Genomic DNA, 57671 nt, shown 5'->3' on the forward strand with positions numbered 1-57671 from the left:
GACCTCAAGGATCGGGATCGACGAGTGCTCACCCACCGGCTGGACTCAGGCACCACCATGGCCCAAAGCCACCGGGTACGTCCCCATTAGGATCGGACCCATGGCCCCCTACCTCGAGCTGCTGCCCGCCGTCGACATCAAGGGCGGCCAGGCCGTCCAGCTCGTGCAGGGCGTGGACGGGTCGGAGAAGCGCTTCGGCGACCCCATCGAGGCGGCCCTGCGCTGGCAGCGCGCCGGTGCCGAGTGGATCCACCTGGTCGACCTCGACGCGGCGTTCGGCCACGGGCACAACCGGGAGCTCCAGGCGCAGATCGTGGGCGCGCTCGACATCAAGGTCGAGATGAGCGGCGGGATCCGCGACGACGAGTCGCTGGCCGCCGCGATGGCCACGGGGTGCCGCCGGGTCAACATCGGCACCGCCGCGCTCGAGCAGCCGGAGTGGTGCGCGCGAGCCATCGCCGAGCACGGCGACCGGGTCGCGGTCGGCCTCGACGTGCGTGGCCGCACGCTCGCCGCCCGGGGCTGGACGCGCGAGGGCGGCGACCTCTACGAGGTGCTGTCCCGCCTCGACTCCGAGGGCTGCGCGCGCTACGTCGTCACCGACGTCAACAAGGACGGCATGCTCCAGGGCCCCAACCTCGACCTGCTGCGCGACGTGTGCGCGGCCACCGACCGCCCCGTGGTGGCCTCCGGCGGGGTCACCACGCTGGCCGACATCGAGGCGCTGATGGGCCTGGTCCCCGACGGGGTCGAGGGCGCCATCGCGGGCACCGCGCTCTACGAGGGCCGCTTCACCCTCGAGGACGCCCTGGCCCTCACCCGCCCGGCCGGCGAGCAGGGTCGCGAGCAGTGAGCCTCGCCGTACGCGTCATCCCGTGCCTGGACGTCGACGGCGGCCGGGTGGTCAAGGGCATCAACTTCACCGAGCTCCGCGACGCGGGGGACCCGGTCGAGCTGGCCCGCACGTACGACGCCGAGGGTGCCGACGAGCTGACGTTCCTCGACATCTCCGCCTCGCACGAGGGGCGCGCCACCACCATGGAGGTGGTCTCGCGCTGCGCCGAGGAGGTCTTCATCCCGCTGACGGTCGGCGGGGGAGTGAGCAGCGTGGCGGACGTCGACCGGCTGCTGCGCGCGGGGGCCGACAAGGTGGCGATGAACACCGCCGCCATCCACCGGCCCGAGCTGATCGCCGAGGTGGCCGACCGGTTCGGCAGCCAGGTCCTGGTGCTGAGCGTCGACGCCCGTCGCTCCGCGGGCACCGACTCCGGCTTCGAGGTCACCACCCACGGCGGGCGCAGGAGCGCCGGGCTGGACGCCATCGCCTGGGCGGCCCGGGCGGCCGAGCTGGGTGCCGGCGAGATCCTCCTCAACGCGATGGACGCCGACGGCACCCAGGACGGCTTCGACCTCGAGCTCATCGCGGCCGCGCGCCGGGCGGTGTCGATCCCGGTGATCGCCAGTGGCGGCGCGGGAGCGGTGGAGCACTTCCCGCCCGCCGTCGACGCGGGGGCCGACGCCGTCCTGGCCGCGACGGTCTTCCACTTCGGCACCCTGCGGATCGGTGACGTCAAGGCGGGGTTGGCAGCCGCGGGGCACCCGGTCCGCTGAGGCGACCCGGCCACCACCACCGCAGTGGTTCACACGGTGGCCACGGTGCGGCTGCGGGGGGTGGCGGACTTACGATTTCGCCATGCGCACCCTGACCCGGCCCCTCATCGCCACCTCGCTGGCCGCCACCGTCCTCCTGACCGCCTGCGGCGCCCCCCGCGACGAGGCGGACGAGGCCACCGACAGCTCGACGTCGGAGGAGACCACCGAGGCCGCCTCGTGCGACAAGGAGTCCCTCGAGACGCTGGGCGACGGCGTGCTGACCGTCGGCACGGACTCCCCGGCGTACGAGCCCTGGTTCGTCGACGACGACCCCACCAACGGTGAGGGCTACGAGTCGGCCGTGGCCTACGCGGTGGCCGAGCAGCTCGGGTACGCCGCCGACGAGGTCGAGTGGGTCGTCGTGCCGTTCAACGCCGTGGTGAGCCCGGGGGAGAAGAAGTTCGACTTCGACGTCAACCAGGTCTCCATCACCGAGGAGCGCCGCAACGCGGTCGACTTCTCGAGCGGCTACTACGACGTGCGCCAGACCGTCATCACCAACGCCGGCAGCGCGATCGACGGCGCCACCGCGATCGCCGACCTGGCCGACGCCAAGCTGGGCGCGCAGGTCGGGACGACGAGCTACAACGCGATCGAGGAGCAGATCGGCACCTCGGAGCAGGCCGCCGCCTTCGACACCAACGACCAGGCGGTGCAGGCGCTCAAGAACGGCCAGATCGACGGCATCGTCGTCGACCTCCCCACCGCCTACTTCATGGTCGCGGCCCAGCTCGACGACGGTGTCATCGTCGGCCAGCTGCCGCTTCCCGACGGTGAGGTCGAGCAGTTCGGTGCGGTCCTCGACAAGGACAGCCCGCTGACCGACTGCGTCTCGCAGGCCGTCGACGCGCTGCGCGAGGACGGCACCCTGGACCAGCTCGCCGACGAGTGGCTGGCGCAGCAGGGCGCTCCCGAGCTCTCCTGATGCCGGCCCAGGACACCGGCGCTGCGCAGACCGACTGGCAGCCGTCGGAGGTCCAGCGTGAGCGGGACGCCTGGCGTCGCCGGCAGACGCGCCGCAGTGCTGCGATCGCCGCCACCTCGACGATCGTCCTGCTCGGGGTGGTGGCGGCCTTCGTCGTCACCTCGCCCGGGTGGGAGCGCGTCAAGGAGACGTACTTCGACTGGGACAAGGCCGTCGACTCGTTCCCCGCGGTGCTGGAGGGACTCTGGCTCAACATCCGGGTGATGGTCGTCTGCGCCATCGTCATCGTGATCCTGAGCCTCACCATCGCTGTGATGCGGACCGTCCGGGGCCCCGTGGCGTTCCCGTTGCGGCTGCTCGGCACCGTCTACGTCGACGTCTTCCGGGGGCTGCCGCTGCTGCTCGTGCTGTTCCTGCTCGGCTTCGGCGGTCCCGCGCTCGACCTGACCGGGCTGCCGACGTCGGCGCTCTTCTGGGGGTGTGCGGCGCTCGTGCTGTCCTACTCGGCGTACGTCGCCGAGGTCTTCCGGGCGGGCATCGAGTCGGTGCACCCGTCCCAGCGCCTCGCGGGACGGTCGCTGGGCCTGTCCTACGCCCAGACGCTGCGCCACGTGGTGCTGCCCCAGGCGTGGCGGCGGGTGCTGCCGCCCCTGATGAACGACCTGGTCTCGCTCCAGAAGGACTCCGGCCTGATCGCCGTCCTCGGCGTGATCGACGCGATCCGGGCCGCCCAGATCGAGACGGCCCGCGACTTCAACTACACGCCGTACGTCGTGGCGGGCTTCCTCTTCATCTGCCTGACCATCCCGATGGCCCGGCTGACGGACCGGTACGCCCGCAAGCAGGGCTTCCACGGAGCGGGAGGCATGCTGTGAGCGAGCTGGTGCTGGAGATGGCCGGCGTCCGCAAGGTCTTCGGCGAGCACGTGGTGCTGCACGACGTCGACCTGTCGGTCGCGCGCGGGCAGTGCGTGGTGCTCATCGGTGCCAGCGGCTCCGGCAAGTCGACCCTGCTGCGCTGCGCCAACCTCCTCGAGACCGTCGACGACGGCGTCATCACCTTCGAGGGCGAGGACGTCACCGACCCCCGCGTCGACGCGGACGCGGTCCGGGCCCGGATGGGGCTGGTGTTCCAGGCCTACAACCTCTTCCCGCACCTCACCGTGCTGGGCAACGTGACGCTCGCGCTGCGCAAGGTGCACGGCGTTCCCGAGGAGGAGGCCAGTGCCCGCGGTCTGGCGATGCTGGACCGGGTGGGCCTCGCGTCCAAGGCGCGGGCCCGGCCCGACGACCTCTCGGGCGGTCAGCAGCAGCGCGTCGCGATCGCCCGGGCGCTCGTCGCCAACCCGCGGCTGATGCTCCTCGACGAGGTGACGTCGGCGCTCGACCCGGAGCTGGTGGGCGAGGTCCTGGACCTGCTCACCGACCTCAAGGCCGAGGGCGTGACGATGGTCCTCAACACCCACGAGATGGGCTTCGCCCGGGACGTGGCCGACACCGTGTGCTTCCTGCACGACGGGGTGATCCACGAGACCGGCAGCCCCGAGCAGGTGATCGGGGACCCGAGCAAGGAGCGCACCCGGGCGTTCCTGTCGCGGCTGCGGCTCGTCTAGGTCCCGAGGTCGGCGCCGCGGAGCCGGGCGATCCGGTCCAGGGGTCCGGTGAGGTCGACGCCGCGGGTCTGGTCGCGGCCGTGGAGGAAGAGCACCAGCTCCCCGGGCAGGCCGTGCACGGTCACCGGCTCGTCCCCCCGGCGCAGGGTGGCGGTCTCGCCGGTGTCGGTGCGCTCGAGCCGCACCGGCACCTTCGCCGAGGCGACCAGGCCGCGGCCGATCAGTCGCAGGGCCTTCCAGAGCACGTCGTGGTCGTGCCGCGTGACCTCGCGTGGCTCCCAACCGGGCTGGGCGCGCCTCAGGTCCTCGTGGTGGACGAAGAACTCGACGGGGTTGACCAGGTCGTCGACCGGCTTGAGGGCCACGGGGGTGAGGCGGGGGTGGCGGAAGCGGTCCACGAGGTCGTCGAAGTCCGCGGTCGCCGTACGCCGCATCGCGCGCTCGGTGAGCCCGGCGAGGGGAGGAACGACGATCCCGGCCGCCCCCAGCGGGCTGTGCTCGCGCACCAGGAGGTGGGCCAGCAGGTCGCGTGCGGACCAGTCGCCGCACAGGGTCGGGGCGTCGGGTCCGACGGCGAGGGCGGTGTCGGCCAGCGCGTGCCGCTCGGCTCGGGCGAGGCTCATGCGCCCAACCCTAGGGCCGGGCGGGTGATGCCCCTGCACGATTGGGTCGCTGTCGGTGGCGGGGAATAGCCTGACCTGTCGGGATGGTTGCGACGAGCAACCGCCCCGACGACACATCGGGCGACATCATGGACACGAGGGGGCGGGCGACACAGGTGGCAGGCGAGGACGCGGAGCTCCGGGGATCGACGACCTGGGAGGGCTTCGCCGTACTCGGCCACGCCATCCGGCGCGAGCCCGGCATCTTCATCCTCTCCACCGTGGGCTCGGTGCTCTTCGCCGTGCTGACCGTCGCCGACGCCTGGGTGCTCGGTTGGGCCACCGACAACGTCGTGATCCCGGCCTTCGAGACCGGCGAGATCGGCGCCGAGATGCTCTGGGCCGTGCTCGGTCTCTTCCTGGGTGTCGCGATCCTGCGGGCCGTGGGGATCGTCGCGCGCCGGCTCGGCGCCGGCATCATGCAGTTCCGCATGCAGGCGCACACCCGCCGCGCGGTCACCCGGCAATACCTCACCCTGCCCATGGAGTGGCACCAGCGGCACCCGACCGGGCAGCTGCTCTCCAACGCCTACTCCGACGTCGAGGCCGCCTGGGCCCCGATCGCCCCGCTCCCGATGGCCCTCGGCACCGTCGTGATGATGGTCATCGCGGTGATCCAGATGCTGCTCGCCGACGTGGTCCTGGCCGTCGTCGGGCTGCTGGTCTTCCCGGCCGTGGTGGTCGCCAACCTCGCCTACCAGCGGCTCGCCTCGCCCCTGATGACCCACGCGCAGGCGCTGCGCGCCGAGGTCAGCGAGATCGCCCACGAGTCCTTCGACGGCGCGATGGTCGTCAAGACGCTGGGCCGTGAGACCCAGGAGACCGACCGGTTCCGCGCCAAGGCCCACGAGCTGCGCGACGTCAACATCCGGGCGGGCCGCATCCGTGCCGCCTTCGACCCGACCCTGGCCTCGCTGCCCAACATCGGCGTCCTGATCGTGCTGGCCGTCGGGACGGCGCGGGTCATCAGCGGCCAGACCGACGCCGGTGACGTCGTCACCGTCGCCTACCTCCTGACCATCGTGGCCTTCCCCATCCGCGCCATCGGCTGGCTGCTGGGCGAGTTCCCGCGCTCGGTCGTGGGCTACCGCCGCGCGGAGGCGGTCATCGCGGCGACCGGGTCCATGGAGTACGGCGCCGCCACCCTGCCGACGGCCGGTCGCGGCGCCGTCCTCGAGGTCGACGGCCTGCACTACGCCTACGACCCCGCGACCCGCCTCCTCGACGGCGTGTCCTTCGACGTGCAGCCGGGCCGGACGGTCGCCCTGGTCGGGCAGACCGCCTCCGGCAAGAGCACCCTGACCAACCTGCTGACCCGGCTCGTCGACCCGGACGCCGGGTCCGTGCGCGTCGACGGGGTCGACCTGCGCGACCTCGCGCGCGGCCAGCTCGCGGGGGCGGTGGCGCTGGTGCCGCAGACGGCCTTCCTCTTCGACGACACCGTCCGCGGCAACATCACCCTCGGCGCCGACATCCCCGACGACGTGGTGTGGGCCGCGCTGCGCGATGCGCAGGCCGACGGCTTCGTCGCCGCGCTGGGCGACGGCCTGGACACCCAGCTGGGGGAGCGGGGCACGTCGCTCTCCGGAGGGCAGCGCCAGCGCATCTCACTGGCCCGCGCGCTGGTGCGTCGCCCCCGCCTGCTGATCCTCGACGACGCCACGTCGGCGGTGGACCCCGAGGTCGAGGCCCGCATCCTGGCGACGCTGCGGCAAGGAGCGACCGACACCACCCTCGTGGTCGTCGCCTACCGCAAGGCCACCATCGGCCTCGCCGACGAGGTGGTGCACCTCGACGAGGGGCGCGTCGCCGACCGCGGCACCCACCGTGAGCTCCTGGACCGCAGTCCCGACTACGCCCGCCTCGTCAACGCCTACGAGCAGGCGGCCCACGACGACGCCGCCACCCCGAGCAGCGCCGGAGGCGCCCCGTGAGCACCACGACCCGCAACCCCGCCGCCGGCACCCGGATGGACACCGGCGAGGACATCGGCGCCATCGAGACCATCCGCCGCGGCATGCAGATCTCGCCCGAGCTCCGCGAGGGGCTGCGCTTCACGCTCTTCCTCGCGATCGTCGCCGCCTGCGGGCAGGTGGTCGTGCCGATCGCCGTCCAGCAGACCCTCGACCGCGGGCTCAACGGCCCGGACGGCCCACAGCTCGACTACGTCGTGGCCCTGGGCATCGGCTGCGCGGTGGTGCTCGCCATCACCAGCCTCGCGTCGTACGCCATGACCAGCAGGCTCTTCGCGACCTCCGAGCGCGGGCTAGCGACGCTGCGCATCAAGGCCTTCCGCCACGTGCACGACCTGCCGCTCCTCACGCAGAACACCGAGCGTCGCGGCGCCCTCGTCTCGCGGGTCACCAGCGACGTCGACCAGGTCAGCCAGTTCCTCGTGTTCGGCGGCCTGATCTTCGTGGTCAGCATCGGCCAGATGCTGGTCGCCACCGTGATCATGGTGATCTACAGCTGGCAGCTCGCCCTCGTCGTGTGGCTGTGCTTCGCGCCGCTCTTCATCTCGATCCGCTACTTCCAGCGCAAGCTGTCCGAGGCCTACGGCGTCGTCCGCCACCAGGTGGGCGTGCTGCTCGGCGCCATCTCCGAGCCCGTCGTCGGCGCGGCCACCGTCCGCTCGTACGCCGTCGAGGAGCGCACCCAGGGCCGCATCGACGCGGCCATCGACGAGTTCAAGACGGCGAGCACGCGCGCGCAGAAGTTCACCGTCGTGTCGTTCTCGCTCGGCGGCATCTCGGCCGGCCTCGCCAACGCCGGCGTGCTGATCGTCGGGGTGCTGCTCGGCTTCACGGGCGACATGACGGCCGGCAAGGTGCTCGCGTTCGCGTTCCTCGTGACGCTCTTCGTGGGCCCGGTCCAGATGGGCACCCAGATCCTCACCGACGCGCAGAACGCCATCGTCAGCTGGCGGCGGGTCATCGGCATCCTGGAGACGCCCGCCGACCTCGTCGACCCCGGCCCGGACGGCCTCGTCCTGCCGCGTGGGCCGATCGACGTGACCTTCGACGAGGTCACCTTCGCCTACCCCGGCGGCCCGCCGGTGCTGTCCGACGTCTCCCTGCACATCGACGCCGGCACCCGGGTGGCGATCGTGGGGGAGACCGGCTCGGGCAAGTCGACCTTCGCCAAGCTGCTGACCCGGCTCATGGACCCGGTCGAGGGCGGCGTGCTGCTCGACGGTCTCGACGTACGCCGCATCGCCCCGGCGTCGCTGCGCCGCAGCGTCGTGCTGGTGCCCCAGGAGGGCTTCCTCTTCGACGACTCGATCGCCGCCAACGTGCGCTACGGCAAGCTCGACGCGACCGAGGCCGAGATCCTCGCGTCGGCCGACGAGCTGGGCCTGCGCGACTGGCTCGACGCCCTTCCCGCCGGGATGGCGACGAAGGTCGGCCAGCGCGGGGAGTCGCTGTCGGCCGGCGAGCGCCAGCTGGTGGCCCTGCTGCGAGCCCACCTGGCCGACCCCGACCTGCTCGTGCTCGACGAGGCCACCAGCGCCGTCGACCCGCAGCTGGAGATGCGCATCGGTCGCGCCCTGGAGCGCCTCATGCAGTCGCGCACCTCGGTGACCATCGCCCACCGGCTCTCGACCGCCGAGAACGCCGACGAGGTGATCGTGGTCGACCGTGGGCGGGTGGTGCAGCGGGGACCGCACCAGGAGCTGGCCGCGCAGGAGGGCACGGTGTACGCCGGGCTCCACTCCTCGTGGGTGGCCCAGCACGACGCCCGCTGAGGCGGGCGCGCGGCGGGTCAGACCGCCAGCAGCTGCGCGATCATCTGGTCGACGTCGACGTGATCGGCCTCGACACCGGGCGGGCACACGTCGACGGTGCGGCCGATGAAGGCGGTGACCTCGTCGGTGCGCACCTCGAGCAGCAGGTGCCCGTCGGGGCTGCAGAGCTCGATCTGCACGATGGCGGTCCCGTCGTCGTCGAGGGACGGGCAGATCCGCACGTCGCCCTCGCCGGTCGGGTGGGTGATGCCGCGCATCAGGAGGTCGCGGCCGAAGGTCCAGGTGACGAGGGGCTCGACGTCGCCGAACGTCATGGTCACGGCGAAGGCGTCAGACCGGGCATAGCCGAGAACGGTGTCCAGCTCGTAGCGGTGACCATCGAGGTCCCGGCAGTACATCGTCACGTCGACAGCGACGTCAGCGGTGATCCTGCGCATGTGTCTCCACTCTCTCTCAAGGTGCCCGACCGCTCGGACCCTCCTCGGTGGTAGGACGGCGGGGGTACCGACCTATGACGTGGGTTCAACGACCCTGTCCGAGGAGGGCTACGACACACGTTGTGCAAGGCCCGTAGGGTCATCACGTGAGCGCAGCAAAGCAGGCGCGGCAGACTTTAGCCGCGGAGACACGCAGGGAGAATTCCTGATGGGCGTTCCGGGGGGTGGCGCGGCCAAGCGAGTGGTGCTCGAGACTCTCGGCTGGGTCCTGCTGGTGGCGGGAGTTGCGGCGATTTTCCTGCCCGGACCCGGTCTCCTCGGGATCTTCGCCGGTCTAGCCCTGTTGTCCCAGCAGTACGACTGGGCGGAGCGGCGCGTCGAGCCCGTCCGCGTCGCCGCCATGCGCGGTGCCGCCGAGAGTGTGGAGACATGGCCGCGCATCGTCGCGTCCGTCATGGGGGCCCTGATCCTGGTGGCCTGCGGCGTGCTCTGGATCTACCACCCGCCGTCGCCGGAGTGGTGGCCGCTCGACGACCGGTGGTGGCTGCCCGGCGACCTGTGGACCGGGATCACCCAGATTGCGTCAGCAGGCATCGCGGTGGGCCTCATCGTCTACAGCTACCGCCGCTTCCACAACCGGCCCGAGGCCGTCGCTGCGCTGCGCAAGCAGGGCGATTCCGACTCGTCCGCCGCGATGCGTTAGAGTTCCCCGGCACCGCACAGCGGGCGATTGGCGCAGTGGTAGCGCGCTTCGTTCACACCGAAGAGGTCACTGGTTCGAACCCAGTATCGCCCACCAACCATGAACCGCCTCTGACCTGCGAAAACAGCAGTCCAGAGGCGGTTTTGTTTTGGCCCCGTGTCCCCAACGTGTCCACTGAATGAGGGGTTACCAGCGCGCGGAGGGGATTCGCCGCAGGGCGGCTTCGAGGTCGTCGAGGCGAATCCGGATGGGTCTGCGGCCGCACTGGTAGGCAGGGATCGTGCCGTCACTGATGCGGCGTCGGATGGTCTTTGTGGACACTGACAGCACCTCGGCGGCCTGTTCGAGGCTGAGATAGACCGGCAGTTCTCTCTTGGTGGTCATGGGACGTCTCCTTGGTGAGTGGTTGAGGGCGGGTTGTCTTGGCTGTGGTCGTTCCTCCGTGGATCTGCAGTGCCGGCGCCGCCGTGGAGCGTCGGTGGCTGCCGACTAACGCGCGCGGCTGACCGGGAGGTTGACGGGCGCGGGGTACGGGCTGGGGGCGCGGTGTCCGGTGGGGGTTACCGCGAGCGTGGTGCTCAGCGCCGCGCGTTGCCGGGGGCTGATGTAGGTGGCGATGGGTGCCGAGGGTGGGGGCAGGTTGACGAGGTCGGTGAGGCTGCGCTCGAGGGGGTGGCGGCGATGCACGCGGGTGCGGCCGACCTGACGCGTGGCGTCCTCCATGCGCAGGTTGCTTGTGTCCCGGAGAAGCTCGCGGCGCATCGTGGTGGCGATGTTCTGGGTGACCTCGTGGGTGGCGGTGGCGAGGTCCTGCCACTGGGCGGTGCTGAGGGTCAGGGTGGGTGTGGTGCGCAGCAGGCGGGCCACGGCGGTGCTGAGCTCGACCTGTTGCCAGCAGGCGCCGGTGTTGCGTCCCTGCGGTTCGAGGTCCACGAGCCGCCGTAGGTGGGAGTGGATGTCGCCGAGGATCTCGCGGCGCTGAGCGAAGTGCGCGGCGAGCTCCTCGGCGCCGGGCGTCTGACGGGACAGGTGCTCGAAGCGCTCGGTGAGGGCGTGTTGGCTGGTTACGACCATCCGGACGGTGTGGGTGTCGATCTCGGGTTCGGCGTCGTAGAAGGCGTCACTGCCGTGCAGGGGCCGCAGGTAGCGCGCGAGCTGTCGTTGTGCGGCGGCGAGGTCGCCAGCTTCGTGCACGGTGTAGACCGGGCTGGAGACCCGCGGCTTGGGTCGGGTCGCTGGGGAGGCGCGGTCCGGGGTGTCGCTGGTGGCGTACCAGGTGGCGACGCGGGCGCACTGGGAGGCGAGCAGGCGCCGCTGGTCGAGGTCGAGCGTGCTGGGGGGACGGTGGTGGGTGTTGAGCAGGCCGACCTCGTCGAGCCGGCTGTCGAGGATCAGCACTGCCTCGAGCGTGACCGCGACGTCGTGGACGAGGTACCAGCCACCGCCGGGGTCGCGTAGCCACGGGCGCTCCGGCGCTGCGTCGAGGGCGTGGCTGCCGGTCAGCAGTTCCACGGCTGCCTCTCGCCACAAGCGCGCGGCCTCGCCACCGGCGCGGGGGTTCAGCACGTCCGTGGGAGCCCGTCGCTGGGCGGGCGGCAGTGTCGGGAGCTCGGCGACGATGCGGTCCAGCCAGGTGGTGAGGTTCCGTGCGACGTCGGGCAGCCGGGCGGCACCGACCCGCGCGGGAGGCACGGTCATAGGGTGACGCCCCTCCACCCTAAGTGCGTAGAGGCGTTGTCGCAGCGCCCCGACGACGATGTCGCGACACGCCAGGCTGTCGTCAACGTCCGCCGCCGTGAGGGGCAGCGCCTCGCCGGTGACGAGTCGATTGAGGGCGGCGGCCGCCGCTTCCTGGTGGTCCCCGTAGGTCGTTCCACTCATCGCGCGCCCCGGGAGCCCGGTCGCGGATTCGGTGCCTTCCTCATGACCCGAAAGGCGGAGTGCGGCGCGCCCTCTCGGTCAGGCGACGACGTCAGGAGACCCGGGGAGCGTCCGGGACGGCGGAGTCGAACGGGTGTCAGGAATCTCCTGACAAGAGTCGGCTTCTGCTCGTACGGTCATCGCAGCCCAACCACCACACGTCCCGGGGGACCACACCATGCGCCGATTCCTCAGCACCCTCATCGCGATCGCCGCCGTCGTTGCGGCACTGCTGACCACCACCGCGCCGGCCCAGGCGGTGAAGGACCTCGACTGCGGCGACTTCCCGAATCAGGCAGCCGCCCAGACGAACCTGAACAACAACCCCTCCGACCCGAACGGTCTTGACTCCGAGGGCGATGGCCGTGCGTGTGAGTCCCTCCCGTGCCCCTGCCTGGGCGCCGGCGGCGGGGGTGGCACCAGCACGCCCCCGCCCAACAACAACGGAGGCACCAGCAACACCGGCAACACCAGCGGCTCCGGTCCGGTCAAGCGCAACGTCGGCAACGTCGTCAAGGTCACCGATGGCGACACCCTGAAGGTGCGCATCCGGGGCATCGGGATCCGCGACGTGCGGATCCTGGGCATCGACACCCCCGAGAAGTACGGCCGTCGTGAGTGCGGTGCCGTCAAGGCCACCGAGAGCATGGAGTCCCTCGCACCCGTCGGGTCGACCGTCGTGCTGTTCTCCGACCCCAGCCAGGCCGACAAGGACCGTTACCAGCGCCTGTTGCGCTACGTCGAGCGCAAGGACCGTGACGTGGGCCGGGCGCAGATCTTCACCGGTCACTCGAAGGTCTACGTCTACCGCAACGACCCGGTCCGCCGTACCGCGAACTACCGCGTCGCCCAGAAGCAGGCCATGAACCGCAGCGCCGGCCTCTGGTCCACCTGCTGGTTCTGATTTCTGAGGAGCCGCCCGGCCTCCGACCGCGGAGGCCGGGCGGCTCTGTCGTGGTCGCCCTGGACGGTGCCCTTGGGCGGGGGTGACCGGTGCAGGGCGCCGCGCAACGCACGAGATCGGAACCTACGTGCCACGGCACCTGGGCGAGCACCTTCGGGGGAGCGACGGGGAGCCGGGCCGCCGGAACCCGGGAGGCTTTCGCGATACCGATGTCCGCCCTGGCATGGGCCAGGACGCTTCTGGAGGTCCCGAAGTCGAACCGGAGACGGGGTTCGGCCGGGAGACTGGAGGCCCCCGTGGATCATCCCTTGCAGGTCACCGGACCATCCGAGCTGATCGCGGTGATTCCGCATGTCTTCGGCTTCGTCCCCGAGGAGTCCGTCGTGCTGGCGCCCAGACACGGGTCGGGTCCGTGGGCCAGGCTGGACCAGCCGTACGGCGCCCACGACATCTCGGAGGGCGCAGCGGTTCTCGCCGCGCCGTTCCTGCGTGACGGTGTGGGAGCCGCTCTGGTGTGCTTCACCACGGACCGTGAGGCCGCTGAAGGCATTAGCGTCGAGCTGGCTCGGCGCTTCACCGGTCGAACGCACCTCGGACCGAGCCTGTGGGTGGACGCGGGGATGTGGACCGACCTCGTGACGGGTGTCAGCGGCCGTATCGACGGGGCCACCCGCATGTGGGCGGACGCGGAGCTCGCCCTGGCTGGTCGGCGGATGCCGGTCGCGTCCCGCGATGAGCTGCGACGAGACCTGGAGGGGGACAGCGAGGAGGCTGCCGCGGTGGCAGCGCATCTGCCGGACGCCCGCGTCGAGCACCAGATTCGGCAGGGACGGGGAAATCAGCAGGAGGCCCGGTGGGTCGACAGGACGGTCGGTCGGTTCCTGGCCGACCAGGTGCCCGTGACACCGGTGGTGGCGGCGCGGCTGCTCGTGGACATGGAAGTGCTCCCGCTGCGGGACGTGGCCTGGATGGCGATGAATAGCGAGAACGCCGCGTTGCACATGTCGCTGTGGCGTGACCTGACGCGCCGTGCCCCGCATGAGGCTCGGACCCCGGCAGCAACCTTGTTGGCCTTCAGCTCGTGGCTTGCGGGTCAGGGCGCTCATGCGTGGGTGGCTCTCGATCTGGTTCCCGAGCCCCGGACGTACTCTCTCGCCCGGATCGTCGAGTCCCTGCTGGAGGGGGCTATTCCGCCCTCGGCGTGGGACACGGTCGCTGAGCAGAACAGAACGACTCCTGCATCATCTGTCCTGGGACGTGCCCAGGCGACTCGAGCCGACCAGCCAGGTCCGTCACGGCCATACGATCCCGGCACCGGCCGGGGGCGACCGAGCAGTCCGAGCAGGTAGGCGGGCGCACAGGTGATGCTTGGGCCGGTGCTGGTCTGCGGTTCTGTTCAGCGACGCGGCCCGGCCTGGGCGAGACGCACATCCTCCTCGCGCACCGTGTCCAGAAAGGTCATGCCAGGCTTGGGTCGCCAGTTCACGTTGGCCCACCAGCCGTCCTCGCGGTGGTGCCACATCCGCAGTTCGCCGGGATGCCACTCGCCATCGACACGCACCTCGACGTCGGGTCGCTCGTCAGGACGGTAGACACGGGACGTCACGCGCTGGACGGTACTTGTCGCCGCGGACGTTGCGTGCTGCCGACGTCCAGAAGGCTTGCTCGCCACGGTTGCGCGCGCCGATCTTGCGCCGGCAGTCACCAACGAAATCTTCACCGCGTCCGCCAGTGTCCCGGCTGGATGACGTCGCGGTGACGCATGCGTCGTGATGTGATCTGAGTATGGGTGCACGAACTCGGGTGCCGCCTGACCCGACCGGCTGGGTGAGTGCGGCCGAGGCCGCCGACGGGTTGGGACTGGCCGAGGCATATGTGGCCGCCGGGTCGCACACCGGGCGGTTCCCGGTGGTCCGGCACAACGGGGTGGCCTGGATGCGTGCGGAGGACCTGGAACGACTTGCGGAGCAGAGGTCGGAGGATCACCGCCGGTGGGCTTCCTACGCCGAGATCGAGCAGCTGGCCGGCTGCAGCAACGGCACTCTCGATCGAGCAATTCGTGCCGGGGAGGTCGAGGTGCGTGCAGCACGCACGGACCGAGCTCAACGAAGTCTTGAGCGTGCGAGTGCGGAGCGGTGGGCCGTGGAGTGGCGCTCGGAGCGAGACGCGGCGAGGAAGCGCCGCGACGCCCGCGCCCGACGAGAGCCCGAGGAGCCCCCGGACGATGGCCATGTCTGGCTGGACACCACCACGGCGGCCCTGGTCGTGGGAGTCACCGAGAACTGGCTCCGGCACCTGGCATCGACGTCCAAGGCACCAGCGACGAGGAGGGGACGGCGTTGGTGGTGGCGGCGGGATCTGGTTGAGAGTTTTGCGGCGGCCAGAGTCGTCCAGGAGTCGGAGGTGCCCCGCGAGTAGGAGCCGCCGGTGCTGCGCAATCACCCGACCGGATGCCCCCGATCAGAGTGTGCGAGCAACGAATCCGCGAAGCATGTGCCGCAGCTGCGGAGCGCCAGTTCGCGTCCACAGGTGCGGAGCGAGGTGGGTTATCCCCAGAAGGGACCGCCGGAGATGACGGCCGCCGGACGGTCAGGTTTTCTGGTGGGCAGGTGTCCCGGACGGATGGCGGGGGTGGTCCTCATGTGCTTGCCCAGCGCACGCCTCAACTTCAGCAGCTTCAGGCCGTGCTTCCTCGCCTCCGGGAGTGCTGAGGTCGTGAAATGCCAGCGGGCGCCCAAAAATTCGTCGGCGCTATTCGGCCGTTCTTGGGTGACACTGGTGGATACACCTGTCAGCCGCGAGCTGAGCGGTCTCGGGGAGGAATGATGAAGCTCGCACTCTCTGGCGTCGTCGCGCTTCTGGTGCTGTGCGCTGCAAGCGGGTGCTCCACCGAGGCTTCTGACCCAGGAGCGGAACCGACGTCACTGCCCACGCAGGCCCCAAGCGCTGTCGACCCGTCCACGCCCTCGGAACCGCCAGCTTGGCACGAGAAGTTCACTGCCGAGCAGATCGACGCCTACGAAGCCGCACTTAACCGCTGGCAGCAGTACGCCGAGCGGACGAACGAAGCGTGGCGTGTAGGAGACAACTCAGCGGAGGCTCGAGCCACTATCCGCGAGTACGACATGCAATGGCAGGCGACGCTCTCGGTATTCGAGGACTCGGTAACTCAGGGGATTCGCATTGAGCGGCCCATCAAGCCCATCTGGTCCAAGCCGACGCTCATCCGCCTTGGTTCTGATGGCACCGGCACTGTCGTGATCTACCAATGCACCGACTACAGGGGCTTGCTTGTCACGCAGAACGGAAGGGAACTGCGGGGCACTAAGCCGGACCACCGGATCACACCATTCACGGTACATATGGCCAAGCCTGAGGACGGGGACTGGATGGTTGCCCGAACCCAGCTGAAGGATGCGGTCTCATGCGACGCCTGACGGGTCTGATCATCATCGGGATCGCTTTATGGGCCCAGATCGAGTTCACACCAGCTGTGGCAGATTCGTGCGACGGACCGGTAGGGCCAGGCGGTATATGCCTCGAAGGGCAGATACCTGGGGAGGGGGAAACGGCTACAGCCGGTACGACGCCAGTCTCGTCCAATGGTGGCGGGTGCCAGGACGCCTCTGGCGCCTCCATACCGTGCGTTATCGACCTCGGCGCTGTGTGGATTGCCTCTCAGCAGTGCTACGCCTTTCAACTCGATCCGCAGCCTCCCGCAGGAGATCCGCTATGGCGCGGACACAACCCAACCGAGGGCAGTATCTGGACGTGTGACCCCTCAGTGGCAGTCCTGGGGAACACGTTCTTCCTTCCCGGTTCCCAGCCCGTAATCGCTGCCGCCACTGTGGCCGAGGATCTGCTGAAGCGGGCGCCGTTCGAGACGGCGCATGCGTCCATCGCGCCCCCTCCCAGCTTCCACTCCTACGTCAACTACAAGAACTGGATGTGGATCCCCGAGAAGCAGTGGCACGACGTGTCCGTGAGCGTGGATGCGGGCGGCGCGCGGGTCACGCTGTCCGCGACGCCGACCCGGGTGGAGTGGGACATGGGCAACGGGGATGTCGAGTTCTGCGCCGGTGCCGGGCGAGCGTGGACTGTATCGACTCCGGAGGACGCGCCAACGACGTGCGACTACACCTACACGGACATGGAAGACCCCACGGGCGACACGTGGGACGTGTCGGCGCGGATCGTCTACTCGGTGGCGTGGAGCTGCACGGGCCGCTGTTCGAGCCCCGACGGCTCGCTCGGCGAACACGCGGCGGTGGCCGGTGAGAGCACCACGATTCGTGTTCTGCAGCGGCAGACAGTGGTCATCCGGTGACGACCCAACAGCGTGCTCAGCGCAGCCGTGCGACGGAGCCGGCGGCCGCGGGTGCGCGGGTGGATAGGGCAGACCGGCACCTGCCGAGCGGAGCGAGAAAATACGGGCAGTGGGCTGGCACGGTGCTGTTCGTCGTTGTGATGGGGCTGGGTGCGGGCTACCTGTACATGACCAAGGGCAGCACCGCCGAGGTCTTGGTCCTGGATCGTGAGGTTGCCGCCGGTCAAATGATCGGCGAGGAGGACCTGGCCTCGGCCCAGGTCGCTGGGGTGAGCGACGCCGTTCCGATCGAGGAACTGGGCGAGGTGCTGGGCATGCGAGTGGTGAACGGCCTGGTTGCTGGGCAAGTGCTGACTCGCGGGGCTCTGACGTCGGAGCCGGTGCCCGGGCTGGGTGATCGGGTGGTGGCGGTTCGGCTGGAGGTCGGGCGGGTGCCGGCGACGCTTAGCGCGGGGTCGATGGTGAATGTGCTGGCCGTCCCACCTGCCGGTGATGCCGGCGACGAGGAGGCGCTGGACAGTCCGTCGAGTCTGACCTCCGGCGCCCGAGTCCACGACGTACGGGAGGCGGTGGACGGCTCGGTCGTGGTTTCGCTGCTGGTCTCTGAGTCGGAGGCAGACCAGGTCGCGGCGTACAGCGCCGCTGGTCGGGTGACAGTCGTCCAGGCTTCGGTGACGGGGGAGTAGAAACATGTTCGTCGCGGTGTGCTGTGACCGGGGTGCACCGGGAGCGACGACCACCGCGCTGGCGCTGGCCACTGCGATCAGTGAGTACACGGTGGTGGTGGAGGCCGATCCATACGGCGGGGACCTGGCGTTGCGGTGTCGAGCAGGTGGCCGGGACGTTCTGCCGGAGACGCCGACGGTGCTGACCGTGGCCACCGCCGCGCGGACATCGCACGCACCGGATCTGGTGTCGGCGTACGCCCACCGGTTCACCGACGGCGTTGGTGTGATCCCGGGGCATATGAGCGCCGAACAGGCGGCGGGGATGTCGGACTGGTCCCCGTTGGCGGCGGCGCTGCACGCGTCGTCGACGCATGTGGTGGCGGATCTGGGCCGGATCCACACGAGTTCGCCTTCGGTGTCCGTCGCTGCGGCGGCTGACGTGCTGGTGGTCGTGGGTCGCGCCGACGTGGGTGCCGTGGTGCATCTGCGGGAGCGTCTCGCACGTCTGATCCCTGCGATCGCCGCGACGCGGGGCCGTCCGCCGGTGGTGGTGCCGGTGGTCGTGACCTTGCGGCGAGCCGGGGGCCGGCATGCCGCCGACGTCCGGCGGCTGTTGGCGGACTCGCCGGCTGGTCCGCTGGTGGGCTCCGTGGGGTGGGTGGCGTGGGACCCCGCTGGTGTTGCGCGTCTGGAGCGGGGTGAGGAGGGCCGAGGGCTGACACGAACTCCGCTCGTGCGGTCGGCGGCCACGGTCGTCGATGCGATCGTGACGGCGGTTGCCGGGCGGGCGGCATTGCCACCGGCGGGGGCGCACCCGGACGACTCGGTGGGGTCGTCGTGAACGCGCGCCCTGGTTTCGAGACCCGCGGAGTCGACCAGCTGCTGGTCCGGCGCCTGCAGAGCGAGGTCGGGGAGCGGCGTCAGTGGGCCATTGAGGAGCGACGCCGCACGGGTCGTCCGGCCCTGCGCGGCGATGACGAGATCCAGCACGGCAAGCAGCTGGTCCAGGCCGTGGTCACCCAGTACGACGGTGGTCTGGTCGAGGCGGGTCATCAGCCTTTGGCGTGGGAGGTGCGGCAGGACCTCGTTGATGCCTTGGAGGCGCGCCTGTTCGGGGCGGGCAGCCTGCAGCAGCTGCTCGAGGACCCCGAGATCGAGAACATCGATGTGAATGGCTTCCGGCACGTGTTCGTGGAGTACGCGGACGGGAGCACCGCGAAGTTGCCTCCGGTGACTTCGTCTGATGAGGACCTGAACGAGACGATCCAAACGCTTGCCGCGCACGAGGGTCTATCTGCACGGGCGTTCGACGTGGCCAATCCGCGGGTGAACCTGCGGCTGCCGGACGGGTCGCGGCTGTACGCGGTAATGGCGGTGTCGGGGATCGGGACGTTGGTCTCGATCCGCAAGCACCGGTACGCCAAGATGCGGCTGAAGGACCAGGTGGCGCTGGGCAGCATGGACCAGGACCTGGCCGACTTCCTGGGTTCCATGGTCCGGGCCCGGAAGAACGTGATGATCGCCGGGGCCGTGTCGGCGGGGAAGACGTCCCTGCTGCGGGCCATGGCGGCCGAGATCGACCCTGCCGAACGGCTGATCACCGTGGAGCGGTCTTTGGAACTCGGCCTACATGAGGACATTGATCGGCACCCCAACTGTGCGCCGTTGGAGGAGCGGCTCCCGAACGCGGAGGGGGTGGGGGCGGTGACGATGGCCGATCTGGTCCGCGACTCGCTGCGGTTGAACCCGTCGCGGGTGATCGTGGGTGAGGTGCTGGGCGACGAGGTCGTGACGATGCTGAACGCGATGATGCAGGGCAACGACGGTTCGCTGTCCACCATCCACGCCAATTCCTCGGTCGACGTGGTCCACAAGATCACCACCTATGCCCTCCAGGCGCCGGAGAAGCTGCCTGTCGAGGCCACCACCCGCCTGGTGGCCGGTGCTTTGGACTTCATCGTCTTCATCAGACGACTCCGCACCGCAACGGGTGGGCAGCGGAGGGTGGTCGAGTCGGTGCGCGAGGTGGCGGGTGCCGATGAGTACGGGCTGAAGACCAATGAGATCTGGGGCTATGACGCGGATGGTCGGGTTGCTCGACGCGCCGCGGTGCAGATTATGTGCGAGAACGACCTTGTCGACGCCGGGTGGAACCCGGGGCCGTCCGCCGGGGGCTGGGCATGATGGCGCTGTTCTTGCTCCTCGTTGTGGCTGCCCTGCTCGGTTGCCTCGGACTGGTCCGTCTCTTGAGGGGGCGATCGCTGCTTCCAAGACGCCGCATCACCCCGGCGGCACGCAGCCTGCCCACGGCCGACCTCCGACTGGGCGGGATCGCTCTCCTGGCCGGTGCCGTTGTGGCCCTGTTGACCCGCTGGCCGGTCGCCGGGGCCGTGGCCACGGCCGTGGTGTTCCTGTGGCCGAAGATCTCCGGCTCCGGCTCCACCGAACGCGCCGGGGTTGCGAAGATCGAGGCCATCGCGGCTTGGACGGAATCCTTGCGAGACACCGCGACCGCGGCCTCCGGGTTGGAGTACGCCATCCCGGCTACTCTCGACGGCACTCCGCCGCTGCTGGAGCGACCGTTGCGGGATCTGGTGCACCGCCTGGGTGCCCGGGTGCCGCTCCCAGAGGCGCTGGCGCTGTTCGCCGACGATGTCGATGATCCGGGCGCGGACCTGGTGGTGGCGGCGTTGTCCCTCAACGCGCGCCAGCGCGCCGGCAGCTTGTCCCGGGTGCTCACGGCTCTGGCGACCAGCACGCGCAGCGAGCTCGAGCAACGCCGTACGGTGCTGCACGAACGCAACTCGCTGCGGCGCCAGTCCCAGCAGGTCGCCGGCATCTTGTTGGCCTTCGCAGCGGTCACGGTCGTGGTCGCGCCCGGATGGGTGGCGCCGTACGGGACCGCGGTGGGGCAGGTCATCCTGGCCGCCATCGCCGCCGCCTACCTCGCACTGCTGGTCCGGCTGCGTCATCTGGCCGCCCCGGAACCCCAGCCCCGGTTCCTCGGCGAGCCCGGGGTCGTCACCGAGATGGCCTCCTACAAGCCGCGGGTCGTCGGGTCATGACGAGCCTGACGGGGCTGAGCGGGGTGGTGCTGCTGGCCGCCCTGGCGGGGCTCGGTATCGCCAGGTTGTACCTGCTCGCGGTGCCGCCGACCCCGGATCTGGTGGCCCAGACTGCCCGGTGGGAGCACGAGCGTGCCCGGGCGGGGCGTCGCGCCCACCGGGACAGTAATCGCGCGCGCGGACCGCTCGAGCGGGCGGCTGGGTCAGTGGCCGAGCAGCTGCGGGACCGCCGCGGCAGGCAGCTGCTCGGGTTCGAACGCGACCTGGCGGTCGCCGGACACACGTTGGAGGAGTGGCTGACAAAGACCCTCGGGGTGGCGGTGGCCGGACTGCTGGCGCCCTTCGTCTTGTGGGTCCTGGTGCGTGCTCTCGAGCTGGGGATCCCGATTGCTGTGGCTCCTGTGGTGGGGCTGCTCTTGTCGGTCCTGATGGTGGCGTTGTCGATCGTCGACCTCCGCGCAGCGGCGGGCCGCGAGCGCGAGGACTTCCGTCGGGCTCTGGCCATCTACCTCGATCTGGTCGTGATGTCGATGGAGGCCGGGCGCGGGCACGCCGAGGCACAGCCGGCCGCGGCTGGGATAGGCACGGGACGCGCTTTCCTCGAGCTGCGGGACGCGGTCGAGGGCGCACGGGTCAGCGGAGTCACGGCGTGGGAGGCGTTGGGCCGGCTGGGCGAGCGGTACGGCATCGGTGAGCTCGTTGAGCTCCGCAGCACCCTCAACCTCGCCAACGAGGAAGGCGGCCGGATCCGGGCCACCCTCATCGCCCGCGCGGAGACCATGCGCGATGCCCGACTGGCCGATGCCCGCGCACGGGCGGACCAGGCGACCGAGTCCATGAAGTACAACCTCATCCTCATGGCCAGCGTGGGCGTGCTGTACATCCTCGCGCCCCGACTTCTGTACCTGATCACCTCCACCTGACGGGGCACCCTCACGACACAAAGGAGCAGCACGATGACAGAACTAGCGGGGACCCTCGCCTGGATCCAGGCGACCCGACACCACCTGGTCGCCCGGCACGCTCAAGCACGCGACGAACGCGGCGCGACGGCAGTGGAGTGGCTGCTCATCATCATCGCCGCCGTCGGGATCTGCGCCGCCGTGGCGCTGGCGGTGAAGACGTACGTCGACACGCAGAGCGGGAAGCTCAACGGCGGCTGACCATGCCCACCACGCAACTCAGGGGGAGGCCCACCGCGGTGGCCCCGATCGGGTCCCCGGGGAGCCGGGTTCGTGCCTGCGGAGCGCGCCTCTCGCGCCGCCGCGGGGATCGGGGTGCTGCGGCGGTGGAGTTCCTCCTCACCGCACCGCTGCTGATGTTGATGTGCCTGCTGTTGATCCAGTGGGCTGTTCGCGCAGAGGCCGCCCGCGTGATCAACGCTGCCGCCCGTGAGGGGGCGGTAGCGACGGCAAGCTGGGACGGCACCGAGTCCGCGGGCCGCGAGACCGCGTTGGACTACCTCGCCGATCTCGACCCCCAGGTCACTCACCGCGCCGCCACCGCTACGCGCGGTCCGACGGCGGCGACCGTGACCGTGAGCGGCAATGTGCTGAGCCTCGTTCCTGGTGTCGACCTGCACGTCTCGGCGACCGCTACGGTCCCCACCGAACGGTTCGTCCCGTGACACACGCCATCACATCCCCTGCGAGCCCGTCCGTGCCGGTGCCGGTGCTGCCTCGACGTCCCCGTCGAGGCGACGAGCGCGGCGCCGCAGCGGTGGAGCTGTTGTTGATGACGCCGTTGCTGATGGTGTTCGTGCTGGTCGTGGTGGCGGGCGGCCGGTATACCGACGCCCGCGGGCAGGTCAACGACGCGGCCTACGCGGCAGCCCGAGCTGCCTCCCTTCAACAAGGTCTCGAGTCCGGCCAGGTGGCGGGACGAGCGGCCGCGGCCGAGGCGCTGGCGTCGCGGGGCAGGGCCTGCGTGCGACTCCAGGTCAGCTTCGCCGGCACCGACTTCCGGCCAGGCGGCCACGTCGCGGCGACCGTGACGTGCTATGTCGACCTCCGCGACGTGGCCGGCTTCGGCATTCCCAGCACCAAGGTGTTCCGCGCCGACGCCGTGGTCCCCATCGAACGGCACCGAGACCTATGAGCCGCGCGACGCGGGCCAGGGACGAGCGCGGAGTTGCCGCCGTGTGGACCTTGCTGTCCGCGGCCAGCGTCTTCGTGCTGCTGCTCGGGCTCGTGTTCGATGGCGGGAACGTGATTGATGCCCGGTTGGAGGCCAAGCGGGCCGCCGAGCAGGCCGCGCGTGCCGGTGCCGACGAGCTGCGCGGAACCCGATCAGGCGTCGAGAGCGTCGACGGGGAGACCGCCGCGGCCCGGGCCCAGGAGATCCTGCGAAGGGCTGGATGGTCGGGAACGGTGCAGGTCCGGGGACTCCAGGTGCGGGTGACCGCCACTGGCGGGGAACCGACCGTGTTCCTGGGGGTCCTGGGTATTCACCGTCTGCCCGTCAACGAGACGGGGTCGGCGACCGCGATCACCGGGCCTCCGTGAACGCGTGGGGCAATCGCAGGGACGCGTCAGGAGGAGGACGGGCTGAGCCGCTTGTAGTGGCTGGGGACGGCCGGGGGAGCGAAGGGAGGAAGACACCATGGTGAAGTGGGTCCGCGCAGCAGGCGCCCTGTTGGTACTGGCGGCGCTTCTGGTCGGAGTGCCGCTCGTGCTGGTGTTGTGGGTGGGTAACCCGTACCCCCCGGGTGGCTTTGCGGCACTGGGGCTGCTGTCCGATGCGGCCGTCCTTGGCGTGCTCGCCGTCCTCGCCTGGTTGTTCTGGGCCCAGCTGGCTGCGTGCGTGCTGTGGGAGATCCCGGCAGCTCTCCGCGGCGTGCCGGCCGCCAGGTTGCCGATCGTCACCGGTGGGCAGCAGCGACTGATCCGGGCTCTCGTGCACAGTGCGGTCGCGGCCGGGGTGACCGGCGCGGCGCTCGCCTCGGGTGGCCTCCCCGCCGACGGCAGCCCTCCCGCGGCTGGCACGACCGCCGTTCCCAGTTCAGCTCATGGTCCCTCTCTGCTCCAGACAGCTCATCCGACGGAGCCCTCCCTGGCGTCATCGGCAACGGACCGTGGGCCGGCGAGGCCACCTGCTTCTCCCGGCACGGCAGACGCCGACGCCTCGCCGACAAGCCAGGTCACCACCGTGATCGTTACCACGGGCGACACGCTGTGGGGGCTCGCCGAACGTCACTTGGGGGCGGGGGAGCGGTGGCGCGAGATCGCGGACCTGAACCTGGGGCGGGACATGGGTGACGGCGTCTTCTCGACGGTCGAGACCCTGCAGGCGGGCTGGAGCCTTTACCTCCCCGTTGACCCGCCGAAGGGACACGCCCCGTTCGCAACGAGCGCTGACCCCCCAGCCGTGGAGCCCACCCCCACCGCGGCCGAAGGCACGGCACCACCTAACAGGGTGGAGGTACAGCCCGGGGACAGTCTGTGGCGTCTCGCCGAGGACCACCTCGAGGACCCGAACCGGTGGGTAGAGCTGTACCAGGCCAACCGGGCGCTGATCGGCGACGACCCCGACGTCATCATCCCTGGCCAGTCCCTACGGCTAGCCAGCCCGACTGCCGGGGCGGCGACCGGTGGACTGGACGCCCGGCCGTCCCGGTCGGACGAGCGCACCCCGGAGAGCACCGACGCCGGGAAGGCCCGACAGGGGCACCAGCAGATCACCGGGTCGGACGCTGACTCCTCGACGGGGCGAGACGGGGATTCGAGTGCGGCCCCGTCGGCGGCGTCCGACGACGCCAGTGGGTCCGAGGGCTCGAGCGAGGCTGCCGGCGACACGCATGCGGCCCCTGCTGCGGGCGAGCGCGGGGACGATCGTGGGGTCACAGCACTGCGGGCGGTTCTGGCGTCCGCCGTATGCCTCTCGGGTGGCGCGCTGGCGATGCTGCTGATGTTGCGGCGCCGACAGTTCCGCGAGCGTCGCTCCGGACGTGCCATCGCGGCCACGCCACCGGGCCTGGTCGGCGTCGAGCGGACGATCGTCGAGGCCGGAGCCGAGACGATGGAGACAACCGAGTTCATCGACCTTGCCCTCCGGCACCTGGCCGCCTCACAGCGGATCGCAGGCCGCGAGCTGCCGAACCTGGGGGCTGCGGTCATCGGGGCCGACGAGCTGTCGGTGCTGTTCGTCGCCCCGGCCGACGGGGGACCGCCCGAGGGGTGGGACGCCACCGACGACAACGCGACATGGACGCTCCCACGCCAGACCATCCTGGAGCCGGAGCTGCGCACCCAGCCCGCCCCCTACCCCGCGCTCGTCTCGGTCGGCCTCGACGAGGACGAACGGACCTGGCTGCTCGACCTGGAAGCCATCGGCGTGGTCGGGGTGGCCGGTCCCGGTGCCGTGGTCGAGGACATGGTGCGGTTCTGGGTGGCCGAGCTTGCCCTGAACGCCTGGGCGGAGGGCACGGAGGTGCTCCTCACAGACGGCTTCGCGACCGAGACCACCGGCCTCAACCCGACCCGGCTCCGCGTCCTGGACGACGACCCGGCCCGGCGACTCGGCCTCCGGGTCGCAAGGGATGCGGCCGAAGCCGCGGACAACCTCGGGAAGGAACTCCTGGACCTGCGCAGGGACGCGATGGTCGCAGACAGCACCGGGCCCGTCGTCCTGATCGTGCACGGCCAGCCCGGCGCCGACCTGGTCGACGCGGCCGGCGGTCGCGACCGGTCTCGGCTCATCGTGGTCCACCACGACACGGCGCGGGACGTGCCGCCGGTGATCGACCTGACCGACGGTGGACTTGCATACCTGCCCGCGTGGGGAGTGACGCTGCAGCCGTCCACGCTGCCGACTGACGAGGCCGCGGCCATGGCCGAGCTGATGGCCTCCCTGCGGGGGGTAGAGGACCAACCGATGCCGCCGGCGACGCAGGACTCCCCTGTAGCCCAGTTCATGTCGGTCGATGGCTCCCTCCGATCTGAGTTCACGCAGCCGCGCTCCGCCACGGGCGGAACGGGCGGGTCCATGCTCCCCGAACCAGACGAGAAGTATCTGTCCGCGGCCGCGACGACCGTGGAAGATCTGGAGGCGCTCGCTCCCGACGTCCCCCCGTCGGTGCGATCGGAGATCGAGGCGCTCGACCCGGGGCTCGACGCCGATGTGGCCGCCTGGACCGATCCCGACGCACGGCGCCCTCGTGTCCAGGTGTTGGGCCCGGTGGCGGTCGAGGCGTGGGGTGCCCGCCCCGAGGAGATCGCCAACCTCGGCGGCACCACGGAGTTCATCGTCTTCCTCGCCTGCCAAGACCACGGCGTCACGCCCGAGCGAGCGGCCGTCGCACTCGGATGGAGCGAGGCCACCGTGCACAATCGGGCGCGCGACGCCCGCCGGCTCCTCGGAGACCGACCCGACGGGGAGCCCTGGCTGCCGGATGCCAGCAAGACTGACGCCGCCAGACAGCGCGGGGTAGCAACCTACGAGCTGCATCCCCAGATCCTGGTGGCCGCCGACCTCTTTCGTCGCCTCCGGGCCCGCGGCCAAGCACGAGGTGCGGACGGTCTCAACGACATGATCGAAGCCCTCTCTCTGGTGAGCGGTCGCCCCTTCGACCAACTCCGCAGGAGAGGCTACGGATGGCTAGCCGAAACCCCGCTGGACCACTACCTCAGCCACGCGGTCGTCGACCTCGCCCACCTCATCGTCAACCGCACGCTCGCGGACGGTGACACCGTGACCGCCCGGTGGGCCTGCCAGGTCGCCATCACGGCCGCGCCGGACGAGGACAAACCTCGACTGGACCTGGCGGCTGTCGACGAAGCCGACGGTGTCGGAACTGCTGACGAAACGGTCACGGACCAGGTCATCGATCGCGTAGACGCCGACCCCACCCCCCGAACGGAGCAGATACTCGAACAACGCCGGTGGCTGGCAAGCTAGCGTCCGCGCTGCCGTAGGCACCGGTGCCCGCTGGCCGAGCCAGGGGCAACCGCGTGATGCTTCACCAGAAGGCCTGTTGCGGTCCGCAGCGAGAATGCGAGCCTGGCGTCCGGATCTGCCGAGATCCGGATGGCCCGCTGTCGGCTTGTCTGGTTGGCTCGCAGTCAGACAGAGGCCCGTGGGGCGTACATGATGACGGCGACCCCGACGAGGCAGATGAGTGCTCCGGCGATGTCGTAGCGGTCGGGCCGGAATCCGTCAGCGACCATGCCCCAGGCCAGCGACCCGGCGACGAAGACTCCGCCGTAGGCGGCGAGGATGCGACCGAAGTTGGCGTCGGGCTGCAGGGTCGCCACGAAGCCGTAGAGGCCAAGGGCAATGACGCCTGCCCCGATCCAGATCCAGCCCTTGTGTTCGCGCACTCCTTGCCAGACCAGCCAGGCGCCACCGATCTCTGCGACGGCGGCGAGGGCGAAGAGCAGCAGGGACTTGGCGATGAGCATGCAGGAAGTGTGTCAGCGCTGTTGGTCAGGCCCGGTCGGGACCCGTGGTGAGGTCGATGGCCACGGGTCCGGTCGGGGTCGTGCTGCACGCTGCACCTGAGGCGAGGGCCGCATTCTGGGAGCGACGGCGCAGCAGGACCCCGGCGAGGGCGGCGACTCCGATAACGAGGGCGAACACGATTCCGGCAAAGGCGAACGTGGCAACGGTGGCTGCGGCGCCTGCTCCGGCGAGGCCGAGGATGCCGAGGACGGGTGCGGCGCAGCACACGGCGCAGGCTGCGGCACCGGCGCCGACGAGGTGACGGTCACGCAGGGCCACTAGAGGGTTCCTGTCTGTGTGGGGCGGGTGGTGATCTGGACGAACGGCAGGGGGCAGCACTCGGTGTTGGCGCAGACAGTGAGGTCGTCGCAGCCCGCATCGAGTGCTGTTTGAAGGTTGTCGCGGATGGTGTGGAGGTCGGCGATGCGGTCCTCGATCTCGGCCAGTTTCACCTTCGCCTGTGCTTGAAGGCCCGCGTCGGGGCGGCTGCCGTGGCGGTGGCGGCCCATCTCCAGCAGGTCGGCGACCTCGTCGAGGGTGAACCCGAGCCGCTGGGCGGCCTTGATGACGCGCAGGACGGTGACGGCCTCGGTCGGGTAGAGCCGGTGCCCGCCCGGGCTGCGGCTGGGTTCGGCGAGGAGGCCTCGGCGTTCGTAGTAGCGCAGCGTCTCGCGGTTCACGCCTGCCGCCTCGGCAACCTGCCCAGCCCGGAGCCCCTGAGGCGCCTCGGGCTCAGCGGAGGGGGAATGGGTGACCGTCATGCCGTCCGTGCCTCGGCAGCGCCCGTCCGTGCTTCTTGCGCTCGCTGCACCAGCGCGGTCAGTACCTCGGCACGCTCGTCCGGAACAACGACATCCATGACAACCGAGTCTGCGCCGGTCGGGGTGATGGTGAAAGCGAAGAACGAGCAGCACCCAGTCTCACGGTCGGCCAGCCGCTGCGCGCGCTCAACCAGGTCCGCGCCCCCGGTCAGCACGAACCGGGCGCCCACTGCGCTGTCCTGCTGGATGTGGGCCAACGTCTGAGCGAATAGGGCATCGAACTCCGCGACGCGCACCGGCTGCTCGACCGTCGGCAGCGTGCACGCATCGACAGGCACCCACGGCGGCGGCACGTCGCCACCCCACTCTGAGATGGTCACTGGTTTGGTCATGTGTCGAGCGTAAACCCGGACCTGCGTACCGATTGCAAGCGAAGAGCGGCCGTGCTCTACATCGTTCCGGGCGCGACTCTCAGCCCGGACGGAGCATCCGGATCTGCCGCGATCCGCACTCTTGCCGATGAGCGCGCTGCTACACGACGGACATTCAGCACACCGCGGCGGCGCCCCCATGGCGGGGAGAGGTTCGACGGGCCTTACCCCCCGAGGCCGCCCGTCCCGCCTGTTGGCCAATTGTGGGTCTTATCCGTACGTCCGGAGAGCGCTAGCAGCAAGATGATCGCAATGATGGTGCCGCCGATGATGATCCAGGTCCACATGCGGTGCCCCTTCCCTAGGGCTGTTCGTCGATTGTGCTCCCGCCCCGCCTCCCTGTCTATGAGCGGCACAAGCCGTCCACGCTCGCTCGCCAGCGTCGTCCGCATCTGCCGCCGAAAGGACGTTGGGCCGTCAGCTAAGTGCCGGATGCCATGTAGGGGGCGAGGATGTAGTTGGGGTGTCTGTCCAGGTTCTTGCGAGCTCGGTCGTAGCGCATGGTGGTGCGTGGGTCCGCATGACGCGCAGCGATCTGAACGTCGCGTAGGTCCACGCCTGCGTCCAGCATCGTGGTGACGAAGGTGTGCCGCAGCATGTGGGGATGCATTCGTGGGAGCCTCACGCCGGCCGACTCGGCGAGTCGATGCAGGCGTCTTGTTGCGCAATGGCGGTCCATACGGGTCGCACGGCAAGTCAGCAGGATCGGGGCAGATCCGGAAGACGTCACTCGAGTGCGCCCCGTTCGGTCAGACAGCTAGAGCCTCTTCGTGGCGTCGTACGTGCCATTCCAGCCATCGAGCTTCCAGTCAGTCCCAGAACCCACCATCCAAAACTCCATGCTGTGGCGAAACTTCCAGGACTTCTTGGACTCATTCAACCGAGCTGTAACCGTTGCGGTCACATGGAGTCGACCATCAGCCGCCAGATCGACGTTCAGGGCATTCAGGCGTCGGTTCTCAAATGCTCGCGTGCTTCCAGTCGGTAGGTCGTCCACGCTGTCGAACGCTTTGTAGGTGGTAAGACTCCAGAGGACCTCGGACAACTGAGAGCCGGCCTCTACCTTCTCGTCAGCCTTCGTAGCTTTCGATGCGGCTTCTCGCCAACCACTTGCCGCATCAGGGGTCATGACGCGTGTCGCTTCGAGTAGCCACGCACGGCTTCGGGAGGGCTCGGCGTAGACGCCAAACGCGACGGCAGCGTTGCTCGCTGAGTACTGCTGCAGTACGCCTTGGACGACATCGGCCGCCGCCTGAGCGGCTCCCTCACCCTTCAAGCCGTCGACCCGGGGATGCAGCTCGATCTGGCCTACAGCCCAGTCTCGTTCGTCATCTGCTTCAGCCGCGTCGACTGGGTCAAGCTGCCGCGGCTTCTGCTTCGCTTCAGCCGTGGCGGCCTGTTCTGCCCGGCTAGTGTCTGAATTCTGAACCGCTTTCGACTCTCCGCCACAGGCAGTGAGCCCCACTAGCAACAGGGAGGCGAGCAACGGCGTCCTTCCCAACCGGAGCCAACGATCGGGCTGAATAACGACTCGGCGGCGCCGAATGGCGGGCAGACCGGGCACGTAGCAATCCTTCTAGTTAGACCGCGGATCGGCCGCGGCGAATGAGGCAAAGTCTTGTCCAAAGACCTTGAGACTGCGGCGGTTTCGGACAACTGACGTTCGGAATGAGCAGACGGACGCGAACTGCGCGCTCCTCCCGGCCGTCCTCATCTCGGCAGATCCGGTAAGTGCAGCCGGCGGCCGATGACGCAGCCCAACTTGGTGGTGAAGACGCGGCGGTGTCGCATCTCGCCGCGCTTTTGGTATCCCACCCCGCTCCAGTGAGGGGGAAGAGGTATCGCTGTGGTGAGTCCGGTGGTGAGGTCGCAACGCGTGCCGGGCAGGCCATCGACGAGGTAATGGCGACGGTGGTGAGCCTCGTGGTGAGGCGGCGCTCGTGGAGTGGGCGGACTGAGTCCGCGCACATCCTGGAGGCTTCGCATGAACGTTCTGCCAACCCGCCGCCCGATCCTTGAGCACTTGTCTGATCAGCTGGACGCGTCGGGGAAGTGGCAGGCATGGAGGCACGCCGATCCTCGCTTGGCTGGGCATCCGAGCCTGGCGGAGGCCCTCGAGGTGTGGCGCCGGGACCGTGCTGAGGCGTCGTACCTGGCGGTCGCTGCGCTCGCTGCTATCGGCAGTAGTCGGGGTGGCGACGACGACGACGCAGCGTTGGCTGTCGCGTTCCTACTTCAGGACGGCCTGGTCCGGATCGCCGTCGACGTGCGCGACCGGTGCGAACTGGATGACGTGTTGGCCGCACTGTGGGAGGAGGTCAAGCGCTCAGCTCCAAACCTGGGTCCGTGCGCGCCCCGCTTCTTGCTGCGGAGAACGAAGGCCCGGGCCCTGGGGGTCGGGGACGGATACATGGCCAACCGGGATGTGGTGTCCCTGCAGTCGCTGGACACGGACCGGTCGCACATCCACGCGCAGCTGGTGACGCAACGGAGCGACGAATGGCGTTGGCACCGGCTCAACGGCAGGCAGGTGGGTTGCGCGGACCCGGACCCGGCTGTGGAGGCGGCTACTGATCTCACTGACTTGTTGGACTGGGCGCGGGCGAGGGGCGTGCTGGGCCAGGACGAGGTGGAGCTCGTGTCGGAACTAATGGCGACGGCCCATGTCATCGACGGGCGTGAGGCGGCGTACCTGGCAGTGGGGCAACGGCACGGGCTGGCGTTGCGGACGATCCGGCGGCGACGCGACGCCGTGGTGAGACGCCTGCAGGCGGTCGCCGGCGACTATCTCGCCGACGTGTCCTGAACACCCGATGTCCGTTCTCAGCCGATCCGGGTCGCCTTTCGGCGACATGCCCCTTGATCACGTTTCCGCGTCGGCGCGGCCCGCCGTGCCCGCGGTGCACGGCCTGACCCTCCGCGAGCTGAGGTCCGCTGCGATGGCCCGGTCGGAGCGTGTCGGCGGATCCCCCGACCGATCGGACGCTCCGGCGCGTGGCGCCGCGTGGGTCCCTGAGGGCCTCTGGATCCGGGTGATCGCAGGACATGCCGGTGCGGGCGCGAGCACGATCGCCCTCGCTGTGGCGGACGCGGCTGCGTGCGAGGACCAGACGGTGCGGGTTCTCGACGCGGCGGCCCCCGTGTGGTCGGGTCTGGCCGGTACCACCGGGGTCGAGCTCGGTAGCGCAGGAGGCTGGCACCGCGGCCGCCGCGGTGGCGGCGTTGTCGTGGACCGGGTGCTTTCTTCGGCGCTTACCCCGACCGACGTGCCGATGCCTCTCGACCACGCCCCGGTCGACCTCACCGTCGTCGACGTCGGATGGACGCGACGCGAGCTCGACGCTTGCCCCAGATGCTGGCAAGCCTCAATGACCCCGATGATTGACGTGGTGGTGTCGCGGGCCACCGCATCCGGACTGAGCCAGACCGAGACCGTGGTGGCGGCCGCTGATCCAGACGGATGTCTGCTGGTCCTCATCGGCTCCCGCCGGAGCGGGGCCCGCGAGCTGGCTGTGGCGGGTCCGCGAATCCGACGACTACACGAACGCGACGCGGTGGTCTTCGTCCCACGCCTACGGGGCCTTGCCGAGCTCGGTCCCGGCCCGTTGCCACACACGCTGCTGTCCGCCGCTGCGCGGCTGCTGGCACTGACTTCCCACCTGACACGTCCGCGCCCGGCCGCAGGGTCCTGGCCTCGCCTTAGGAGCACTCCATGACACCGCGAACCATCCTCGTGCAGGGCAACGGCGTGATCAACGACGTCTGTGCCAAGGCCCCTCCGGGGGTGGACACCTACACCGACCTGATCTTGGGGTGGGTGAAGTACGGCGTCCTGGGCCTCATCCTTGCCGGGGCGCTGATCTCCATCGGCGCGATGGTCGTCGGCAAGATCGGCTCCATGGGCCGGGCCGCCCAGATGGGCGCCTCGGGGCTGGTGTGGGCGGTGTTGGCGGCGGTGGCCTATGTCGTCATCTACGGGGTCCTGGTCGCCATCACCGGGCAGGGCTGCTGATGTCTGCCGAGAAGGTTCGAGGGGCACGACGGCGACGGTGGCGGCTGCCGTCGTCACCGCAGGAATGGACGCGCCGCAGGCTGCAGGTGTTGCTCGCGGCGACCGCCTTGGTGGTGTTGGCTCTGGCCTACGGGGTGGTGACCTCGGTGGTCGTGCTGTGGGATGTCGACGCCACACGACCCCAACAGTCGCCGTCCTCCGAGCGGATATCGCTCACCGGGTCGGATGAGGACGCGATGGCCGCCGCACCGCTACCACCGGCCTCACTGGTGGATGCCCAACCCGGGTCGTTGAGCACCGAGTCCGCCACCACGCTCGCGCTGCCGGCCTCTCGTCTGGTCGGGGCTGCCGGGGTGCCGTCCGGGTTCCCCCACACGCCGGAGGGTGCGCTGGCGCAGCTGGTCGCGATCGACCGGGCCGCCCTGGAGCCCGCGGTGGTCGGCCGAGCCCAGGACGTCATCGCGGCGTGGGCGGCGCCGGGGGGACCCACGGCCGAGAACTGGTCCGGGGTCGTGGCGGTGGCCATGTTGTTGAGCGCGGCGGGGTTGCCGGCCACCGGTGCCCCCGAGATGCAGCTCCGGTTGGACCCGGCGATGGGGTTCATCAAGGGCACGGTCGGTGACGACTTCGTGGTGCCGTGCGTCGACTTCGTCGTCACCGCCACCATCGGCTCCGGCTCCCCGCGGGTTCATCGGGTCGCGATGGCGGACTGCCAGCGGATGATCTGGCACGGCGACAGGTGGGTGATCGGACCCGGTCCGGAGCCCGCACCGGCTCCGTCCCTGTGGCCCGGCACCCCGGCATCGCTGGACGCCGGGTACCTGTGGCTGGAGGCGCCCGCATGGACCGACTGACCGACACACTCCGTTTGGTCCCGATGGTCGACTGGAACCCGCTGGACTGGTTGGGCGACCGGGCGCAGGAGGGGCTGGCGGATGCGTGGACCGCCACCATGATCTCGCTGTGGTCGGCCGGCATGTGGCTGCTCGAGACGGTGTTCACCATCCTGGACCGGTTCCTCACACCCGACCTGAGAGACCCGGGTCTCGCCCCGCTGTACGGCATCACCGTGTGGATCTCGCTGGTCGTGGCGCTGGTCATCGGGCTGGGGCAGGTCGGACTGGCCGCGATCCGGCGCGACGGCACCACCTTGGGGACGCTGGCGGTCGGGTTGGTCCAGTACGGCGCCGTCCTGGCGTGCTGGGTGGCGGTGTTCACGGGGATCGTCTTGGCGTGCGCCAAACTCACCACCGGGCTCCTCGACGTCCTCCTCGGGATCGAGGACTTCACGGGCTACCCGGCGGGTGCCGGGTGGCCCGACCAGGTCGGAGGGACGGTCGCGGCGACCGCGCTCGGCATGTGTGCGCTGTTCCTGCTGCTGCCCGCAGGGTTCGGGTTCATCGTGATCATGCTGGTGCGGGAGGCCGCGCTGCTCGTCTTGGCGGCCACGATGCCCGTCGCCGCCGCGGGCACTCTCGGAGACGGCACCCGGGCCTGGATGTGGAAGTCGATCCGCTGGTTCCTGGCCGCTTGCCTGACCGCGCCCCTGCTGGCGCTGGTCCTGGGTCTCGGGGTCCAGATCACCCGCGCCGCGTTCCCCGACCAGACCGGTTCAGCGGGTGGCGACGGTGGCGGGTTCGCAGTCGGCGCCGGCGGGGCGGCGGAGCGGGCTGAGACGGTGGCCCGGATCCAGGACCCGGCGCAGGCGGTGGCGCAGTCGAGCCAGGTGGGGATGGCGGTGGTGGGCTGCGTGCTCATGGTCATCGCCTGCTTCTGCCCGATGGTGTTGTTCCGGCTGCTGGCGTTCGTCGATCCCGGCACCGGTTCCGGGGCGTCGTTCCGTTCGGCCATGACCGCCAACGGTGGCCTCGGGGGTCTGCTCGGCGGGCGGACGCCGGGTGGGGCTGGGTCCGGGGCGGCCACCCAGACGGCGGGGGATGGGCGTGCGGCGAGTGAGGACTCCGCGGACGCGGAGACCGCGAACCGGTTCCAGTCGGGGGCCGTCGCCGCGTTCGTCCCCCTCGGCGGAGTCGTGGCTGGCGGCATGCGGGCGATGGGCGCTGTCGCCCAGCACGGCGCGTCCGTCGGCGTTGACGTGATGGGCCAGGGCGGATTCGGTGCCCAGGGCTACTACGACACCACCGCGCCGAGGCAGCGCGCGGGTGGGAGCCCCCTCCGGACACGGATGCAGGCTCACCCCGATCCCGACCCCAATCCCGATCCGGGTGCCGACAGCAGCGCCGGTGCAGGCAGCAACTTGGGGGGAGGCATGGACGTCGGGGGACTCGACGCGCGTGCTGACGGGGGTGGCACGGGTGCCGCGCTCGATGAACCCGGCGATCGACCGGACGGTAACGCGGGCGGGACGGCTCGCGGGGAGGCGGCACGACCGGGGGTCGCGCACCTCCCCACCCCGCTGGGCCGGACGGGGCCCGGGCCGGGGTCCGGGGGTCTCGACGCGGCGGCCAACACGGCGGCCGAGGGGGCGGGCGAGGGGGCGGGCGAGGGAGTGGTGGTGCTGCCATGACGGTGTACGGCACCTCGGCTGCGCGGGACCGGCAGGGCTGGTTCCTCGGCCTGACCGGTCCGCAGCTTCTGCTGGTGCTGACCGCCGCCTTCCCGGTGTGGCTGGCGATGGCGGTGGGCCGGTGGCTGGCCCTGGTGGTCCTGGTCCCCGCCTGGGTGCTCGCGGCAGTCCTCGTCTGTGTCCCGGTCCGCGGCTGGTCGGCGGCGCAGTGGATCGGCGTCCTGCTTCGACACCTGATCGGCCACGCGGCGGGATGGACGAGCTGGCAGTCGAAGGCCGCGGCCGGGCGGATCGACGACCCGGGGGAGGCCGACCTCCCCGGGGTGCTGGCGGGGGTGGTCATCCACGACGGCCCGCCGTGGGCGGGACGGCCCGGCAGGCCCGCGATCGTCCAGAACCTGGCGGGACGCACGTGGGCGGCGACCGCCCGGATCGTCCATCCGGGGATCGGGATGGCGGATGAGGAGGAGCGCGACCGGATGGGCGCCGGGCTGGCCGAGCTGTTCGAGGCGGCCTCGGGCGGCACCGAGCTGCATCTCCTCGCCCTGCAGGTCCGCACCGTCCCCGACGACGGCACCGCACGTGCCCAGTGGACCCGTGACCACCGCCGCGACGACGAACCGGAGCTCTCGCACCGCATCCACGCCCAGGTGGACGCGGCGATGCAGGGCGCCGCCGTCCGCACCGAGGCGTTCGTGACCGTCGTCGTCCACGAGGACGCCGTCGGCAGGTCTGCCCGCCGGGCGGGACGAGGAGTCCCGGGACGGGCACGAATCCTGTACACCACGCTGGCCGAGGTCGAGGCCCGTCTGCTGGGGGCCATCGGCTGCACCGGCGTCACCTGGATGAACAGCGCGGACCTCGCGGTCGCCATCCGGACGGGGTTCGAACCCGGTGACGCGCCGGCCCTGGCCGACGCCGAACTCCAGTCGATGCGCGACCACACCGTCGCAGCGGGGGTCCCGGTCGCGGCCGCCGGCCCGGCCACCGCCGACACCACGATGCGCGCCTACGCCCACGGGGACTGGCGGTCGGTGTCCACCACCATCCTGCTGCCCCGCCGGGGGGTCCGGATGGGCGCCCTGGCCCGGGCCCTGGTGCCGACCCGGGTGGGGGAGCGGCGTTCCCTGACCGTCTTCTACACCCCGATCTCCCCACGCGCCGCGGACAGGAGCACCGGTCGCGCCGAGATGTCGGCGGCCATGGGTGCCGAGATGCGACGCAAGGTCGGCAAGGTCGAACGCGCGCACGATCGTCGCGCCACCCAGCAGCTGCGCGAGACCGACGAGAAGCTCGAGCGGGGCCGCTCCTTGGTCCGGGTCAGCTCCGCGCTCGCCATCACCATCCCCGCCGGCTGGGACACCGCCGACTACGGACGACGACTCGACGCGTCGGTGCGGCTCTGCGGATTCACTCCGTTGCCGTTGGACGGATCCCACGACGCCGCGTTCGCCGCCGCCACCATTCCGCTGGGCGTCGGCCTACCGCAACGCCGCACCCGGTAGCGGGCGACGCCGATGACGACTGCTCGCCGCATCCGCACCACCACCCGACGGCCGGCGACGTCCGCCCGGTCCCTCGACGAGCTGCTGGGCGACTTCGGCACCCGGATGCCGCGCACACCGCCGCCAGCCCCACACCCGCCGGCGGACCGACTCTTCCCCTATCGGGTCTCGCCCCGCGGACGGCACCGCACCGGACATGGCTGGGCCCCGACGTTGCCCCCGCTGCCGCGGTACCTGATGACCTCGGAGCAGACACCGGTCCTGTGGCCGCTCATCGCCGGCGACGGGCTCCCACCCACCGGTGCCCCGATGGGCTACAACGTGCTGTCGGGTGGCGGCTTCTACTGCGACCCCATGGGGTGGGTCCTCGACGACGCCATCCCGGTCACCAACCCGAACGTCTTCATCTTCGGCAAACCAGGTCGCGGCAAGTCGGCCCTGGTGAAGGCGTTCCTGCTGCGGATGATCCGCTTCGGCCACCGGTCCCTGGTCCTCGGCGACGTCAAGGACGAGTACGAGGACATCTGCCTGGCCCTCGACGTGACCCCCTACCGGATCGGGCCGGGACTCCCCGGGCGCATCAACCCCCTCGACGTCGGACCCCTCGCCGTCGACTGGGAGGCCCAGGACCGTGCCGAGCTCCACCGGCGCATCCAGGTAGTCACCTCCCGGTGGCTCACCCTTGTCCGGGGCCTCGTCGGCTCCCAAGGCGTCCCCTTCACCCCGACCGAGGAACGCGTGATCCACCAGGTCCTCCAGGACCTCACCGGCTGGACCCGCGCGCAGACCCGCCTGCGCGACGTCACCGTCCCGTTGGTCTGGGCGGCCCTGGACGAACCCACCGACGACCTCGTCCGCGGATGCCGCTACGACTCACGTCACCACTTCTACGACTCCACCCGTCCGCTGCGCGACGCCCTCGGCGCCCTGTGCGAGGGGTCATTGAAGGGCATGTTCGACACCGAGTCGACCTACCGGCCGAACTGGCGGGCACCGATCCAGTCGTTGTCCCTGCGTGCGCTGCGCGAGCAGGGCAACGAGGCGGCCCTCGCCATCGCCTTGATGTGCCTGAGCTCGTGGGGCCAGGGGGCGCGTGAGCTGGCCGCACCCGGGGATCGGCGCATCGTGCTGCGCGACGAGGCCTGGATGCAGACCCGGCTCGGGACCGAGGCCGTCAAGACCCTCGACGCCAACCTGCGGCTCTCCCGCACCGACGGCGACATCCAGCTCGTCACCTACCACAAGCCCTCGGATCCCCTCTCGGCCGGCGACGAGGGCAGCCAGGCCGTGCAGATCGCCAAGGACCTGCTGAACCTGGCCGACATCCGGATCCTGATGGGCCAAGACGCCAAGGTGGCCGACGAGCTCGGCGGACTCCTCGGACTCACCCCGATGCAGCAACAAATCGTCACCGGATGGGCCATGCAGGAGAAGGGCCGCGCCCTGTGGATGGTGGGGGATCAGCGCTACAAGGTCCAGACCCTCCTCACCCCCCTCGAGCAGCAGCTCACCTACACCAACGAGGCCATCGCGGCCGCCCCATGACGACCGCCATGACGCCCCGCTCGCTGCTCCTCCTCGCACCCATCGTGATCCTCGGGCTGCTGGGTCCCGTGCTCCTGGTGGCCATGATCGCCGGCACCCGCCCCACCCCCGCCGCCGCCGCGTGCACCACCAACGACACCAACCCGGACACCGCGATCGAGGCGATCGCCGGTGTCGACCTCACGACCGAACAGGTGCAGGTAGCCACGCAAGCCGTCGCCGCCGTTCGTGGCCACCCGGCGACGACGGACACACCGCGCGCAGCCGTGGTCGTCCTGGCCGCCGGCTACCAGGAGTCCCGGCTGCGGAACCTCGCGCACGGTGACCGCGACTCCCTGGGATACCTGCAGCAACGCCCCTCCCAGGGGTGGGGGAGTGCCGAGCAGGTCCGCGACGTCACCCACGCCACCACCTCGTTCCTCACCCAACTGGTCGCCGTCCCGGGCTGGCAGACCATGCGGGTCACGGACGCGGCCGCCGCCGTCCAACGGCCGGCCGATGAGTACCGCGACGCCTACGAGCAGTGGGTACCGCTGGCCACTGCCCTCACCGCACGGCTCTGGGGCGCGGCACCCTCCCTCACCACTCGGCTCACCACCCCGCTCACCAGACCGTCCGGCGCGCCGGGCCCGCGGGTGTACGCCGCACCGCCGCCCCCGGGTGCGGACGCCAGTGCCTCGTCCCTGACAATCGCGCACGCCAACATCAAGGCCAGCCTCTTGCCGGCCGCTTTCCGCGCCGACCTCCAGACGACGGTGGCCGGCGGCGCCGACCTGGTGTCCCTGAACGAGATGAGCCCTCGGGGTGACCGCGAGATCACACCGCCGGGATACGCCGCGTTCCGCGCCCCGCCCACGGCTCCCGCGAGCCAGACCCGGTCCACGGCGGTGCTGTGGCGCACCGACCGGTGGAGCCTGGCCGCGGGGGGCCGAGAGCTCCTGGTCCCTGACGGTCCCCAACGGTGGGACGCGGGACGCTCCGCCACCTGGGCGACCCTGCAGGATCCCGACGGCCGCCAGGTGTCGATGGTCTCGGTGCACCACATGATCAACCCCGTCGTCCACGGACCCAACCCGCTGCGCCAGCGCCTCTACGCGGCCGGGATGCGCACCCTCGCAGCCGTCGTGACGAGGCTGGCGACACGGGGGCCGGTGTTCGTGGCCGGCGACTTCAACTCCCAGTGGACGGCCCACGACCCGTGGGGTCCCCGGGCGGTCCTAGCCGGCATCGGGATGCAGACCTCCATGGACGTCCTCGGCCGCGAACCAACCCACCGGGGCGGCGGCACCATCGACTACCTCTTCTATCCCACCGCGACCGCCACCCCGACCGCGCAGTCCACCCGGATCCTGAACTCCGACCACCGGCTGCTGAGCGCGACCTTCACCTGGGACGCCGCCCCCACCACGACCGCGAGTCCAGCCTGCGTGCCCCCGACGTCGGCGCCGGTGCCGACCGACTGCGCGACCGCCGGCGGTGCCGCCGAGGCTGGCCTCACCCCCGACGCGCTGCGGGTCATGCGGTGCGTGCTCACCGTGTTCGGTCCCCACACCGTCGGAGGCCTCGGAGACCGGCCAAACCCCAGCGACCACGAGACCGGCCGCGCCGTCGACATCATGATCGACCGGTGGGACACCGCGACCGGCAACGAGGCCGGATGGGCGATCGCCCGCTGGGTCCGCTCCCGCGCCTCGGAGCTCGGCGTCACGTACGTCATCTTCGACGCCCGCATCTGGTCCCCGGACCGCGACGCCGAGGGCTGGCGTACCTACTCCCACCCCACCGGGGTCAGCAGCCCCACTCTGGACCACCTCGACCACGTCCACGTCTCGGTCCACGGTCACGCCGCCACCGACCCTGACCTGCTCCCATGAGGGGCGCCCCGCTGCCGCACTCACCGTCGGCTGTCCGACCTGGCAACGGCCTCCCCGCCTCTCCCGGTATGAAGGTGAGCATCGGGCACGGCATGGACGGCTCACCCGTACATGTCCAGACCACGACCGACCGGGTGGTGGTCCTGCTGAGCGACCCAGGCCAGGGAAAGACGACGTTGGCCCGGTACCTGACCCGCTGGTGGATCGCCGATCCACGCCGCACGGCACGCATCTTCGCCACCCGGCCCCACGAGTACACCGACCTGATGACGGTCCGCTCGGTCGTGGTCCTCCCTCTTGTAGACGTCGACCGCGCTCTCGTCGCGCCCTCCTCCCGGGAACTCACAGTGATCGACACCGTGGACACGGTGCCGGTCCCCACCGCCAGACTCGTGGCTCATCGGCAGGTCCGCGCAGACGACCTGACGATCGTCACCTCCAGCGGCCATGTCGCCCGGGAGCTGGAGCCCGACGGGTGTCGCCGTCTCGGCCTAGTGACGAGACCCCCCGGCGGGCGCCCGCTCACGGCGGCACCCCGGAGAAGCGACGGGTGGGACGGTCTGCAAGGACGGCTCGACTGGCCGAGCGACGTGGAGGCGGTGGTACCTGACATCCGGGGGGCGCGAGACCTCCCGGTCCACCGCTGGCAGGTCATCGACCGCGCCGCCGGATGAGCATGCAGCGCAGTCGACACGACCGGTTCCGCGAGCACCCCGTCCCGCTGACGTGGGAGCTCCCGGTCTTGGCTGCCCTGGTCGGCCTCCTCATCGCGGCGATGACGCCACTGGTGGTGCAGGGGCTCGCATGCTGGCTGAGCGGAGCGGCCTTCGCCTGGCCCACGGGACAGACTCCCGCCGCGCTCGTCGGTCTCGCGCAGGGACGCTTCGGCGTGGGACTTGCACAGGCGTCGGCCGACCGGCTGCCGAGTGACCCGGTGCTGTGGATCGCGACGGCGGTCGCCGAGGTGTCGCTCGTAGCGGGTGTCGTTCTGGTCACGTGCTGGATGCGGGCGGCCCTGGGGCTCAGCGGTCACCGGGGGCTGGCGACCGCTGCTCAGGCACGGGCCGCTTTGGGCGCCGCGGCCCTGCGGCGTAGGGCCGCGGTCGTGCGACCCGACCTGTACGGCAGTAGACGAGCAACGCGCCTGACCGGATCTGCGCGTTCCGTGGTCGCGGGGGAGGAGCGACCGATGGGGAGGCCGTCTGGACGCACACACAGGTCACGCGGCCGGTTCCATCCCCACGACGTGGGCTGGCGCCTGGGCCGAGTGGGACTTCGCCGCAAGGACCTCTGGGTGCCGTACGACCGCACCACCTGTGCGATCGGGCCGCAGGGGTCGGGCAAGACCCTCGACGTGTTGGTCCCCGCGCTTCTCGACGCCCCGGGCGCTGCCCTGGTCACCCTGACCAAGCCCGACGACTTGTTCCTCACCCTGGCCGCGCGCCAGGAAGGTGGTCGACCGGTGGCAGTCCTGGACCCGTTCGATCTCGCTCCCGGAGTCCCCGAGCTGGTGTGGGATCCCATCATCGGGTGTGAGGACTCAATGCTCGCCGAACGGCGAGCCAAGGCGTTCGCCGCCGGCACCGTGAAGGGGGCCGCCATCGGCGGTGGCGACCAGGCGGCCCGGTTCTACGCGGGGGAGTGCGCGAAGGTCCTGCAGGCCTACTTCCACGCCGCCGCGATCGGTGGGCTCGGACTCGAGGTGGTGCTGACATGGGTCGCCAACCCGCATCACCATCCCGAGCCCGAGGAGATCCTGCGGACCAACCCCGGGGCGGCTCCGCTGTGGGACGGGCTCCTGCGTGGCGCCTTGCAGGGGGACGAGCGCACGGCCGGAAACACCATCACCACCGTCCAGCAGGCTCTGGCGCTGTTCTTCCAAGCAGACATCCGTCGACGGTGCGTACCCTCACCCGGCCGACCGGCCACTGACCTCACCGACCTGATCCGCGCCGGCGGGACCATCTACCTCCTTGGACGTGAGGACCCGTACGCGTCCGCGTCACCGCTGATGACTGCTGTCACCGAACAGATCCTGGACACCGCCAAGCAGTTGGGCGAGACCGCCGAGCAGGGCCGCCTCTGTCCACCGTTCCTCGCCTGCCTCGACGAGCTCCCGTCGACCGCGCCCGTCCCGACTCTCGCCACCCGGATGGCCAACGAGCGCGCCCTGGGCCTGTCGTTCCTCCTCGCCGCCCAGACATGGCGACAGCTCGTCGTCTGCTACGGCGAGGACGAGGCCCGCACCATCTACGGCCTGAGCAACAACCTGGTCGTGTTCGGCGGAGGGAAGGACATCCACTTCTACCGCGAGCTCTCCGACCTGATCGGCCAGACCACCCTGATGCGAGCCAGCCACACCCGTCACGGACACGGAACGTCACGCTCGTGGAGTCCCACCGAGGTACCTGTCCTGCAGCCCGGCGAGCTGCGCGCGATCCCCGACCGCCAAGCACTCGTGCTGTCCGAGACGCGGGAACCCATCATCGCCACCCTCGACCGCTGCATCGAGAACGGCCGAGGAGCCGAACTGCTCTCCGCCCAGCACGATGCCCGTCGCGACGCCTGGCAGGCACTCGGCCGCAGGAGCGAGACCGCGGACTCTGGTGGCGACGCGCGACGTCTTGGGCTGCCGCGGTGAACGCGCGTTCGCGGTCGACGAGGGAAACCAGCCCGACGTGACGACCCCGAGACCGTCCCCGGAGAGGCAACGGCCTCATGACCGGAACGCAGCGCCGATGGTGGCGCCCTTCCCCGAGCCCGGGCAGACCTTGCGTGCAGCCATGAGCGCCCTCCAACGCCAGTCGACGACGCCGGCTGAGACGGACATCGAGATGGAAACCTGCGCCCTCCTGCCGAAGCCCTGGGATCCAGCGAGCTGCTCTGGAGCGCTTCGCCAAGAGCTGTGGTGGTGGCTGGAAGACGTCGCAATCTGGATCAACGAACAGCACCTATGGAATCTGGCCCGATCCGGCATCCCGGAATGCTGGCCCGCCCACCCCCACCTCGTCCACGAGCTCGCCGCCGTTGCGGCCGCTCGGTACTACACGAGATACGCCGCCACCCCCGCCGCTCTCGAGGACTGGCAACGCCACTGCCTGACAGCGTTCCTCGAACGCATCCGCGAGCGACTCGGAGCGGGCTGCCAACCGGGACAGCACTCGAGACGACCGCGCCATGATCGCGACGGAATACACGCCAGTCAACGGAGTCATCAGATCAGAACCCGACAGTTCATAGACGACGTCACAAGCTCAAGCAGTCAGATTGACAACGCTGCCCTGCGCCCGCGATGACTGGCGTCGTCCGATCCACACGTACCGCTCTCGATGTCCGCCGAAGGTCGCGCAGTTTGGCTCGGCAGGCGGAGGACAGTACTCGCACTGAGCTGGAAGGGCATGCATACCGAAGCGGCATACGACGCCCACCGCGCCCACAATGGGCGCCCTTGCCTCGAGCCAGGACCGTCGTGATTGCCGCAACGAGACGGGCGGAATGCGTCTAGGAGGCGACCGTCCGACGCGCTAGAGCAAGACACCATTGATCGAGACCCAGCACCGCCGATAGAGAACACGGGGCTCAGCGCCGATTCGGAGGGGAGTCAAGCCTCAGTGCCATCGACCCGCGGATCTTCGAGAGGTTGACGCCGCGACGGCGGGCGAATTACCTCAGCACTCGGGGAGTGGCTAGGCGTGGGGTCTGCGTGTCAAGCAGCCCGGCCCCCGGGACTAGTCGAGGAGGGCCGAACCTTGGCTTGGACATTTCGAAGCGTGGACGCGAATTATCTGAAGGAGTTCGGATCGGTCCGGAAGACTACTGACCTCTGCAGCCTTACGACTATGTGACCTGAGGTGGGGGGGGTGGGGGGGGCCTACTCCGGCGCATCAATCATGGAAGACGCGTATCCGTATAGATGCTCATCCAGGGCGGCGATGATGTTGTACCAGTACGGGCGCGACTGTTTGTCGTAGCGGTTGAGCAGGTCAGTAAGCTGCTCGTTGCTCCAACGAGCGAGCAGTTGGTCCATCGCCGCCATGCGAACTGTCCCGTCGTCAACGTACAGCGCCTCCTCAAGCACCGCATCAGCCGTCTCTTCCTGCCGCAGTTCCCAAGTCTGAGCGGCCGTTTGAAGTTGAGGGATGCTGCTCTTACGCCAAACCGGTACAACGAACTCCGCGAAGGGGCTCGCCAGGATCGTCTCGCACTCCAATATTGCTTGGTAGGTGTCGAATGCAGACAGGTCGCTGAGGCGGGGAAAAGGCCGCGCAAGCCGGGCTGTCATCTTCACAAGCGCTTGCGAGGCGGGTCTTCGTGAAAGGTAGTGGTCGCGCCGTAGCTCGTCGGCTACTCGGATGAGATCGTGGTATCCAACCCTCTGGGCGTTCACCTCGTCGGCGAGGACACCGCATGCAGCCGCCTTCGCGCTCGCAGTCATGTGCTGAGCGATCGAGCGGTAGTCCGCGAGCAGGGGGGCGACTCGGTCGTTCAGGAACTCTGCCTCGCCGTCGAGAACCTCGCGTGCTGCCTCGAGGTACCCGGATGGATCCTGGATGGTTCGGGCTATCCAGCAAGAGACAGTGAAGGTCTCTTTGGCGCCGAGATCGTCAAGGAGTCCCGGCGGGCTTGAGGCGGCCAGCAGTCGGCAGACCAGGTGCGCGGTTGCGTACTTGTCGATCTCGGCCAGTTTCGCGATCTTCGCGACAGCCCAGTCCAAGTCGCGCGCCCCCCGCTCGACCACGGCGGCTTCGACCGTCGGGCTCTCGAGTTCGATAGCCGACTTGAGCTGTTGATCGGTGACCTCGTCGTGCTGCACGAGCTGGACCGCCGCGGCGATTGAGACGTCTTTCTGAGTGCCCGAGAGCAACACGTCCCACTGGCTGGAATCTAGAGCCGGCATGGAGTCGACGAGTAGTCCGCGAACCGCCGCTGTATCGGACTGGTACTTCCCTGGCGCCAGATCGTCGGTACTGCTGAAGTCGCCAGACATGGTTCTCGCTAGGGCGGTGACGGCTCGTCGCGAATCTTCATCGATCGTACCTTCGGCCGCAATCGCCGTTAGTAGCGGAATATCTTCGACAGTCGCCAGTTCGGTCAGATAGTTAAGGGCCACTTCGACTACAGGGAAGTGCTCGAATAGTGCTGACCATCGTTGGACGGTCTCCTCAAACGTTTCTTCATCAGTCCTCGACACTTCGGACCCTCCCGCTGACCCTTCGCACTCGTCGGAATCCCAGAGCGCTTTTGGACGGATAGAGTTCGTTGTTAGGAACCGAAGGACACCTCGGGCAATCGAGTCGTCATCGTCCTGCACCAGAGAACCTAACTCTGAGTCAAACCGATCCTTGATATCGCTGACATCGATGAGCCCCCAGATCGGGATGGTCCGCTCACTGCGCTTCGCAGTGCCGACGTTAGCGAAGTAGGTGCGGTACCACTCTCGGGCCTCGCCCATGGTCAGATCGAGCTGCGCTCGTTCCTTGTAGAGCCGGTTCACGTGATGGGTCCCCAGCAAGCCGTGGTCCTTCGTGAACGCGGTTCCAACGAGAGCAACTCGGTCGCGCGCGGCCTCGCTCGGTGTGCCGTCGCCTGTGAACATCCCCGAGAACTCCTTGAAGGCTTCAAGGATCTGACGCTGCGCCGAGTCGATTTCATGCCGACCGGTGGGATTTACGGACTTCTCGGCCCCAGCAGGCTCGGCGATCTCAGAAGATGACGCCATCTCAATAGGTTCACCCGCTGCTGGCGTCGCCCCAGACATAGTAGCCCCGTCTGGGGCTTTCGAACCCACCTCGTGAACCAACTGTAGGGCGTATGGCGTAAGGAAGTCGTAGATCTCAAGGGCGAGATGATCTGCATTCTTGAAGAACTTGTACAGCGCAAGTCGATCGCGGCGAATGCGCTCCTGGAACTCCAGAACTGCAATCAGTTGCGGCCCCAGGTCGTCAAGCCGCTCCTTTGCGACCTCCCTGAAGAACATCCCGATCGCTGGGTTCAGACCCTCTGAGCGGCGCGCCAACGCAATCTCGAACTCCTCTTCGAACCCTGAACTGTGCGTGCCGGTTTCCGACCCCCATCGCATGTTCAATAATCCGACGAATATCTCGCACTCGTAAACAAGGGGGTTGATGAGTTCCTGGGGTCGTCCGGCTTCGGGTTGGACTTCTTCCCAACCAAAGATGGACACACGTACGCCGCGCTCGCGGAACGTTGCGTTCATCCGCCGCTCGACGGCTCGAAGAGCGTCGCGTTCATCGCTCAAGTCACCAGGTGACGCCATGAAGACGCGAAGTTCGCGCACATCGCTCGGCATACTGCTCCCGTACTAGCTTCATTCGGCTTGGATCTCAACAAAGGTAGGTTAGCCGCCGCCACCGGTCAGATTCCGCCGGCCAACCGAGTGTTGGGTCGAGACTTACGCCGCGGCGGCTCCACCGGCATCGAGGAAGGCCGAGATCGACGCGGCCGATCGAAGCATCGTCGAACGGCCAACTACCGAGTCGTGCGGCCCAAGCGCGGAGGTGGCAAAGTCGCCGACACGAGGACCAGCAACGCATCCCTGCTGCTCAACTGGCTCGTCGTCTGCCGGGCTTGAAATCCCATGAGCTCGAAGCCGTGGCATTACGCGGTCGAAGCCGTGCGACGCGCGCGGGGTCCGACGTCGGGCCGACAGCAACGTCGATGGACCACTTGGTCGACGTACCATGCTTTTCATGATGCTGGGGAACAAAAACCTGTTTGCGGGTCAAGCTATCCCTGATGAGGCACGCACCCGTGTCCAGCAAGCTCTAACTGCGCTGAAGCGCGTCGACATTGACACGATTTTGACCACAGACATCGACGTCCTAATCGACGCGCACCTAGACGAGTTCGGCACAGCGACGGTGCTGTGGGACGACGCATCGACGACGGAGCCGAAGCAACTCGACACCGTCGTGACCCGAGATGTCATCGGCAATCAAGTGCATACCGCCCACGTGCAGATCACAGTCACAGCGCCAGTCGAAGGGGACCCGTACCTCTTGACGTACTACTCGCACTCGGGCGCTCCAGGTATGCCGCTCGAGGGAGCGGTAGGGCGTAGCGGGGTGCAAGGCACATGGACCGGCGATGCCGGTGCAGGGGCACAGGCCATCGAGCACTGGTTCCACCAGTTCAAGAGTCAGGTAGACCATTTTTTGGGCTACAACAACAGGGACGTCGCCCCGCACAACGAGCGCATGCGTACGCAAGTCCGTAACGCCGTCGAGCGGTGGCGGCAAGAGGAATTGAAGCGCCGTGACCTCGCGGCGAGCCTGCCTTTTCCGATCAAGCGGAATCCGACAGCAACTGCGCCCGTGAAGGCTGAACGACGCAAGGTTCGCCTGCCTCCAAGGGCGGCCACGCCGTTCGAGCCCGAGCCGGAACTCGAAGCGCAGACCTTTGACGAAGTGCTCACCGACGTAGTCAACATGTCCACAATCCTTGAGCGCCTGCCCACAGGTGACCAGGATGAGGAGGAAATCCGCAATCTGTTGCTCGCACAGTTGAATGTCAACTACACCGGCGAGGCAGGCGGCGAGCTGTTCAATGGCTCCGGCAAGACGGACATCCTGATCCGCAAGGGCGACCGCAACGTCTTTATCGCAGAGTGCAAGTTTTACAACGGGCCCGCGTCAGTAACGAAGGCGATCAACCAACTGCTGAGCTACACAGTGTGGCGGGACACCAAGGCAGCGCTGCTGCTGTTCGTTAAGGGCGGCCAGTTCACCGACGTCGTCACAAAGGCCGTGGACGCTGTCAGTGAGCATCCACAGTGCCAACGAACCCTGACCGCCGCAGACCCGGCGAGGCGAAGCGACTACACCTACGTTCGTGCCGATGACCCCGAGCGTGCCATCCACCTAGCGATGCTGCCGTTTAAGTTGCTGTCGTAGGTGACGTGATGGCGTAGCTCGTCAGCACCAGAACGGACGGCGCCAACCCCAAGCAGTTGGACGGCCACTGAAGACGCCCCTTGGGCCGAGTTGACTCGTGAGTTGGAGTCGGTACGTACCCCCTTCCTGTCCGTCCGACTCTGCCGCGATCCGCGCGGGTGAAAGTGTGTCCTTCCGCCGCGAACAGCCAAGCCAGGGACGGGTCACCTAGGCGCCTAGACGTACGAGCGAGTAGATCAACTTGTATCACCGCCGTCGGACGATGTCCTGAGGCAGGCCGTGGCCCCGACGCGCGCATTGTGCCAAGACGGTCGAGGCGTCTACAGCGGGTCTCGCGGGCTGGTCAAGGCCCAAGCATGATCACGTCATCGAAAGTCTTCGATTCGCTATGAGGGTCGATGGCAATGAACTCGTTGATGCGCTTTCCGAGGGCCACGAAACTGCCAGCGTCGCCATCGAAGCCCAAAGCGGTTCGTTGCGTTGGAGCTCCAGCCTGCGGGAAGCCCAACTCGAGTCGATGGGCCATGAACCACAGATTCACCGCTGCGAACGCCAGTAGTTGTCCGCCGGACTGCAGTCGATGTCTTGTGATGAGTGCACCGTTCTCCCGAACCAAGACGTCCTCCGCGGCGTCAGCGCTCGCGTGCGCGGATCGAGACAAGATGCGGTACTTGGCATACCAACCCGTCATCGGCGGGACAAGTCGTTGTTCGAACGGTGGCAGGCGCCCGAACGGGTCGCTGTCACCGAACGCTTGAGTCCAGCGAGCCATTCGACGTGCATAGGTCTCAGGTTCGAGGTCCCTGAGAAGTTTGGCGTTGCGATTCGCGTCACGTATCACAGTCATCCGTCGCTCAGCCGGATCCTCCGATAGCCAGTGGGTCGTCGCGACGTTCTCGAACACAGTCCGAGCCACCGTCGGCATCAGAGGCGCGCCGTGGCCCAAGGCATAGGCCAGTTGCGCGCTGTGGACCAACTGCCAGCTCTGAGTTTGAAGCCCGAGCGCCACATAGATCCACGTCGAAGCGACCTCTACCGGGTAACTGTCGTGAGGACTGGTGAGGAACAGCAAGTTGGACACGGCGTCCAGGAGGCCGACCGTGAAGTCATGCTCGTCCGCGGTCTCAGTTGGCTTGATCCCAAGGATGAGCTTCGAGCCCGAAGCCTCGACCAGCTCCTGCACGAGGGAGAACGCCGGGTCCTTCGCACCCGATTCAATCGCGGAGAGCTCCTCAACGCTGAGGTGGGTCGTGCGCGCCAAGTCAGCAAGGGAGAGTTCTCCGCGCAAGCGCGCCCCTTGGATCAATTCGCCGACGCCTCCACGAACTTGCATGACATCCGCTCAACTCACGGCCGCGCTCGACCAATCGAGCCCAGCAAGTCCTATGTCCCGGCGCGCGGCATCAAGAAACTCACGCCGGGCCGCCCAGTACCGAGGGCGCCACTCGACGAATTGCGACCAGCTGGGTTGAGAACCGGTCGGGGCGGGCTCCCGACGCATGATTGCCCAAAGCTCGGCGGCCGTCGCGGCTACGTCGTCTGATGCGACCAGCCGCACGTCTTCTAACGCACGTTGGCCGGAGCCGGACGGCACGCTCCTCAGCCGTAGGGACGCTTCGCCCACCCCTACGTCACCAGAGCGTTGATCTCGATGAATGGCTCCGGCGAGCTCGAACATCTCATGGACAGAGGACAGGAAATCCAGATAGGCAACCCTGCGTAGGCTGGCAAGCCGCTCGTCCGAGGCGTGCCTTTGAGCCGACCGTTGGTTGAAGTGCGTTCCTGCCGCCCCGAGCACTCCGCCGAGCAAGGTTCCAAGGACCGCGACTACTGCCTCCATCTAGGAATTGAACCACCTCCTGATTCGTGTGGCTCTACATCCTGATCACGATCGTCAGCTTGCGGTCTCTCGCGCTGCCGGTTCCGGATCTGTGCCGTTTGTCCATGCGCCTCGAATTGAGCCAGCGAAGGGGCCAGCCAACTAGCACCAGGCAACTCAGCTGACAGCGCGTCATTTCGACGGAACAGCAGCGCCACGGCGGCGCACCGCCGCGTACTGAGATATTGAACAGGTTCTCGTTAGTCACTCACCTCGCTCAGGTGTGTAGGAATAATTGGCTCGCCGGCCCACTAGCATGGCTCGGGTTTGAGGCGAGGGCTCCACCCCCAACTCCTCCTCCAGGACCCTGACGCAGTGGCTGTAGGCCGCCCTCGCCTGCGCGATGTTGCCCTCAGCCAAGTGAATGGCGATCACCACGCGATGGGCGCTTTCTCGCAGGGGATCGGAATCCACTGAGGCGAGGGCGAGGTCCAGGGCGCGACCGAAAGCGCCGCTTTTCAGCAGCCGATTGGCCTGCGCTTCAAGCCCATGAAGCCACAACTGGTGGAGACGCTCGCGTTCGGGTGCCAGCCAGCACTCGTCCCACTCCGGAAGGAGCGACCGCTCCTCCGTTGTGAGGTCGCCGACGTCCCACGCATCGCACGGGTCGTCGCTGGAGCAGCATGGACCCAATACGGCGCGCAGGCGTTCAGCGACTTCAGTTACGTCGACTGACGCTTTGGGATGCAGTTCAATCGCGCGTACTCCGCTGCGAATCAGCCCCGGTGCCGCCCGGTTGACGCGCCACACCGTCGTCCGCAAGCAGTTGAGTGCACTGAGTTCGGAGCTGTGCGGCCACAGCGTGCCAGCGATCCGGCTCCGCGGCCAGCTGTGATGAAGGGCGAGCACGGCCACAAGACGCTGGGCACTGACCGGCAGGTCGACGATTCGATCCTCGACCATCACTTCAAATCCGCCCAATAGCCGAACGCTTGCACGGAGCGGGACTCCATCGGTGTATCCCTGCATCGGCCGTTCCCTCCCGAGCGGGACTGCACACCGCGTCAGCTGATGCTGAGTGCTGGCGAGCGGCCCCCGAAGCAAATGCCTCCCCGAATTGTCCATTCGGACGCGCTTCGATGTCCATTCAGACTCGGGCATTCCTAGTCACGGTCTGGACCACGCCACGGCGGCAGAGAGGTGACACGGCCGTGACGTGCGGGTGACGGGGCTTGCCTAGCGTCACACCACAGCCGGTCAACTTCGGGGGGAACCATGACAACCGCATTCCAACTCGGCCTGCCGATCGACATCCCTTGGACCAAGGTGTGTGTAACCGAGGACATGATGGACCGGGTCGTGTGCGACGACGTGCTGCCCCCCAAGTGGCACAGCAGCATCGCGATCTTCAAGTACCGGCCCGACGACGACTTCCAGAAGTACCCCGACTACGACATCACCTATCTCAAGGCAACCGTCACGATCACGGGCTACCAGCCCCTCGAGGACGAGATCCAGGGCGAGATCGACTGGGACGGGGTCGACGTCACCTCGGTCGAGGGCGTTACGGAACTGCTGAGCAGCTACTACCCCTGCACCGGGGCCATCTTGCAGATGGTCGTCGGACCCCACGGTGACTCCGACAACACCGCGCTCGACCGATACCCGTTCTTCTTGGACTTCGAGCCGAAGAAGCGGGAGCTATACGAGATGGCGACTGACACCAAGGAGCGCTCGTCGCGCTCGATCGAGTCGATCAACGTCGGCAAGTCGGGCGGCACGACTAAGTCCCTCGAGGTCCTCGACGTCGACATGGGCGGCAGCACCAGTTTCGGCGCCCAGGGGCAGTACGCGGGAACCGGCGGCGGCTTCACCTACTCCAGCTCCAATCAGGGCCAGTGGGGCACCAAGAGCGTGAACACGCAGGACTCCCAGACCACGCGCACGACCGAGGTCGGCACCGAGCGGCGCGAGACGCAGTCGTTCACCACCCAGCTCTCGCAGATGTACCACCTGCTCGACAGCTATCACGTGGGCACCAACCGCGCCGTCTTTTTCGTGCAGCCACGCCCCCACGTGCTGGAGGAGCCGTCGGGCTTCGTCCGTGGACCGCGCAAGGTCGAGGGCATCCAGGAGTTCTTCCTCGTCGTCGCGGCACCGAAGGACGCACCGGACTACTGCATCTCCGCCCGGCTCGACACGGCACACCTGGCCGAGACAGACATCCTCGACTACGAGTACCGCTCGGAGGTGACCGACCTGGCCACGGCGGCCGCGCACGTCCCCACGCGCAACGACACCCCGGACGGCACGACCACCCGAGAGGCGTGCTTCCTAGCCTGCTGGGACGTGACCTACCTCTGCTACCGGACCCATGCGGTCGATGACGTGGTCTACAACGCGCCCACCGGCTTCGGAATCACCAGCACCTCCGACGTCGTGAACCAGAGCGACGCACACGGATCCACCGGCGTCACCGTCTCGCCCGACCGGCGGGTCGTCACGGTCCACGCCGAGGCCAGCGGGCACATATGCTTCGAGGACAGCGGCGTGTGCGTCGACTGCCCCGACGAGGTCGACAAGTGGGCCGGGTTCGCTCGGCGCCAGGTGCAAGTGCAGCTGCGCTCGGAGGAGCCCATCCGCAAGGTCGGCACCCGCACCTCGCTGGTCATCACCACCAGAGGACTGTGCTGCTGCGACCGCGGGCCCGACAAGCGGTGGCTCAACAAAGGCATCAGCGTCGTCGATCTCCCACCTGGTCTAGCCGTGCTGCCCGCTTCGCGTGCGGTGGGTGCCGTCGGTCGCACTACGGCAGCTCTCAAAGCAGTCCGGGGAGCCCGGCCTGAGGAGGGAGCGGGGCTCGTTGCCGCCGAGGACCAGGACTGCGGCTGCGGTGACTGCGAGGGCTGCGGAGATCAGGAGCCCATGACCGCCGCGTCCTCGGTCGTGCGCGCCAACGCGATCTCCGACGCGATCCGCGACGAGCTCACCAAGCACGTGACGTCGAGGCGACTCCGCACTGCCTCATCGTCCTTCGTCGAGACGGACCTCTTCGCGAAACAGGTCGAGGGGGTCCTAAGCCGCTCGCGCCGAGGCCGCGACCTGCTGGCGCAGCCGGTGACGCTGCCGAAGGACGTCGCGAAGGCCGTGGCGGACCGGCTGCACCGCAAGCCGGGCGAGCTTACGCAGAAGGACCTGCTTCGCTTCCAGGTCGGCGACATCGCCCGAGAGAGCGGTCGCCCGGCTGCCGACATCCGGCGCCTCAAGCTCGGCTCCTTGGGCATGACCCTGCGCGACGGCGATAAGTTGGGTGGAAATAGGGACACCGATGCCCCGCCCGCGAGGCCACGCAAGGACGACGACGACACGTCCAGCGCCGAGTGACGGCCGAGCGCACAGGCCCAGGACGTGACGACGGTGGACGGCATCTCGCTCTATGGTCCCGACCGGCTCGAGGTCGGCGGCTCGACCACGGCCACCGTGGAGAGCGCGGCCAGGCGATCCTTCCACGGAGTGGCGCCCCTGGGCCTGCTTCCTCATCCGGCCCTCACGCCCCAGGCGTGGGAGCGGCTCGCTCCGAGGCTGGATGAGGCAGTCAGCGACCTCGACGGTCTCGTGAGCGCGGCCCGCTCGGTCGGAGTGTTGACTTTTGAGGAGAGCCTTCGAGCCGCTCGTCACGTGGCCGAGGAGTACGGCGCGGGCCGCGGCCCCACCGAGCTGTGGGGAGCGAAGGAGGGGCACGTCGCCAGCGTCTGGCGCGCGAGCTTCGGCCACGATCACGAGGCGGCCCCGGCGGTCGTCGCGCTCAACGTGTCCCGCGACTCGGTGGCTGCCGAGGAGCTGAAATCGGTCGCGCGGAGGTTGCGGCAGCTCTCGCAGCGCTGCCCCGACCTCGTGGCTGAGGTGCTCGGCGTTTGGCACCTCGAAGGGGACCGAGCCCGCGGTCACTCCGTGGTGGTCGTCGCGCAGCGGTGGCTCGACGACTCGCTGGAAATCAACCCGCTCCGTCTCAGTGAGGGCGGGACAAGGCTCTGCCGGGTGGCGCGGTTCCTCACCGACCCGGCACGACCAGCGCACATCGAGGGCGTGGTCGGGTCTGCGCTGGACGAGCTCGAGCACCGCCGGCTGGGGGCCGATTTGGGGCGCCTGATCGCGGCAAGCGCGGAGCGCTCCGAGGACGGCACGGGGTGGACCGTGCCGAGCTTCGTCCTCGAGCGGGGCGACCTCGTCTGGCACGCCGGCGGGGGCGTCGCGGTCGCATGCGCCGGCAGCTCGGTCACCGTCCCGGCCGCCACCGTGGAGGAGGCGGCCGTGCAGGCCGTCGGCGCCGCTTGCCATTCCCTCGACGAGCGCCATGTCTGGGCCGTGCTTGAGGGAGCCGCGAGCGCACAGGTGAGTCAGTCATGACCGAGTGGTCGGTAGTCGCCGAGCGCGCCGAGCCCATCACCGTCACGATGCCCAACGGGCAGACCATCACTTTGAACCACGGGGACAAGTACGCGACCCAGACCGCGTGCGAGATGATCAGCTTTCTCGCGGCCCGCGACCCCGACGTGCCGCTGACCGAGCGCACCAGCGGGTCCCTGGACGACCTGCTGGCAGCCGGACGTGACGAGGGGTGCATCGGCCCCGGCGGCGAGGTCGTCACGACGCCGATCCCCGGGCCCTCGTCCACGCCCGCCGACGTGCCGCCCGCTGGCGGGTCGGGCGACTCCGCCACGGCGCAGGGTGCCCCACAGGTGCCACCTGGGATGCAGATGGTGCAGGGCGGCGAGGGAGCCCGCACTCCCGGAGAAGGGGGGAGCGCGTCCTCCAACGAGGAGGCCCGCGACCATCCTGACGGCGCACCGGACACGCACCACGGCGGGACCGAGCCGCGCAGCCGGGTCCTGGACGGCGACCCGGTCGAGCTCTTCTCGGGCGCGTTCGTGGTGGTGGAGTGCGACCTCGCGGTTGAGACGGCGACGATCGAGCTCGCCCTCACCCGGACCTACCGCAGCGGCGCGGCCTACTTCGGCCCATTCGGCTTCGGCTGGGACCACAACCACAACTCCTACGTCCGGGAGCTCACCGACGGCTCGGTGGCGCGCTGGACCGGGCAGCTGCACGAGGAGCACTACCTCCCGGTCGGGGGTGGCTTCTCCTCGCCGGCAGGCGCCCTGGCTCGGCTGGAGCGCGACGCCGGTCCCGCGGTGCGATACGCGCACAACGGCGTGGGCGGCCTGAAGCACGTCTACGCCCAGCCGGCCGGGTGGCCGCTAGCGGCGCGGATTCCGCTGATCGAGGTCGTCGACCGGCACGGCAACCGGTTGCGCTACTCCTACGACGGCTCGGGCCGGGTCCAGGAGGTCCGCGACGACGACGACAGGTTCCTCCACTTCGAGTATGGCGATTGCGGGTTGCTCGAGCGAGTCCTCGACCACGCAGGACGCAGCGTCGTCTACTGGCACGACCCGGACATCGAGCACCTTGTCGAAGTCGTGGACACCGACGGGGTGGCCCTCCGGCACTATCGCTACGACAAGCCTTGGCTTCCCGAGGAGATGCGGCACAACATCGTCGAGGTCGTCTCCTCGGACGGCGACACCCTGGTGCTAAACACCTATGAGGAGGACCCGGCGTCGTGGTCGTGGGGCCGGGTGACGCTCCAGGTGCGCGGCGAGTTCGCCTATCAATACCGCTACACGCAGCTCCAGAGCACGCCGCGTCTCCCCGAGTTTCGCAGCGTCCCCGCCGTGCGCGTCGAGGTGCTTGATCCGGAGCTCGCGGTGACAACATCCACGTTCAACGGGTTCGGAGACCTGTTAGACCACCGGCTGCGTCTGGTCCGCGACGGGTCGTTCCGGGTGGTAGTCCATCAGTTCGACTACGACGAAGCGGGCAACCGGACCATGGTGCGGTACCCGGACGGCCGCGAGGAGCACCGAACCTATGACCACGCGAGTGCGGACCCACGGCGGCGCAGTCTCCTACTGCGCCGCGAGGTCCGTGCCCGCACGGGCTTTCCCGACCCCAGCCGGATCATGTGGCGCGGCACTTACGAGCCGGCCTTCCAGCTACCGCGCTCGGTCACCGACGAGGATGGCAACGTCACGCGCTACCTCTACGACTTGGACGCGGGGACGCCGGGTGCGACGGGTCGGCTGAGCGAGATCCGTCTCCCCGACGCCACCCTCGACGACGGCTCGGCGCAGAGCAGCACGCTGTGGGTCGAGCTCAATGTTCGGGGTCAGTGCACAGCGGTCGTCACCGCGGAGGGGACCCGGACCGAGCTGCACTACGGCACCTCCGGTCACGAGCTTGGCCTACTTAGCGAGGTGCACCACGACGTCACCGGCCTCGACCTGGTGGAGCGGTTCCGCTACGACCCAGTCGGAGACGTCGTGGCGGCCCATGACGCGACCGGCGGCGAGCGCCGCTACGCTTATGACAGCCACCGCCGGGTACGCCGTCAGGAGACCGTGGCAGTGGCGGGCGCTCGGGCGGCCGTGACGATCGACCGGGACGCGGACGGCGACGTGGTCGGCATCACCCGTCCCGCCGGCGACTACACGGACCCGATCCTGGCCGGCTCCGACATCAATGACTCGATCCACCGCGACCCACTCGGAAACGTGCTGCGGACTGTCCTCGCAGCCAATACCGAGCATCCGCGCGCGGTGACCCAGCGCGTCGACTACCGGGGCATGCCCGTCTCCGTAGTTGACGCCCTCGGCACCAGGGTTACCCAGCAATTCGACGAGCGGGGGATGTTACTGCACAAGGATTCCACGGGCAGCGACGGCACCAGCCTGAGGGAGACCAGCGTGTACGACACCTCGGGACGCCGGGTGATCCACCGCACAGGGCCAGCAGCTGACCTCCGCGTGGACTACACCTACGACGGCTTCGGTCGCCTCAGCCAGGTGAGTTCGGCCAACGGCAGCATCGTGGAATACGAGTGGGGCAGGGACGATCTGCTCGTCTCCGAGTCCGTCACCGGTGACCGCGGCGACGGGACCGCAGCGTTGCTGCGTCTGGCCGCTTACGACTACGACGAGCGCGGACGCCTCACCAAGGAGACGGTCGCCGTGTTCGCCGACGACCCCGCGGCCGCGGTCGACAGCGTGACGACCTACCGCTATGACGGCGACAACAACCGAACCGCCGTGACCGACCCGCGAGGTGCTACCACCATCTTCGTCCACGACGCGCTGGGGCGCCTGGTGGAGCGCCGGGACGCCGTCGGCAACGCCACCGTGCATACCTACTCGGGTCTGGACCGCCTGACCCGGGTGGAACGCCGCGACGTGACGCCCGCGGGGGTGGTGAGCCACGCGTGGGAGCACGCCTTTGACGAGCGGGGGCGCAGGGTCCGCTCGACCGATCCGCTCGGGAACTCCACAGTTGTCGTCTACGACGACCGAGACGTGCCGGTGGCCGTCACCAGCCCGCTCGGGGTCGTCCAGCGTAGAGTGGTGGGGCCGACCGGCGAGCTGATGTCGGTGACCCGCGACGAGCTGGGGCTTCAGGTCGTCCACGTCTGGGCCTACGACGCGGCCGGCCGCCTGGAGACGTACGTCGACCCGGCCGGCGAGGTCACCACCATGACATACGACGGCGTCGGCCGGCAGCTGGAGGTCACTCGTCCGGGGTTCTCTAGCAGCCGCTCCTTTGGAGCGGACGGTCGCCTGGCCGAGGAGGTGCTCGCCAGCGGCGCCCGGGTCCGGATGACCTACGACGCGGCCGGACGGCTGCACTCCGTGGACGCCCAGGGTGGCGGCCTGATGCCCGTCCCACTTATCACCTACACATACGACGGGCTGGATCGGCTGGTCGGCGCCTCGACCGGGTCCTCGACCACGACGCGCGCCTACGACAGCCTCGGCCGCCTCGTGTCCGAAGGCCTGGACGGGGTCAGCGTCGACGTGTCCCACGACGACACCACGGGCCAGACGGAGCTGAGCTGGCCCAGTGGCCGACGCGAACGCATCACCACCGCCGACAACGGGTTCCCGGTGCGGGTCGAGCGGCTGGCCTCCGGCTCCCTGGGAGACGGACCCGCCGTCCTAGCCGAGATCGAGCCGGCAGGGCTGGACCGCTACGACGAGGTGACGGTCAGTGGTGAGCTGACCGCGGAGGCGACGTACGACCTCGGTGGCCGCCTCACTCGGCTCGCCTACGAGAGCCAGCAGCAACCCGTGGAGAGCTTCGACTACCGCTTCGACGCGGACGGCCGCCGCGGG

49 protein-coding genes, 1 tRNA gene and 1 pseudogene (1 of these 51 running past the window's edge) are annotated in these 57671 nt (G+C 69.1%); 37 read left to right on the plus strand and 14 right to left on the minus strand.

Annotation, left to right across the window (positions count from 1 at the left end):
• The first annotated feature begins 100 nt into the window (after positions 1-100).
• From priA to DAE25_RS15720, 5 genes are all read left to right on the plus strand, one after another.
• Positions 101-853: a bifunctional 1-(5-phosphoribosyl)-5-((5-phosphoribosylamino)methylideneamino)imidazole-4-carboxamide isomerase/phosphoribosylanthranilate isomerase PriA gene (gene priA / locus DAE25_RS15700; protein ID WP_056885414.1), complete on the plus strand. Its 753-nt coding sequence runs from the start codon at positions 101-103 to the stop codon at positions 851-853.
• Positions 850-1611 carry an imidazole glycerol phosphate synthase subunit HisF gene (gene hisF / locus DAE25_RS15705; RefSeq protein WP_107767102.1) on the plus strand — a complete coding sequence of 254 codons (762 nt, stop codon included), beginning with the start codon at positions 850-852 and terminating at the stop codon, positions 1609-1611. Before priA ends, hisF begins: the two co-directional genes overlap by 4 nt.
• An 82-nt stretch (positions 1612-1693) precedes the next feature.
• The gene (locus tag DAE25_RS15710) at positions 1694-2578 is read left to right on the plus strand and encodes an ABC transporter substrate-binding protein (RefSeq protein ID WP_107767103.1); all 885 of its coding nucleotides are present in this window, start codon (positions 1694-1696) and stop codon (positions 2576-2578) included.
• Positions 2578-3453 (plus strand): amino acid ABC transporter permease, encoded by an 876-nt coding sequence (locus DAE25_RS15715; protein ID WP_107767104.1) that lies wholly within the window; start codon positions 2578-2580, stop codon positions 3451-3453. Before DAE25_RS15710 ends, DAE25_RS15715 begins: the two co-directional genes overlap by 1 nt.
• Positions 3454-3470: 17 nt before the next feature.
• Entirely contained in the window at positions 3471-4190 is a 720-nt protein-coding gene (locus tag DAE25_RS15720) for an amino acid ABC transporter ATP-binding protein (protein WP_107767416.1), read from the plus strand.
• Here the strand turns inward: DAE25_RS15720 and DAE25_RS15725 are convergent.
• The gene (locus DAE25_RS15725; RefSeq protein ID WP_159083762.1) at positions 4187-4813 is read right to left on the minus strand and encodes a TIGR03085 family metal-binding protein; all 627 of its coding nucleotides are present in this window, start codon (positions 4811-4813) and stop codon (positions 4187-4189) included. The genes DAE25_RS15720 and DAE25_RS15725 overlap by 4 nt on opposite strands.
• Before the next feature lie 128 nt (positions 4814-4941).
• Here DAE25_RS15725 and DAE25_RS15730 point away from each other — a divergent pair, with 128 nt between their 5' ends.
• Together DAE25_RS15730 and DAE25_RS15735 are read left to right on the plus strand one after the other, a co-directional pair.
• Positions 4942-6786, plus strand: a complete 1845-nt coding sequence (locus tag DAE25_RS15730) for an ABC transporter ATP-binding protein (protein WP_107767106.1) — start codon at positions 4942-4944, stop codon at positions 6784-6786.
• Positions 6783-8597, plus strand: a complete 1815-nt coding sequence (locus DAE25_RS15735) for an ABC transporter ATP-binding protein (RefSeq protein ID WP_234411085.1) — start codon at positions 6783-6785, stop codon at positions 8595-8597. Before DAE25_RS15730 ends, DAE25_RS15735 begins: the two co-directional genes overlap by 4 nt.
• Before the next feature lie 17 nt (positions 8598-8614).
• Here the strand turns inward: DAE25_RS15735 and DAE25_RS15740 are convergent, their stop codons facing one another.
• The gene (locus DAE25_RS15740; RefSeq protein WP_107767107.1) at positions 8615-9034 is read right to left on the minus strand and encodes an SsgA family sporulation/cell division regulator; all 420 of its coding nucleotides are present in this window, start codon (positions 9032-9034) and stop codon (positions 8615-8617) included.
• A 208-nt stretch (positions 9035-9242) separates the two neighbouring features.
• Here DAE25_RS15740 and DAE25_RS15745 point away from each other — a divergent pair, with 208 nt between their 5' ends.
• The gene (locus tag DAE25_RS15745; RefSeq protein ID WP_107767108.1) at positions 9243-9737 is read left to right on the plus strand and encodes a PGPGW domain-containing protein; all 495 of its coding nucleotides are present in this window, start codon (positions 9243-9245) and stop codon (positions 9735-9737) included.
• A 21-nt stretch (positions 9738-9758) separates the two neighbouring features.
• Positions 9759-9833 (plus strand) — tRNA-Val (locus DAE25_RS15750).
• 90 nt (positions 9834-9923) lie between these two features.
• Here the strand turns inward: DAE25_RS15750 and DAE25_RS15755 are convergent.
• Together DAE25_RS15755 and DAE25_RS15760 are read right to left on the minus strand one after the other, a co-directional pair.
• Positions 9924-10121, minus strand: a complete 198-nt coding sequence (locus DAE25_RS15755) for a helix-turn-helix domain-containing protein (RefSeq protein WP_056885406.1) — start codon at positions 10119-10121, stop codon at positions 9924-9926.
• Positions 10122-10226: 105 nt separating this feature from the next.
• Positions 10227-11618 carry a hypothetical protein gene (locus tag DAE25_RS15760; RefSeq protein WP_159083763.1) on the minus strand — a complete coding sequence of 464 codons (1392 nt, stop codon included), beginning with the start codon at positions 11616-11618 and terminating at the stop codon, positions 10227-10229.
• Between the two features lie 217 nt (positions 11619-11835).
• Here DAE25_RS15760 and DAE25_RS15765 point away from each other — a divergent pair, with 217 nt between their 5' ends.
• Together DAE25_RS15765 and DAE25_RS15770 are read left to right on the plus strand one after the other, a co-directional pair.
• Positions 11836-12561, plus strand: a complete 726-nt coding sequence (locus DAE25_RS15765) for a thermonuclease family protein (RefSeq protein ID WP_107767110.1) — start codon at positions 11836-11838, stop codon at positions 12559-12561.
• A 296-nt stretch (positions 12562-12857) separates the two neighbouring features.
• A complete protein-coding gene (locus tag DAE25_RS15770; RefSeq protein ID WP_159083764.1) occupies positions 12858-13910 on the plus strand; it encodes a DUF4192 domain-containing protein in 1053 nt (350 codons plus the stop codon).
• Between the two features lie 47 nt (positions 13911-13957).
• On the opposite strand, the gene DAE25_RS15775 is transcribed toward DAE25_RS15770, so the two are convergent.
• Positions 13958-14167: a hypothetical protein gene (locus DAE25_RS15775; protein WP_107767112.1), complete on the minus strand. Its 210-nt coding sequence runs from the start codon at positions 14165-14167 to the stop codon at positions 13958-13960.
• Positions 14168-15386: 1219 nt separating this feature from the next.
• On the opposite strand from DAE25_RS15775, the gene DAE25_RS15785 reads away from it, so the two are divergent.
• The 12 genes from DAE25_RS15785 to DAE25_RS15835 all read left to right on the plus strand — a co-directional run bounded on the left by DAE25_RS15785 (position 15387) and on the right by DAE25_RS15835 (position 26516).
• Positions 15387-15998, plus strand: a complete 612-nt coding sequence (locus DAE25_RS15785) for a hypothetical protein (protein ID WP_159083765.1) — start codon at positions 15387-15389, stop codon at positions 15996-15998.
• Between the two features lie 347 nt (positions 15999-16345).
• Positions 16346-16888 carry a hypothetical protein gene (locus DAE25_RS15790; RefSeq protein ID WP_107767115.1) on the plus strand — a complete coding sequence of 181 codons (543 nt, stop codon included), beginning with the start codon at positions 16346-16348 and terminating at the stop codon, positions 16886-16888.
• A 122-nt stretch (positions 16889-17010) separates the two neighbouring features.
• On the plus strand, positions 17011-17574 hold the full coding sequence (locus DAE25_RS15795; protein ID WP_107767116.1) for an SAF domain-containing protein: 564 nt from the start codon (positions 17011-17013) through the stop codon (positions 17572-17574).
• Positions 17575-17578: 4 nt separating this feature from the next.
• Complete coding sequence (locus DAE25_RS15800) at positions 17579-18397, plus strand: hypothetical protein (protein WP_107767117.1); 819 nt, start codon at positions 17579-17581, stop codon at positions 18395-18397.
• A complete protein-coding gene (locus tag DAE25_RS15805; RefSeq protein WP_107767118.1) occupies positions 18394-19740 on the plus strand; it encodes a CpaF family protein in 1347 nt (448 codons plus the stop codon). Before DAE25_RS15800 ends, DAE25_RS15805 begins: the two co-directional genes overlap by 4 nt.
• Positions 19737-20621: a type II secretion system F family protein gene (locus DAE25_RS15810; RefSeq protein ID WP_159083766.1), complete on the plus strand. Its 885-nt coding sequence runs from the start codon at positions 19737-19739 to the stop codon at positions 20619-20621. The genes DAE25_RS15805 and DAE25_RS15810 overlap by 4 nt, the downstream gene beginning before the upstream one ends.
• Positions 20618-21544, plus strand: coding sequence for a hypothetical protein (locus DAE25_RS15815; RefSeq protein ID WP_234411086.1), 927 nt, complete (start codon positions 20618-20620; stop codon positions 21542-21544). The genes DAE25_RS15810 and DAE25_RS15815 overlap by 4 nt, the downstream gene beginning before the upstream one ends.
• 33 nt (positions 21545-21577) lie before the next feature.
• Positions 21578-21784, plus strand: a complete 207-nt coding sequence (locus DAE25_RS23220; protein ID WP_159083767.1) for a hypothetical protein — start codon at positions 21578-21580, stop codon at positions 21782-21784.
• Between the two features lie 125 nt (positions 21785-21909).
• The gene (locus DAE25_RS15820; protein WP_234411087.1) at positions 21910-22248 is read left to right on the plus strand and encodes a TadE/TadG family type IV pilus assembly protein; all 339 of its coding nucleotides are present in this window, start codon (positions 21910-21912) and stop codon (positions 22246-22248) included.
• Between the two features lie 32 nt (positions 22249-22280).
• Entirely contained in the window at positions 22281-22718 is a 438-nt protein-coding gene (locus DAE25_RS15825; RefSeq protein WP_234411088.1) for a TadE/TadG family type IV pilus assembly protein, read from the plus strand.
• 41 nt (positions 22719-22759) lie between these two features.
• Positions 22760-23125: a pilus assembly protein TadG-related protein gene (locus tag DAE25_RS15830; protein ID WP_234411089.1), complete on the plus strand. Its 366-nt coding sequence runs from the start codon at positions 22760-22762 to the stop codon at positions 23123-23125.
• 97 nt (positions 23126-23222) lie between these two features.
• A complete protein-coding gene (locus DAE25_RS15835; RefSeq protein WP_107767122.1) occupies positions 23223-26516 on the plus strand; it encodes a LysM peptidoglycan-binding domain-containing protein in 3294 nt (1097 codons plus the stop codon).
• Between the two features lie 164 nt (positions 26517-26680).
• Here the strand turns inward: DAE25_RS15835 and DAE25_RS15840 are convergent, their stop codons facing one another.
• From DAE25_RS15840 to DAE25_RS23225, 6 genes are all read right to left on the minus strand, one after another.
• Positions 26681-27019, minus strand: a complete 339-nt coding sequence (locus DAE25_RS15840; protein ID WP_107767123.1) for a YnfA family protein — start codon at positions 27017-27019, stop codon at positions 26681-26683.
• A gap of 25 nt (positions 27020-27044) precedes the next feature.
• Positions 27045-27338 carry a hypothetical protein gene (locus DAE25_RS15845; RefSeq protein ID WP_107767124.1) on the minus strand — a complete coding sequence of 98 codons (294 nt, stop codon included), beginning with the start codon at positions 27336-27338 and terminating at the stop codon, positions 27045-27047.
• Entirely contained in the window at positions 27338-27820 is a 483-nt protein-coding gene (locus tag DAE25_RS15850) for a MerR family transcriptional regulator (protein ID WP_107767125.1), read from the minus strand. Before DAE25_RS15850 ends, DAE25_RS15845 begins: the two co-directional genes overlap by 1 nt.
• Complete coding sequence (locus tag DAE25_RS15855) at positions 27817-28212, minus strand: hypothetical protein (protein WP_199907633.1); 396 nt, start codon at positions 28210-28212, stop codon at positions 27817-27819. The genes DAE25_RS15850 and DAE25_RS15855 overlap by 4 nt, the downstream gene beginning before the upstream one ends.
• A gap of 460 nt (positions 28213-28672) precedes the next feature.
• Positions 28673-28981: a tyrosine-type recombinase/integrase gene (locus DAE25_RS15860; protein ID WP_267895268.1), complete on the minus strand. Its 309-nt coding sequence runs from the start codon at positions 28979-28981 to the stop codon at positions 28673-28675.
• A 27-nt stretch (positions 28982-29008) separates the two neighbouring features.
• The gene (locus DAE25_RS23225; RefSeq protein ID WP_159083768.1) at positions 29009-29815 is read right to left on the minus strand and encodes a hypothetical protein; all 807 of its coding nucleotides are present in this window, start codon (positions 29813-29815) and stop codon (positions 29009-29011) included.
• 420 nt (positions 29816-30235) lie between these two features.
• On the opposite strand from DAE25_RS23225, the gene DAE25_RS15870 reads away from it, so the two are divergent.
• The 9 genes from DAE25_RS15870 to DAE25_RS15915 all read left to right on the plus strand — a co-directional run bounded on the left by DAE25_RS15870 (position 30236) and on the right by DAE25_RS15915 (position 42355).
• Positions 30236-31057: a hypothetical protein gene (locus DAE25_RS15870; protein WP_107767127.1), complete on the plus strand. Its 822-nt coding sequence runs from the start codon at positions 30236-30238 to the stop codon at positions 31055-31057.
• Positions 31058-31963: 906 nt separating this feature from the next.
• Positions 31964-32263: a hypothetical protein gene (locus DAE25_RS15880; protein ID WP_234411090.1), complete on the plus strand. Its 300-nt coding sequence runs from the start codon at positions 31964-31966 to the stop codon at positions 32261-32263.
• Positions 32264-32553: 290 nt separating this feature from the next.
• The gene (locus DAE25_RS15885; protein WP_234411091.1) at positions 32554-33117 is read left to right on the plus strand and encodes a hypothetical protein; all 564 of its coding nucleotides are present in this window, start codon (positions 32554-32556) and stop codon (positions 33115-33117) included.
• Positions 33105-34790 carry a hypothetical protein gene (locus DAE25_RS15890; RefSeq protein WP_107767129.1) on the plus strand — a complete coding sequence of 562 codons (1686 nt, stop codon included), beginning with the start codon at positions 33105-33107 and terminating at the stop codon, positions 34788-34790. Before DAE25_RS15885 ends, DAE25_RS15890 begins: the two co-directional genes overlap by 13 nt.
• Positions 34787-36295 (plus strand): SCO6880 family protein, encoded by a 1509-nt coding sequence (locus tag DAE25_RS15895; RefSeq protein WP_107767130.1) that lies wholly within the window; start codon positions 34787-34789, stop codon positions 36293-36295. The genes DAE25_RS15890 and DAE25_RS15895 overlap by 4 nt, the downstream gene beginning before the upstream one ends.
• A gap of 12 nt (positions 36296-36307) precedes the next feature.
• Positions 36308-37840 carry an ATP-binding protein gene (locus DAE25_RS15900; RefSeq protein ID WP_107767131.1) on the plus strand — a complete coding sequence of 511 codons (1533 nt, stop codon included), beginning with the start codon at positions 36308-36310 and terminating at the stop codon, positions 37838-37840.
• Positions 37837-39714, plus strand: coding sequence for an endonuclease/exonuclease/phosphatase family protein (locus tag DAE25_RS15905; RefSeq protein WP_107767132.1), 1878 nt, complete (start codon positions 37837-37839; stop codon positions 39712-39714). The genes DAE25_RS15900 and DAE25_RS15905 overlap by 4 nt, the downstream gene beginning before the upstream one ends.
• Positions 39715-39782: 68 nt before the next feature.
• Entirely contained in the window at positions 39783-40388 is a 606-nt protein-coding gene (locus DAE25_RS15910; protein ID WP_107767133.1) for an ATP-binding protein, read from the plus strand.
• A 2-nt stretch (positions 40389-40390) separates the two neighbouring features.
• Entirely contained in the window at positions 40391-42355 is a 1965-nt protein-coding gene (locus DAE25_RS15915) for a type IV secretory system conjugative DNA transfer family protein (protein ID WP_234411092.1), read from the plus strand.
• A gap of 1230 nt (positions 42356-43585) precedes the next feature.
• On the opposite strand, the gene DAE25_RS15920 is transcribed toward DAE25_RS15915, so the two are convergent.
• A complete protein-coding gene (locus DAE25_RS15920) occupies positions 43586-46024 on the minus strand; it encodes a DUF4062 domain-containing protein (RefSeq protein ID WP_107767134.1) in 2439 nt (812 codons plus the stop codon).
• Positions 46025-46424: 400 nt separating this feature from the next.
• Between DAE25_RS15920 and DAE25_RS15925 the strand changes: the two genes are divergently transcribed.
• Complete coding sequence (locus DAE25_RS15925; RefSeq protein WP_159083769.1) at positions 46425-47627, plus strand: hypothetical protein; 1203 nt, start codon at positions 46425-46427, stop codon at positions 47625-47627.
• 343 nt (positions 47628-47970) lie between these two features.
• Here the strand turns inward: DAE25_RS15925 and DAE25_RS15930 are convergent, their stop codons facing one another.
• Together DAE25_RS15930 and DAE25_RS15935 are read right to left on the minus strand one after the other, a co-directional pair.
• Positions 47971-48888 carry a hypothetical protein gene (locus DAE25_RS15930; RefSeq protein WP_159083770.1) on the minus strand — a complete coding sequence of 306 codons (918 nt, stop codon included), beginning with the start codon at positions 48886-48888 and terminating at the stop codon, positions 47971-47973.
• A gap of 822 nt (positions 48889-49710) precedes the next feature.
• Positions 49711-50475, minus strand: a complete 765-nt coding sequence (locus DAE25_RS15935) for an AfsR/SARP family transcriptional regulator (protein ID WP_159083771.1) — start codon at positions 50473-50475, stop codon at positions 49711-49713.
• Between the two features lie 246 nt (positions 50476-50721).
• Here DAE25_RS15935 and DAE25_RS15940 point away from each other — a divergent pair, with 246 nt between their 5' ends.
• The 4 genes and pseudogenes from DAE25_RS15940 to DAE25_RS15950 all read left to right on the plus strand — a co-directional run.
• Positions 50722-52830 (plus strand): hypothetical protein, encoded by a 2109-nt coding sequence (locus DAE25_RS15940; RefSeq protein WP_159083772.1) that lies wholly within the window; start codon positions 50722-50724, stop codon positions 52828-52830.
• A 33-nt stretch (positions 52831-52863) separates the two neighbouring features.
• On the plus strand, positions 52864-53853 hold the full coding sequence (locus DAE25_RS23230; RefSeq protein WP_159083773.1) for a hypothetical protein: 990 nt from the start codon (positions 52864-52866) through the stop codon (positions 53851-53853).
• A 350-nt stretch (positions 53854-54203) separates the two neighbouring features.
• Positions 54204-54533 (plus strand): annotated as a pseudogene (locus DAE25_RS24300) (DUF6531 domain-containing protein); the annotation flags it as partial.
• 126 nt (positions 54534-54659) lie between these two features.
• Positions 54660-57671, plus strand: partial view of an RHS repeat-associated core domain-containing protein gene (locus DAE25_RS15950; RefSeq protein WP_159083774.1) — the 5' portion only. 1902 nt of this gene lie beyond the right edge of the window; 3012 of the gene's 4914 nt are visible here — the first part of the coding sequence; it begins with the start codon at positions 54660-54662; the stop codon falls past the right edge of the window.

Origin of the sequence: Nocardioides terrigena (assembly GCF_003047265.1) — a bacterium.
GTDB classification, from domain to species: domain Bacteria; phylum Actinomycetota; class Actinomycetes; order Propionibacteriales; family Nocardioidaceae; genus Nocardioides; species Nocardioides terrigena.

Excerpts from the sequence above, each read along its gene's own strand:
- priA (WP_056885414.1), top strand. The coding sequence starts at position 101 with ATGGCCCCCTACCTCGAGCTGCTGCCCGCCGTCGACATCAAGGGCGGC.
- DAE25_RS15710 (WP_107767103.1), top strand. The coding sequence starts at position 1,694 with ATGCGCACCCTGACCCGGCCCCTCATCGCCACCTCGCTGGCCGCCACC.
- DAE25_RS15715 (WP_107767104.1), top strand. The coding sequence starts at position 2,578 with ATGCCGGCCCAGGACACCGGCGCTGCGCAGACCGACTGGCAGCCGTCG.
- DAE25_RS15720 (WP_107767416.1), top strand. The coding sequence starts at position 3,471 with ATGGCCGGCGTCCGCAAGGTCTTCGGCGAGCACGTGGTGCTGCACGAC.
- DAE25_RS15725 (WP_159083762.1), bottom strand. The coding sequence starts at position 4,813 with ATGAGCCTCGCCCGAGCCGAGCGGCACGCGCTGGCCGACACCGCCCTC.
- DAE25_RS15730 (WP_107767106.1), top strand. The coding sequence starts at position 4,942 with ATGGACACGAGGGGGCGGGCGACACAGGTGGCAGGCGAGGACGCGGAG.
- DAE25_RS15740 (WP_107767107.1), bottom strand. The coding sequence starts at position 9,034 with ATGCGCAGGATCACCGCTGACGTCGCTGTCGACGTGACGATGTACTGC.
- DAE25_RS15745 (WP_107767108.1), top strand. The coding sequence starts at position 9,243 with ATGGGCGTTCCGGGGGGTGGCGCGGCCAAGCGAGTGGTGCTCGAGACT.
- DAE25_RS15755 (WP_056885406.1), bottom strand. The coding sequence starts at position 10,121 with ATGACCACCAAGAGAGAACTGCCGGTCTATCTCAGCCTCGAACAGGCC.
- DAE25_RS15760 (WP_159083763.1), bottom strand. The coding sequence starts at position 11,618 with ATGAGTGGAACGACCTACGGGGACCACCAGGAAGCGGCGGCCGCCGCC.
- DAE25_RS15765 (WP_107767110.1), top strand. The coding sequence starts at position 11,836 with ATGCGCCGATTCCTCAGCACCCTCATCGCGATCGCCGCCGTCGTTGCG.
- DAE25_RS15785 (WP_159083765.1), top strand. The coding sequence starts at position 15,387 with ATGAAGCTCGCACTCTCTGGCGTCGTCGCGCTTCTGGTGCTGTGCGCT.
- DAE25_RS15800 (WP_107767117.1), top strand. The coding sequence starts at position 17,579 with ATGTTCGTCGCGGTGTGCTGTGACCGGGGTGCACCGGGAGCGACGACC.
- DAE25_RS15810 (WP_159083766.1), top strand. The coding sequence starts at position 19,737 with ATGATGGCGCTGTTCTTGCTCCTCGTTGTGGCTGCCCTGCTCGGTTGC.
- DAE25_RS15815 (WP_234411086.1), top strand. The coding sequence starts at position 20,618 with ATGACGAGCCTGACGGGGCTGAGCGGGGTGGTGCTGCTGGCCGCCCTG.
- DAE25_RS23220 (WP_159083767.1), top strand. The coding sequence starts at position 21,578 with ATGACAGAACTAGCGGGGACCCTCGCCTGGATCCAGGCGACCCGACAC.
- DAE25_RS15835 (WP_107767122.1), top strand. The coding sequence starts at position 23,223 with ATGGTGAAGTGGGTCCGCGCAGCAGGCGCCCTGTTGGTACTGGCGGCG.
- DAE25_RS15840 (WP_107767123.1), bottom strand. The coding sequence starts at position 27,019 with ATGCTCATCGCCAAGTCCCTGCTGCTCTTCGCCCTCGCCGCCGTCGCA.
- DAE25_RS15850 (WP_107767125.1), bottom strand. The coding sequence starts at position 27,820 with ATGACGGTCACCCATTCCCCCTCCGCTGAGCCCGAGGCGCCTCAGGGG.
- DAE25_RS15855 (WP_199907633.1), bottom strand. The coding sequence starts at position 28,212 with ATGACCAAACCAGTGACCATCTCAGAGTGGGGTGGCGACGTGCCGCCG.
- DAE25_RS15870 (WP_107767127.1), top strand. The coding sequence starts at position 30,236 with ATGAACGTTCTGCCAACCCGCCGCCCGATCCTTGAGCACTTGTCTGAT.
- DAE25_RS15880 (WP_234411090.1), top strand. The coding sequence starts at position 31,964 with ATGACACCGCGAACCATCCTCGTGCAGGGCAACGGCGTGATCAACGAC.
- DAE25_RS15890 (WP_107767129.1), top strand. The coding sequence starts at position 33,105 with ATGGACCGACTGACCGACACACTCCGTTTGGTCCCGATGGTCGACTGG.
- DAE25_RS15895 (WP_107767130.1), top strand. The coding sequence starts at position 34,787 with ATGACGGTGTACGGCACCTCGGCTGCGCGGGACCGGCAGGGCTGGTTC.
- DAE25_RS15900 (WP_107767131.1), top strand. The coding sequence starts at position 36,308 with ATGACGACTGCTCGCCGCATCCGCACCACCACCCGACGGCCGGCGACG.
- DAE25_RS15905 (WP_107767132.1), top strand. The coding sequence starts at position 37,837 with ATGACGACCGCCATGACGCCCCGCTCGCTGCTCCTCCTCGCACCCATC.
- DAE25_RS15910 (WP_107767133.1), top strand. The coding sequence starts at position 39,783 with ATGAAGGTGAGCATCGGGCACGGCATGGACGGCTCACCCGTACATGTC.
- DAE25_RS15915 (WP_234411092.1), top strand. The coding sequence starts at position 40,391 with ATGCAGCGCAGTCGACACGACCGGTTCCGCGAGCACCCCGTCCCGCTG.
- DAE25_RS15920 (WP_107767134.1), bottom strand. The coding sequence starts at position 46,024 with ATGCCGAGCGATGTGCGCGAACTTCGCGTCTTCATGGCGTCACCTGGT.
- DAE25_RS15925 (WP_159083769.1), top strand. The coding sequence starts at position 46,425 with ATGATGCTGGGGAACAAAAACCTGTTTGCGGGTCAAGCTATCCCTGAT.
- DAE25_RS15935 (WP_159083771.1), bottom strand. The coding sequence starts at position 50,475 with ATGCAGGGATACACCGATGGAGTCCCGCTCCGTGCAAGCGTTCGGCTA.
- DAE25_RS15940 (WP_159083772.1), top strand. The coding sequence starts at position 50,722 with ATGACAACCGCATTCCAACTCGGCCTGCCGATCGACATCCCTTGGACC.